General features: G+C 29.7%; 51 protein-coding genes and 1 rRNA gene (1 of these 52 running past the window's edge). 8 read left to right on the top strand and 44 right to left on the bottom strand.

What is annotated here, in order from left to right; translation table 11 throughout:
* From ABCM86_RS01520 to ABCM86_RS01545, 6 genes are all read right to left on the bottom strand, one after another.
* A 16S ribosomal RNA gene (locus ABCM86_RS01520) occupies positions 1-982 on the bottom strand; the annotation flags it as partial.
* A 613-nt stretch (positions 983-1,595) separates the two neighbouring features.
* Positions 1,596-2,651: a spermidine/putrescine ABC transporter substrate-binding protein gene (locus ABCM86_RS01525; protein ID WP_195931672.1), complete on the bottom strand. Its 1,056-nt coding sequence runs from the start codon at positions 2,649-2,651 to the stop codon at positions 1,596-1,598.
* Between the two features lie 69 nt (positions 2,652-2,720).
* A complete protein-coding gene (locus tag ABCM86_RS01530) occupies positions 2,721-3,503 on the bottom strand; it encodes an ABC transporter permease (protein ID WP_195931674.1) in 783 nt (260 codons plus the stop codon).
* On the bottom strand, positions 3,497-4,342 hold the full coding sequence (locus tag ABCM86_RS01535; protein WP_295764009.1) for an ABC transporter permease: 846 nt from the start codon (positions 4,340-4,342) through the stop codon (positions 3,497-3,499). Before ABCM86_RS01535 ends, ABCM86_RS01530 begins: the two co-directional genes overlap by 7 nt.
* Positions 4,343-4,394: 52 nt before the next feature.
* Positions 4,395-5,471 carry a spermidine/putrescine ABC transporter ATP-binding protein gene (gene potA / locus ABCM86_RS01540; RefSeq protein WP_295764042.1) on the bottom strand — a complete coding sequence of 359 codons (1,077 nt, stop codon included), beginning with the start codon at positions 5,469-5,471 and terminating at the stop codon, positions 4,395-4,397.
* A gap of 155 nt (positions 5,472-5,626) precedes the next feature.
* Complete coding sequence (locus tag ABCM86_RS01545) at positions 5,627-6,166, bottom strand: XRE family transcriptional regulator (RefSeq protein WP_007286148.1); 540 nt, start codon at positions 6,164-6,166, stop codon at positions 5,627-5,629.
* 674 nt (positions 6,167-6,840) lie between these two features.
* Between ABCM86_RS01545 and ABCM86_RS01550 the strand changes: the two genes are divergently transcribed.
* Positions 6,841-7,461: a flavodoxin family protein gene (locus ABCM86_RS01550; protein ID WP_195930031.1), complete on the top strand. Its 621-nt coding sequence runs from the start codon at positions 6,841-6,843 to the stop codon at positions 7,459-7,461.
* A 783-nt stretch (positions 7,462-8,244) separates the two neighbouring features.
* Here the strand turns inward: ABCM86_RS01550 and ABCM86_RS01555 are convergent.
* Together ABCM86_RS01555 and ABCM86_RS01560 are read right to left on the bottom strand one after the other, a co-directional pair.
* Positions 8,245-9,546: a hypothetical protein gene (locus ABCM86_RS01555; protein WP_343003327.1), complete on the bottom strand. Its 1,302-nt coding sequence runs from the start codon at positions 9,544-9,546 to the stop codon at positions 8,245-8,247.
* Positions 9,547-10,029: 483 nt separating this feature from the next.
* On the bottom strand, positions 10,030-11,364 hold the full coding sequence (locus ABCM86_RS01560; RefSeq protein ID WP_337814821.1) for an SH3 domain-containing protein: 1,335 nt from the start codon (positions 11,362-11,364) through the stop codon (positions 10,030-10,032).
* Positions 11,365-11,741: 377 nt separating this feature from the next.
* Here ABCM86_RS01560 and ABCM86_RS01565 point away from each other — a divergent pair, with 377 nt between their 5' ends.
* On the top strand, positions 11,742-12,584 hold the full coding sequence (locus tag ABCM86_RS01565) for a S1-like domain-containing RNA-binding protein (protein WP_295675882.1): 843 nt from the start codon (positions 11,742-11,744) through the stop codon (positions 12,582-12,584).
* Positions 12,585-13,273: 689 nt separating this feature from the next.
* On the opposite strand, the gene ABCM86_RS01570 is transcribed toward ABCM86_RS01565, so the two are convergent.
* Both ABCM86_RS01570 and ABCM86_RS01575 read right to left on the bottom strand, forming a co-directional pair.
* A complete protein-coding gene (locus ABCM86_RS01570) occupies positions 13,274-14,392 on the bottom strand; it encodes an aldo/keto reductase (RefSeq protein WP_295778174.1) in 1,119 nt (372 codons plus the stop codon).
* Positions 14,393-14,408: 16 nt separating this feature from the next.
* Positions 14,409-15,395, bottom strand: coding sequence for an aldo/keto reductase (locus ABCM86_RS01575; protein WP_343003328.1), 987 nt, complete (start codon positions 15,393-15,395; stop codon positions 14,409-14,411).
* Positions 15,396-15,950: 555 nt separating this feature from the next.
* Between ABCM86_RS01575 and ABCM86_RS01580 the strand changes: the two genes are divergently transcribed.
* Both ABCM86_RS01580 and ABCM86_RS01585 read left to right on the top strand, forming a co-directional pair.
* Positions 15,951-16,343 (top strand): GntR family transcriptional regulator, encoded by a 393-nt coding sequence (locus tag ABCM86_RS01580; protein ID WP_295675872.1) that lies wholly within the window; start codon positions 15,951-15,953, stop codon positions 16,341-16,343.
* 97 nt (positions 16,344-16,440) lie between these two features.
* Positions 16,441-17,883, top strand: coding sequence for a hypothetical protein (locus tag ABCM86_RS01585; RefSeq protein ID WP_343003329.1), 1,443 nt, complete (start codon positions 16,441-16,443; stop codon positions 17,881-17,883).
* A 92-nt stretch (positions 17,884-17,975) separates the two neighbouring features.
* On the opposite strand, the gene ABCM86_RS01590 is transcribed toward ABCM86_RS01585, so the two are convergent.
* From ABCM86_RS01590 to ABCM86_RS01700, 23 genes are all read right to left on the bottom strand, one after another.
* Positions 17,976-18,257 (bottom strand): DUF1292 domain-containing protein, encoded by a 282-nt coding sequence (locus ABCM86_RS01590; protein ID WP_195930038.1) that lies wholly within the window; start codon positions 18,255-18,257, stop codon positions 17,976-17,978.
* 110 nt (positions 18,258-18,367) lie between these two features.
* Positions 18,368-19,549: a malic enzyme-like NAD(P)-binding protein gene (locus tag ABCM86_RS01595; protein WP_343003330.1), complete on the bottom strand. Its 1,182-nt coding sequence runs from the start codon at positions 19,547-19,549 to the stop codon at positions 18,368-18,370.
* A gap of 20 nt (positions 19,550-19,569) precedes the next feature.
* Positions 19,570-20,133: a Fe-S-containing hydro-lyase gene (locus tag ABCM86_RS01600; RefSeq protein ID WP_195930040.1), complete on the bottom strand. Its 564-nt coding sequence runs from the start codon at positions 20,131-20,133 to the stop codon at positions 19,570-19,572.
* Positions 20,134-20,172: 39 nt separating this feature from the next.
* Positions 20,173-21,012 carry a fumarate hydratase gene (locus ABCM86_RS01605; protein ID WP_195930041.1) on the bottom strand — a complete coding sequence of 280 codons (840 nt, stop codon included), beginning with the start codon at positions 21,010-21,012 and terminating at the stop codon, positions 20,173-20,175.
* A gap of 157 nt (positions 21,013-21,169) precedes the next feature.
* The gene (locus ABCM86_RS01610; RefSeq protein WP_195930042.1) at positions 21,170-22,006 is read right to left on the bottom strand and encodes a DegV family protein; all 837 of its coding nucleotides are present in this window, start codon (positions 22,004-22,006) and stop codon (positions 21,170-21,172) included.
* A gap of 248 nt (positions 22,007-22,254) precedes the next feature.
* A complete protein-coding gene (ybaK, locus tag ABCM86_RS01615) occupies positions 22,255-22,734 on the bottom strand; it encodes a Cys-tRNA(Pro) deacylase (protein WP_195930043.1) in 480 nt (159 codons plus the stop codon).
* A 24-nt stretch (positions 22,735-22,758) separates the two neighbouring features.
* A complete protein-coding gene (locus tag ABCM86_RS01620; protein WP_195930044.1) occupies positions 22,759-22,968 on the bottom strand; it encodes a hypothetical protein in 210 nt (69 codons plus the stop codon).
* Between the two features lie 576 nt (positions 22,969-23,544).
* Positions 23,545-24,138 carry a hypothetical protein gene (locus ABCM86_RS01625; RefSeq protein ID WP_343003331.1) on the bottom strand — a complete coding sequence of 198 codons (594 nt, stop codon included), beginning with the start codon at positions 24,136-24,138 and terminating at the stop codon, positions 23,545-23,547.
* A 104-nt stretch (positions 24,139-24,242) separates the two neighbouring features.
* On the bottom strand, positions 24,243-24,815 hold the full coding sequence (locus ABCM86_RS01630; protein ID WP_295734774.1) for a hypothetical protein: 573 nt from the start codon (positions 24,813-24,815) through the stop codon (positions 24,243-24,245).
* 99 nt (positions 24,816-24,914) lie between these two features.
* Complete coding sequence (locus tag ABCM86_RS01635; RefSeq protein WP_343003332.1) at positions 24,915-27,116, bottom strand: hypothetical protein; 2,202 nt, start codon at positions 27,114-27,116, stop codon at positions 24,915-24,917.
* Positions 27,117-27,304: 188 nt separating this feature from the next.
* Positions 27,305-28,423, bottom strand: a complete 1,119-nt coding sequence (locus tag ABCM86_RS01640; RefSeq protein WP_195930048.1) for a DUF4179 domain-containing protein — start codon at positions 28,421-28,423, stop codon at positions 27,305-27,307.
* Positions 28,424-28,972 (bottom strand): sigma-70 family RNA polymerase sigma factor, encoded by a 549-nt coding sequence (locus ABCM86_RS01645; protein ID WP_195930049.1) that lies wholly within the window; start codon positions 28,970-28,972, stop codon positions 28,424-28,426.
* Positions 28,973-29,283: 311 nt separating this feature from the next.
* On the bottom strand, positions 29,284-29,844 hold the full coding sequence (locus tag ABCM86_RS01650) for an Rpn family recombination-promoting nuclease/putative transposase (protein ID WP_343003333.1): 561 nt from the start codon (positions 29,842-29,844) through the stop codon (positions 29,284-29,286).
* A 150-nt stretch (positions 29,845-29,994) separates the two neighbouring features.
* The gene (locus tag ABCM86_RS01655) at positions 29,995-32,019 is read right to left on the bottom strand and encodes a YgiQ family radical SAM protein (RefSeq protein WP_295777155.1); all 2,025 of its coding nucleotides are present in this window, start codon (positions 32,017-32,019) and stop codon (positions 29,995-29,997) included.
* Positions 32,020-32,399: 380 nt separating this feature from the next.
* Positions 32,400-32,957, bottom strand: a complete 558-nt coding sequence (locus ABCM86_RS01660; protein ID WP_295777153.1) for a nitroreductase — start codon at positions 32,955-32,957, stop codon at positions 32,400-32,402.
* Between the two features lie 66 nt (positions 32,958-33,023).
* On the bottom strand, positions 33,024-33,458 hold the full coding sequence (locus ABCM86_RS01665) for a MarR family transcriptional regulator (protein WP_295675853.1): 435 nt from the start codon (positions 33,456-33,458) through the stop codon (positions 33,024-33,026).
* Positions 33,459-33,745: 287 nt separating this feature from the next.
* On the bottom strand, positions 33,746-35,125 hold the full coding sequence (locus ABCM86_RS01670) for an MATE family efflux transporter (RefSeq protein WP_295675851.1): 1,380 nt from the start codon (positions 35,123-35,125) through the stop codon (positions 33,746-33,748).
* 16 nt (positions 35,126-35,141) lie between these two features.
* Positions 35,142-35,573 (bottom strand): MarR family transcriptional regulator, encoded by a 432-nt coding sequence (locus ABCM86_RS01675; protein ID WP_195931041.1) that lies wholly within the window; start codon positions 35,571-35,573, stop codon positions 35,142-35,144.
* A gap of 212 nt (positions 35,574-35,785) precedes the next feature.
* Positions 35,786-36,445: a DUF1638 domain-containing protein gene (locus ABCM86_RS01680; protein ID WP_295675849.1), complete on the bottom strand. Its 660-nt coding sequence runs from the start codon at positions 36,443-36,445 to the stop codon at positions 35,786-35,788.
* A 147-nt stretch (positions 36,446-36,592) separates the two neighbouring features.
* The gene (locus tag ABCM86_RS01685; protein ID WP_343003334.1) at positions 36,593-37,192 is read right to left on the bottom strand and encodes an N-acetyltransferase family protein; all 600 of its coding nucleotides are present in this window, start codon (positions 37,190-37,192) and stop codon (positions 36,593-36,595) included.
* A gap of 120 nt (positions 37,193-37,312) precedes the next feature.
* Positions 37,313-38,560: a DUF1015 family protein gene (locus ABCM86_RS01690; RefSeq protein ID WP_343003335.1), complete on the bottom strand. Its 1,248-nt coding sequence runs from the start codon at positions 38,558-38,560 to the stop codon at positions 37,313-37,315.
* A gap of 19 nt (positions 38,561-38,579) precedes the next feature.
* Positions 38,580-39,515, bottom strand: coding sequence for a D-2-hydroxyacid dehydrogenase (locus tag ABCM86_RS01695; protein WP_343003336.1), 936 nt, complete (start codon positions 39,513-39,515; stop codon positions 38,580-38,582).
* 68 nt (positions 39,516-39,583) lie between these two features.
* Complete coding sequence (locus ABCM86_RS01700) at positions 39,584-40,675, bottom strand: alanine--glyoxylate aminotransferase family protein (RefSeq protein ID WP_295763196.1); 1,092 nt, start codon at positions 40,673-40,675, stop codon at positions 39,584-39,586.
* A 604-nt stretch (positions 40,676-41,279) separates the two neighbouring features.
* Between ABCM86_RS01700 and ABCM86_RS01705 the strand changes: the two genes are divergently transcribed.
* The 3 genes from ABCM86_RS01705 (at position 41,280) to ABCM86_RS01715 (ending at position 42,845) form a co-directional block, all read left to right on the top strand.
* Entirely contained in the window at positions 41,280-41,792 is a 513-nt protein-coding gene (locus tag ABCM86_RS01705; RefSeq protein WP_343003337.1) for a PaaI family thioesterase, read from the top strand.
* 208 nt (positions 41,793-42,000) lie between these two features.
* On the top strand, positions 42,001-42,402 hold the full coding sequence (locus tag ABCM86_RS01710; protein WP_343003338.1) for a YbjN domain-containing protein: 402 nt from the start codon (positions 42,001-42,003) through the stop codon (positions 42,400-42,402).
* An 11-nt stretch (positions 42,403-42,413) separates the two neighbouring features.
* Positions 42,414-42,845, top strand: coding sequence for a YbjN domain-containing protein (locus ABCM86_RS01715; protein WP_195931752.1), 432 nt, complete (start codon positions 42,414-42,416; stop codon positions 42,843-42,845).
* A gap of 55 nt (positions 42,846-42,900) precedes the next feature.
* Here ABCM86_RS01715 and ftsH read toward each other — a convergent pair whose 3' ends face one another.
* The gene (gene ftsH / locus ABCM86_RS01720; RefSeq protein WP_343003339.1) at positions 42,901-44,907 is read right to left on the bottom strand and encodes an ATP-dependent zinc metalloprotease FtsH; all 2,007 of its coding nucleotides are present in this window, start codon (positions 44,905-44,907) and stop codon (positions 42,901-42,903) included.
* 302 nt (positions 44,908-45,209) lie between these two features.
* On the opposite strand from ftsH, the gene ABCM86_RS01725 reads away from it, so the two are divergent.
* Positions 45,210-46,070 (top strand): type II CAAX endopeptidase family protein, encoded by an 861-nt coding sequence (locus ABCM86_RS01725; RefSeq protein WP_295677657.1) that lies wholly within the window; start codon positions 45,210-45,212, stop codon positions 46,068-46,070.
* A gap of 45 nt (positions 46,071-46,115) precedes the next feature.
* On the opposite strand, the gene ABCM86_RS01730 is transcribed toward ABCM86_RS01725, so the two are convergent.
* The 10 genes from ABCM86_RS01730 to ABCM86_RS01775 form a co-directional block, all read right to left on the bottom strand.
* The gene (locus ABCM86_RS01730) at positions 46,116-47,708 is read right to left on the bottom strand and encodes a hypothetical protein (protein WP_343003340.1); all 1,593 of its coding nucleotides are present in this window, start codon (positions 47,706-47,708) and stop codon (positions 46,116-46,118) included.
* 47 nt (positions 47,709-47,755) lie between these two features.
* On the bottom strand, positions 47,756-49,015 hold the full coding sequence (locus ABCM86_RS01735) for a protein phosphatase 2C domain-containing protein (protein WP_343003341.1): 1,260 nt from the start codon (positions 49,013-49,015) through the stop codon (positions 47,756-47,758).
* Positions 49,016-49,100: 85 nt separating this feature from the next.
* On the bottom strand, positions 49,101-49,910 hold the full coding sequence (locus tag ABCM86_RS01740) for a helix-hairpin-helix domain-containing protein (protein WP_343003342.1): 810 nt from the start codon (positions 49,908-49,910) through the stop codon (positions 49,101-49,103).
* 113 nt (positions 49,911-50,023) lie between these two features.
* Positions 50,024-51,628: a hypothetical protein gene (locus ABCM86_RS01745; protein ID WP_337814361.1), complete on the bottom strand. Its 1,605-nt coding sequence runs from the start codon at positions 51,626-51,628 to the stop codon at positions 50,024-50,026.
* Between the two features lie 174 nt (positions 51,629-51,802).
* Positions 51,803-52,564, bottom strand: a complete 762-nt coding sequence (locus ABCM86_RS01750; protein ID WP_343003343.1) for a dipeptide/oligopeptide/nickel ABC transporter ATP-binding protein — start codon at positions 52,562-52,564, stop codon at positions 51,803-51,805.
* 1 nt (position 52,565) lies between these two features.
* Positions 52,566-53,381: an ABC transporter ATP-binding protein gene (locus tag ABCM86_RS01755; protein WP_343003344.1), complete on the bottom strand. Its 816-nt coding sequence runs from the start codon at positions 53,379-53,381 to the stop codon at positions 52,566-52,568.
* Positions 53,381-54,232 carry a nickel/cobalt ABC transporter permease gene (gene opp1C / locus ABCM86_RS01760; protein ID WP_343003345.1) on the bottom strand — a complete coding sequence of 284 codons (852 nt, stop codon included), beginning with the start codon at positions 54,230-54,232 and terminating at the stop codon, positions 53,381-53,383. Before opp1C ends, ABCM86_RS01755 begins: the two co-directional genes overlap by 1 nt.
* A 4-nt stretch (positions 54,233-54,236) precedes the next feature.
* Positions 54,237-55,163: a nickel/cobalt ABC transporter permease gene (gene opp1B, locus ABCM86_RS01765; RefSeq protein WP_343003346.1), complete on the bottom strand. Its 927-nt coding sequence runs from the start codon at positions 55,161-55,163 to the stop codon at positions 54,237-54,239.
* A 93-nt stretch (positions 55,164-55,256) separates the two neighbouring features.
* Positions 55,257-56,861 carry a nickel ABC transporter substrate-binding protein gene (gene nikA / locus ABCM86_RS01770; RefSeq protein ID WP_343003347.1) on the bottom strand — a complete coding sequence of 535 codons (1,605 nt, stop codon included), beginning with the start codon at positions 56,859-56,861 and terminating at the stop codon, positions 55,257-55,259.
* A gap of 269 nt (positions 56,862-57,130) precedes the next feature.
* Positions 57,131-57,671, bottom strand: partial view of an MATE family efflux transporter gene (locus ABCM86_RS01775; protein ID WP_343003348.1) — the end only. Its footprint extends 815 nt past the window's final position; only the last 541 of its 1,356 coding nucleotides appear in the window; its start codon lies beyond the right edge, outside the window; the stop codon is at positions 57,131-57,133.

The raw sequence follows: 57,671 nt of genomic DNA on the forward strand, positions 1-57,671 counted from the left end.
ATGCGATTAGGCATCGGTCAAAAGGATGTCAAGCTTAGGTAAGGTTCTTCGCGTTGCTTCGAATTAAACCACATGCTCCGCTACTTGTGCGGGTCCCCGTCAATTCCTTTGAGTTTCACTCTTGCGAGCGTACTCCCCAGGCGGAGTACTTAATGCGTTAGCTGCGCCACCGAAGGGGGTAACCTCCGACAGCTAGTACTCATCGTTTACGGCGTGGACTACCAGGGTATCTAATCCTGTTTGCTCCCCACGCTTTCGTGCCTCAGCGTCAGTTACAGTCCAGAGAGCCGCCTTCGCTACTGGTGTTCCTCCTAATATCTACGCATTTCACCGCTACACTAGGAATTCCACTCTCCTCTCCTGCACTCAAGTCCTCCAGTTTCAAGAGCTTACTACGGTTGAGCCGTAGCCTTTCACTCCTGACTTAAAAGACCGCCTACGCACCCTTTACGCCCAGTAAATCCGGATAACGCTAGCCCCCTACGTATTACCGCGGCTGCTGGCACGTAGTTAGCCGGGGCTTCCTCCTCAAGTACCGTCATTATCTTCCTTGAGGACAGAGCTTTACGACCCGAAGGCCTTCATCGCTCACGCGGCGTTGCTGCATCAGGCTTTCGCCCATTGTGCAATATTCCCCACTGCTGCCTCCCGTAGGAGTTTGGACCGTGTCTCAGTTCCAATGTGGCCGATCACCCTCTCAGGTCGGCTACTGATCGTCGCCTTGGTGAGCCATTACCTCACCAACTAGCTAATCAGACGCGGGTCCATCCTGTACCGCCGGAGCTTTGATAAGAAAAACATGCGAATTTCTTATGTTATCCCGTATTAGCATACCTTTCGGTATGTTATCCGTGTGTACAGGGCAGGTTACCCACGCGTTACTCACCCGTCCGCCGCTCTTCTCCGAAGAGAATCGCTCGACTTGCATGTGTTAGGCACGCCGCCAGCGTTCATCCTGAGCCAGGATCAAACTCTCAAATAAAAGTTGTTTACCTGCTCAGACTAATCATTATCTGAAATATCTGGCTTGGTTTGTTGTTGGTTTTAATTCGTGTGAATTAAAGTTTATAATTAACCTACTGTTTAATTTTCAAAGTTCATTTTTTAAAGTGTTGTAACTCACTTAAGATTTTTAATTTATCTTGCTCGTTTCAACTTCTTTAGTTTAACAAAGTTTGATTTTTTTGTCAACCTCTTTTTTTCTTTAAGTTTTTAGCTGTTCGCTCATCTCTTAAAGACAAGTATAACTATACCACTCGATTTATATACCGTCAATACTTTTTCTGTATTTTTTTAAATAATTTTTCAAATATTTTTTAATTCCAAACTTTATTTCATGTTAATCAAGATATATTTCTAATTTTATCGAACTTTAATCTTATATATATAATTTAAATTCGATATATTCATCTAAATATTTATACTCCGTTTTTAATTTTTTTTAAACTTTATATTTAATTTCATTAATACAAAACTATATCATATAACTTAACAACCTCTGCCCCTGCTCTAATTACATTATCAAAAAAAGGAGTGCCTAAAATAGACACATTTATCTATTTTAGGCACTCCTTTTTATTATCTTATTTTTATTTCTAATTTGTCTTAATTTCTGTCCAGGCATCGTCATATAATTTCATCACGTTTTCTGGAAGATTTAAGAACACTTCTGTTTTATTTAATACTTTTTCGCTTGGGTATGCGACTGGAGAATTTTTCGTTTCTTCGTCTAACATGTCGTATACTCCTTGGTTCGGCGTAGAGTACTCTATGTAGTCTACGTTTTGTTTTGCTACTTCTGGGTCTAGCATAAAGTTTATAAATGCTTCTGCATAGTCTTTGTTTTCGGCAGTTTTAGGTATGCACATTGCATCTACCCATTTGTTTGTTCCTTCTTCAGGTATTGCATATGCTAAGTCTGGGTTTTCGTCCATCATAACTAGTGCATCTCCTGAATAAACTATTCCTATATCAGCATCTCCAGCTACTATTCTATCTTTTCCGTCATCATTTACGTATGCTTGAACTACTGATAATTCTTTTATTAATTCATCTTTTGCTTTGTTTATTTCATCTGGGTTATGGGTATTCATAGAATATCCTAGTCTTTTTAAAGAAATCCCCATTGTGTCTCTTACTGAGTCTAGTAGTAGGATATTTCCTGTATATTTTTTGTTCCATAATATATCCCAGCTTTTTGTGTCTTCTTTGTCTACTACTTTAGTGTTGTAGATTATACCGAAAGTCCCCCATAAATAAGGTACGCTGTATTCATCATTTGGATCGTAGCTTGGATGTTTAAAGCTATCCATTATTTGTGAGTAATTTGGTATATTTTTGTAATCTATTTTTTGTAGCATGTTCTCTTCTATTAATTTATCTACCATATAATCTGATGGGAAGATTAAATCGTATTTTGAAGAACCACTTTTTAATTTTTGGTACATTGCTTCATTAGTGTCGTATGTTTCGTACACTATTTCTATTCCTGTTTGTTCAGTAAATTTAGCAAGTAAATCTTGATCTATATAATCCCCAACATTGTATATGTTTAGAACTTGACTAGATTTTTTAGAACTACCACAACCAGTCAACATACTAGCTGTCATAGCAAATGTGCATATTAATGCAATTATTTTCTTTAACTTCATCTAGAAATCCTCCCTGTTTCACATATTTAATCTCATGTTGATTTAATTTATCTTTATAATGTATTTATATTAATTTTCTACTGTCTTTTTATTTCCAACAATATTTGAAGTTATTAGTAATGCTAAAACTACTATGAACATTAATGTTGAAAGAGCATTTATTTCAGGAGTTAAACCTCTTCTTGTCATTGAGTAGATTTCTATTGATAAGTTTGTTACTCCGTTTCCTGTTGTAAAGAAACTTATTACGAAATCATCTATAGACATTGTAAATGCCATAAGTGCTCCAGATATTATACCTGGTTTAAGTTGTGGTAATATTATTTTTCTAAGCGCATATGATGGTGTCGCTCCTAAGTCAAGGGCCGCATCTTCTATATTTGCAGGTAGCTGTGCTAACTTTGGTAACACAGATAATATTACATATGGTATATCAAATACTAAGTGAGATAAAAGCATTGTCCCCATGCCAAAGTTTACGTTTAAAAATACGAATAATGTCATAAGTGATACCCCAGTTACTATATCTGGGTTTAAAACTGGCAGATAATTTATATTAAGTAATAAATCTTTTCTTTTTTTGTTTCTCATCTTATGTATTCCTATCGCCGCCATTGTTCCGACGATAGTTGATATTATTGTTGCAGTTATTGCTACAAGTAATGTGTAGTAAAGTGCGCTTATTAGCCTTTCATTTTCAAATAAGGTGTGGTACCAATCTAATGTAAATCCATTCCAGACAGACATGGATTTTGAATCATTAAACGAGAAAATCGCTAAAGTCACTATTGGTAAGTATAAAAATACAAATACCAAAAATAAATATATGTTTGAAAAAATCTTCTTTATAATAGTAATCCACCGCCTTCCTTGTCATTTCCATTGCTGTATTTATTCATTATAGCCATTGAGATAAGTATTATAATCATCATAAATATTGATATTGCTGATCCAAAATGCCAATCTCCAACTGACATAAATTCTTGTTCAATTAAGTTACCTATTAAGTAGAATTGTCCTCCACCTAAAAGTTTTGATATTACGAATGTCGAAACAGCAGGCATAAACACCATTGTTACTCCTGATACTACACCAGGTAAACTAAGTGGGAATATTACCTTTGTGAAAACTTGGAAACTATTTGCTCCAAGGTCTCTCGCTGCATTTATTAAATCGTGGTCCATTTTTGATAAAACCGTATGAATTGGAAGTATCATAAATGGTAGGAAGTTATAAACCATACCTAATAAAACTGCTGTATCTGTATATAGTATATTTACTGGGCTAAGACCAACAAGTTTAAGTAAAGTATTTATAAATCCATTTCTACCTAATATAGCCGACCAAGCGTAAGTTCTAAGAAGGAAGTTCATCCACATTGGTAATATACAAAGTAAAAGAAGTATTCCTCTTTTGCTTGGTTTCGCTTTTGAAATAATATAAGCTGTTGGATAACCAACTATTAAACATAAAACTGTAGATATAAGTGCTAAAACAAGTGATCTTCTGATAACTTTAAAATACATTGGATTGAAAAATTTTTCAAAATTCGCCGTTGTAAATACGTATCTTCCATCTACTTGCTGTGTAAAACTGAAGAAAACTATTAAAATTAAAGGTACTACTATAAAAAGTACACTCCAAATTGCATAAGGAGTCGCTAATCTTGATTCAGATTCTTTTCTTTTCATTATTATCACTCACCTTTTAAAAATATTTATCAAATTAGTAGATGATAAATTATTATTGGATTACCTTTCTCATGATATGTATATCTTCAGGGTATATATCCATTCCTAACATAGTACCTTCTTCAGCCATTTTTGTATTATGGATAAACCAAGTTCTTCCGTTTTCTTCTACAGCTATTTCATAGTGAACACCCTTAAACACAACAGATGTTACTAAACCTTTTAACATTCCTTCTTCAGGAGAAACCATCTTGATATCTTCTGGTCTAATTACAACTTCGATTTCTTCATTTTTCTCAAAACCGAAATCAACACATTCAAACTCTCTTCCACAGAACTGTACTCTGTAGTCATCAATCATAATTCCATCTACTATATTACTTTCACCGATAAATTTCGCAACAAATGCATTTTTCGGCTCATTATATATATCTTCAGGACTTCCCATTTGTTGAATTTTACCCTTATTCATAACAACAATCGTATCAGACATAGTAAGAGCTTCCTCTTGATCATGAGTTACAAATATAAAAGTAATTCCTAATTTTTGTTGTATTTTCTTAAGCTCTCTTTGCATTTCTTGTCTTAATTTTAAGTCAAGCGCACCTAAAGGCTCATCTAAAAGTAATATTTTTGGCTCATTAACTAATGCTCTTGCAATAGCGATTCTTTGCTGTTGCCCACCACTTAAAGAATCAATCGAACGTTTTTCAAATCCTTCAAGTGCAACAAGTTTAAGCATCTCTTTTACCTTAACATCAATAGTCGCCTTATCTATTTTCTTTATTTTTAATCCAAACGCGATATTTTCATAAACATTCATATGAGGGAATAACGCATACTTTTGGAAAACAGTATTTACTTGTCTTTCATAAGGTGGGGTATCATTTACATTTACACCTTCGAACATAACTGCACCTTCATCAGCATGTTCAAAACCAGCTATTATCTTTAATGTAGTAGTTTTTCCACATCCTGAAGGTCCTAATAAAGTTAAAAATTCATTTTTCTTTATATCAAGATTAAGATTATCCAATACTAAAAGATCATCGTATTGCTTTGTTATGTTTTTTAATTCAATAATATTTTCTGACTGAGCTACATTTGACTTAGTCTCATCTAGCTTCATTTCTGAATTTGTATTATTCATAGATACACCTCTCTTCTCTTTTTTTGCACAATACTCATCATGCTTATAATTACTAACTTTTATTTTCAACGTAAATCCACGTCTATCTTTAATTTTTATTAAATTTTAATACTCAATACTTCCACTATCATTTTTTAGAAAGATGGTGGCGTACTTACCCATATTACCTTCGCAGTTGTCTTACCTGGGTTTGATATGTAATGATTCATTCTTGGCTTAAAATAAAAACTCTCGCCCTTCTTCACTTTATTGACTCTATCGCCCAAATGAAGAAGAATATTCCCAGCCACAACATAACCAAACTCCTCACCTTCATGAGGCTTCTCTTCTTTATATTGCCCTCCTGGATATAAAGTTATTATAATCGGCTCCATCATATTCTTTTGCGAATTCGGAATCAACCATTTTAAATGGTATTTCAACTCCTCATCCTCAGTCTCAAACATATCTTCCTTCTTAAAAGTAATTCTCTCCGGATCAATTTCATTAAAGAACTCTCTTAAATTAGTTCCTAAAATTTCTAAAATATCAATCAAAGTCGCTATCGATGGTGATGTAAGGTTGTTTTCAAGCTGCGATATGAACCCTTTAGAAAGTTCGCACCTATTAGCAAGCTCTTCTTGGGTCAACTGTTTTTCCATACGCATACTCTTTATCTTACTCCCAATATCCATACCTAGGCCTCCCATTATTATAATTTTTATTTAAATAAATCTTATTAAAAGTAAACTTTTTTCTTATATTGTTAAACTCGTTTTGTATTTTTCTAAACTCAAAGTTTAAAATTACTAAACTCACCATTGATATTATATAGCAAACATAACCAAAATTCAATGTTTTTATCAAAAAACCTAAAATTTATATAAAACCGATTAATCGTTCAAATTTCAATGTTTATTGCCCATTTTCTTTCCAAATCAATTCATAATATTAATTTTATAATTTAGTATATGTAACTTTTTTTAATTAATAATCTTATTTTCTCACAAAATTAAAATTTAACCAAAACTCTAAAATACAAAAAATCAAAATTTTAAAAATCTAAATTCTTCCTAAAATACATTGTCTAATTTCATAAAAATTTATTATCTACTACCTCAAAACTCATCATCTTGATATCACAAACCTACTATATTATTCTGCCTAAATCTCTCACTTTTATAACGAATAACAAAACTTCCAACAACTTCACTTCCAATAACTGCTATAATATTACTTATAAAATCATATAACTTACTTAAACTAAAAATAATTATGTAGTTAAATCAAATACAATCATTGATTTAAACTAACTACAATAATTTATTTACATATCAAAATATAAAAAATACTATTAGGAGGGAATAATATGAAAGTATTATTAATAAACGGAAGTCCAAAAAAAGCAGGCTGCACATTCACAGCCTTAAACGAAGTCTCAAAATCACTAAATGAAGAAGGTATAGAAACAGAAATATTCCAAGTCGGTGCAAAACCAATCGCAGGATGTATAGGATGTGGCTCATGTCGAAAAAAAGGAAAATGCATATTTGACGACGTAGTAAACGAATGTATGCCAAAAGCCAAAGAAGCCGACGCCATAATCGTAGGTTCACCAGTACACTATGCATCAGCTTCAGGCGCAATAACATCATTTATGGATAGATTATTCTACTCATCAGGCGGAGCCTTACAATACAAACCAGGCGCAGCCATCGCAAGTGCAAGAAGAGCCGGAACAACAGCAACACTAGACCAACTTACAAAATACTTCACAATATCAAACATGCCAGTAATAAGCTCATCTTACTGGAACATGGTTCATGGCAACACTCCAGAAGAAGTATTACAAGATCTAGAAGGAATACAAATCATGAGAACCCTGGGCAAAAACATGGCATGGATTCTAAAATGCATAGAATCTAGCAAAAAAGCAGGCATTCCAATGCCACAAAAAGAAGAAAAAATATACACTAACTTCATAAGATAATACAAACATCTAGTAAATAAGTCATCAGTTTATTTTAATAATACTTTAATAAAGTGGCTTTAATTTACTAGACCTATTAACCTTATAACATAAAAAGTGTGGAAAATTACCAAAACTACTTTTCCACACTACATACTTATACCTATATTTATACTTTTCCAAATCATTTACCTCATACTCTCCCCCTTCAAACTATTCCGCCTTATATAATCCAATCTTATAAGTCATTACATTTAATTTTAAGCCATTACATCTATCTTTAAGCCATTATGTTTCTATTTAACAACTTTGTGATACAAACTAAATCTGTATAATTCTTATCATTAACTTTTATATTTAGTTACATTATTCTATTTTAATTACTCTGTAATATAATTGGAGATACATTATAATTAGTGATAATTAGCTATATAATTACTGTGTAATTAATATTCTGGTAATCCTTATAGCTCTTATTTAACAACTTTGTGATAAATCCTTATACTATTCATAAATAAGTCTACTATACATCTTAATAACATTTTAATAAGATTTTAATAACATCCTAATCATAAACTTGAATTTATTGAATCTATCAATTATATGGAATCTATTAATTATATTAATCACTATACTACTATTAATTTTTATTATTAGTAATTCTATTGACCATATCAATTTCTAATATATAAATTTATTTTTATAAATTAAATTTATTAATTATTACTTTTTATAAGTCAAAAAAACAACTTAATCACACTATCTCCTAATACACATTTCTACTTACTAATACATATTTCTACTTCAAATAACTTCAATGTATCTATCTTGTATTAGTCTTTTTGTCATATATAATTGTTTTGTCGTAATTTCTATAAACAATTTATTTAATATCTTTATATTATTGATTTCCTTCATAATGCTCAAAAATGAATACCATGCTAAGTAATTATTCAAATATTTAGTTGCTACTCCATTAAAATTTTCAAGCCATTTAGATAATTTTATATGATGCATAAAAACATGTTTTACTGAATATACTGGCTCTGACATTCTACTTTTACTCTTTTTAAACTTAACATTAAGTTTTCGAGCTACTTCTCTATATAATCTACTATTAAATGCACATAATGTCACATTTTCACCTAATCTCCCGTCGAAAAACGATATTACATCCTGGCATTTTATCTTCTTTTTTACTTTATTGTATTTATACTTTTGCATATTTTCCATTTTATATCTTACTTCATCCTCAATTTGAGGTATTCTACTTTTTTCAAGCTGATATATTTCGTTTTTTATATTATTTTTTCTAGTATCTTCTACTATATTATTTCCGTTTACATTATTTTTTCTATTATTTTCTAACTCAAAATATGGATTTTCTATTATTCTTGTAAGTATATGGCCTTTTTTGTCTATCGCTGTATTAATTTTTACTTGAATTGATTTTATACCCCTTTCAGGATGTTTTGCAGAGTTGCTTGTATTCCTAAATGTCCATCCTACACACCTCGACAAATCTCTATATTGAAAATTATAAAAATATCGATCTTCATCAATACTTTTTTTATAACTTTTCCCCTTAAAGGATTCATTTAAATTATAGTCATCCACAGCTACAAGTCCTTCAAATATCTGATTTCTAAATGCTAAATTTAATATATCTAGTATTCTATGACGCATAAAAAATGACGTCGGTATGCTTACATCAACCTTTTCAGCACAATATTTTATGCTGCCACCTTCCACCATAAGACGACAATATTTTAGCCATTTATCAAGACTTAATTTAGTATTAGAAAGTGGCGAAAAGCTTCTTTCATCAAACGTAATTCTACAATTTTTGCATATATATCTTTGACGATTATTAGTAATTCCATTTTTACTTAAATCTTTACTACTGCATTTTGGGCATTTTATATAATTTCTATTATTATTAATTTTTTTATGTTTAATCCCCTTATAATACTCATCTTCTACCTTACTTTGAATTATTTCAACCCATATTTCCATTTCATTCCGAGATAAATCTTTCATCAAAAAATCTAAATTCCAACCTTTTAACCTTTCTCTTTTTTCCTTTAAATGCTTATGCATTTTCATATTTAAACCTCCATATTTATTTATTTTTTACTATTTTATTAGTTTATTATTACTTATTGTAGTTTGTGGTAATTTATTTTTTTAGGTCATTTTAAGTTGTTTTTATTTGTTTTAAGTTCCCTTCACTTTGTTTTACTTGTTTACTGATTTTTACTTGTCATATGGTGTATGTATACTATAAATTACATTAATTTCTATAAACTAACTGTAATTATATCCACATAATATATCATTATTCATACTTTCACAAAGTTGTTAAATAGAATCATAATGCCCCGCAGTAGGTATAGGCACAACAAAAAAAGAGATTGGTACTTTATTTTGTATCAATCTCTTTTTTGCTACTATTTATTATATTAAAAATAATATATCTTCTATTTTTCTAGAATTTATTTTTATTATTTTTTCTTATAATCTATTAATCTATTTTATTTATGTATAGCTACTTTCGTAAGCTACATTTACATTATACTTATCTTATACTTATTGCACGTTTATAACTGCTGTTTGTATGTTGTTATAGAATTTAGTACTGTAGCTATCTAGTATGTGAAGTCCGTCTGTTTCGCAGTTTATTAAAAATCCGTTGGCATCTACAAATCCGCTTGTTGTGTCTATAAATTTGACGTTTGATTTTGTATTGCAGTATGCTTTTATACTTGCGTTAAACGGATTAATTCTATTTTTATTGTAATTTGCAACTTGTGTATTGTTATATCCTGCGTATCCTTTTCCGACTGGAAAGACTCTTTGGACATATATTGTTTTATCTGAATATTTTTTAGATAATTTGTCTATTAATGTTTTTGTATCGGTTAAGTTAGATTCTCTAGAAATTCCATTTATGCCTATTAGTAAAACAATTCCTTTGACGTTGTTTGAGTCTGGCATTTGTGAGAAATTATCTAACCAGTAAGAAGGGAATGCTCCTCCTTTTGCTCTTACGTATGAATCTTTTGCTTTTGATTGTATTGTGTTTTTGATTCTACTTGTGAAAGAGTCTCCTATAAATAAGAAATTATTTAAATTTGTAACTGTTTGAGTTCCACCTGTTTGTGTCCCTCCTAATATTATGTAGTTTTTTGAAACGAATGCATAATCATTTTTATACATGATTTTATACCATGATTCTGTTTCGTCTACTATTTTAACTGTTGTGTTTTTTTCTAATACACCTAAAATCGTCGATGATGTACTTGGCTGTTGTCTTACATTAAGACGATCGGCAGTAACTGTACCTGTATTTTTAATAGTAACTTGTGTATTGTTGTTTTCTGTACTTCCGTTTGACGAATTATTCCCATTACTAGAGTTATTACTTCCTGTGTTTCCTTGGTTTTCGCTTGGTGAGTTCGACAGATAACTTGCCGATACATAAGCATAATTTCCATTGTAAATTATTTTAGACCATCCTAGTGAAGTACTTATAATGTGTACTTTTGTACCATTAACTAGACTTCCTTTTCTGGCGTATTCTGTTCCTGGACCACTTCTTACATTTAAAGTGTTACATCCAATAACATATCCTTCTGTTTTTGCTTCGTTATATATGCTCGATACATATGCACCAGAAACGTAACCTGTTGTATTTTTGTAGTTAACTTTTAGCCAATTTCCTGTTTTGTCTACGATTTTTATATCGTTTCCTTGTAATACTTGACCAATAACAGAATATGTTGTGGCAGGTCCGCTTCTCACATTTAATGCAGTTGCTGTAACAATCCCCGATACAGTTGTATCAGCATAACTCAAATCCTTGAATCCAATTGTAGTCATTAAACCCAAAGATATTGCAAGAGAAATTATTTTCTCATTCATACCATTCCCCGCTTTCTTATTTAATTTTAGCCTCTCTACATTATATAACTTTTATTTAAATATAATTTAAAGTTACATTGTATTATTGAGTATTTATTTCAGCAATAAAATATTATACATCATTTTTCTTGTTTTTTCCTCAAAAATAAATATTTTTTCATTTTATTCCTAATTCTGCGATAAAATTCTACTTTTACATATAATATTCGTTATATTTTCTTCTTTTCCTTCTAATTTTTCTTAAATTCGCATAATTAATTAAACTTCAATTTAGTTATTAATTTAATACCATCAATAATTACTTTGATAAAAATATATAATCCATGTATAATAGGGATATAATAATAGGTAGTACTAGCGGAAAAGGAGATAAAACTTTGATTAAATTAGGTGAATACAATAAATTAATAGTAAAAAGAGAGACGAATTTCGGATATTTCGTCGGCGAAGAAGGATCAAATTCAAACGATGACGTTTTATTACATAACAGACTTCTTAATAAACAAAAAGTAGAAGTTGGTGATGAGATAGAAGTCTTCATTTATAGAGACTCAGAAGGTAGACTTTCTGCTACTTTAGAATATCCAAAAGCAAAATTAGGTGATATAGCTTACTTAAAAGTAGTTGCACACACTAAAATAGGTAGCTTTGTCGATGTTGGACTTCCTAAAGATATCTTAGTTCCTTTCAAACAACAAACTTTTGAAATGACTAAGGGTCAAAGATATTTATTCTACATATATCTTGATAAAACGGGAAGACTTGCGGCAACAACTGACATTTTCCCATATTTATCAACAGAATCTGATTACAAAATCGGCGATACAGTAGAAGGTATTGTTTATGGATTCCAAACTAACAACACTGCAATGTTATGTGTTGACAACAAATTCGATGCTATAATATTAAACAACGAATATTTCACAGAGTTAAATATCGGTGATAAACTAGAAAACTTAAGAGTTATAAAAATATATGAAGACGGAAAATTAGGCCTTTCTCCAAGAGGTGAAAGAGCTGCAGAATTAGATACTCTTGAAAAATCAATAATGAGTTACTTAGAAGGAAACGACGGTTTCATGAGATTTAACGATAAATCTTCTCCAGAAGAAATCAAAACAGTATTTAATTCAAGTAAGAAAAACTTCAAAAGAGCACTTGGTGTTCTAATGAAGAAAAACCTTATAACTCAAGACGAAAGCGGATGCCATAGAGTTTAGATTTTAGATGAATTATCTTGTATAAAGATAAATAACTGGTATAAATAGTTTAGATAAATACTTTAAATTAGTAGAACATAAAGCTTTAGATAAATAAACTAAAAAGGATGCACGAATAGATTAATACTATCTGAGCATCCTTTTTTAATATACAATTTGTAAAAAAATAAATCTTTATCTAAAAATTTACGATCTTAATTTTTAATCGCTTTAATTAATATCTTCAATTAATCATCTTAATTAATACTTTTAATAACCTTAACTAATACTTTAAATCTAAACACATTGCAAAGGCAATTCCAATCACTCCCATATTAAAATATATAGCGAAGATTATCGAAAATATAAATCTTCCCAAAACAGTCGATGCAATCGAAACAATCATTGTGTATTTTACATCGCCAGTCGCTCTAAGCCCATTGCTAAGAGGTCCCGAAAATGGAAATGCAACAGTATAACCAATGACTCCTTTTCATAATGAGCTTCATACTTCTTATTAAAAAGAAGTACCGTAATCACAACTGATGAAAACGCCCTCGCAATCAAAGAAGGATATGCAACCCCTGCAACTCATGCATGTAAAATAAATACCCCTATAAAATTCCCACCAACATCACCAACAGTTGCTCAAAGAATAGGGGCACAATTATATTTTTTAAATCTTTATTCGAAAACTATTCTTGCTACTGTTATAATAATTCTTTTGTTACTCGCTTTAACTGATCTATTATATGGATATGTTGTGGGCAAACAGCTTCACATTCTCCACATTGAAGGCATTCTGAGGCATTTTGCTTTCCATGTCCGCCAACTAGCCAACCTTCCTGATGTTGTGCTGCTGCCTTATTTCCATACAAAATAAGTTGATTCAATGCAGTAAATGAACCCGAAATTCCAATATTATTAGGACAGACCTTTGCACAATAATTACAAACTGTGCATGGTACAATGTCGATTTTACTTAATTCTTCTTGTGCTTTTTTGATAACTTTCATTTCATCTTCTGATAATCCGTCAAAATCCTTCATATATGACAGATTATCTTCCATTTGTTCGACATTGCTCATTCCTGATAAAACAGTAATTACCCCTTCTAAATTAGCTGCAAATTTTATTGCCCAAGATGCCACAGATGTATTTGGATTAGCTTGTTTGAATATGTCGACTACCGGCTGTGGTGGTGTGGCCAACATTCCGCCTTTAACAGGCTCCATAATTACAACTTCCTTGCCATATTTTCTCGCCACTTCATAACATGCTCTCGACTGAATGGCTGGATTTTCCCAGTCTGCATAGTTTATTTGTAACTGTACAAACTCCATCTCTGGGTGTGCTTTTAATATTTCTTCCAACTCTTCTGGTGTTGAATGGAATGAAAAACCAATATGTTTGATTAACCCTTCTTCTTTCTTTTCTTTTACAAAATTCCACATATCAAACTTATCGAAAAATTGTGTACGGCTTTCTCCCAAATTATGTAGAAGATAAAAGTCGAAATATCCCGCACCTGTTTGTTTTAAAGATGTTTCAAATTGTGAAATAGCCTCATCTCTTGTGTTGCAATTTATCCAAGCTGCGTTTTTTGTCGCTAATTGATATGATTCTCTTGGATATCTTTCAACCAACGCCTGTCTTATGGCATCTTCACTTCCTGCATATGCCCAAGCTGTGTCGAAATAAGTAAACCCATCATCCAAGAATTTATCGACCATTACTTTTGTTTGCTCTATATCTATTTTTTCATCCTTCATCGGCAAACGCATTAAACCAAATCCTAATTTTTTAATATTTTCCCCTAAATTATTCATATTGCCCCCTTAAAATCTATTTATTTTGTGCCATAACTCCAACTAACTCGTGTGGCATATATAATTCCTCTAAATATTTCATCTCTTCATCAGTTAATTCAAGCTCAACTGCCTTAACTGCTGTATCTATGTGATGTTTCTTTGTCGCGCCAACTGTTGGAGATGTCGTCTTTTTAATAAGCCATGCCAGAGAAACTTCACTCATTGAAACTCCTCTAATTTGAGCAATTTCTTCTACCCTGTGTATAATTTTCAAATCAGCATCAGCAGTTGCATCATATTTTCCTTTTGCAAAACTGTCCTCTCTCATACGTTTCGACTCTTCGCCAGGATGTTTCGACAATCTTCCTGATGCTAAAGAAGAATATGGAGTCAGCGCTATGTTTTCTTCCTTACACAAAGGCACCATTTCTCTCTCTTCTTCTCTAAAAATCAAGTTATAATGGCCTTGGATTGATATAAATTCCTCCCAACCATTTTGTCTCGCTATTGCATTTGCCTTAGCCAGCTGATATGCATAACAATTTGAAATTCCAATATATCTCGCCTTGCCCTGCTTAATAACATTATGTAGGCCTTCCATGATATCTTCTATAGGCGTATTATAGTCCCAAAAATGATATACATAAAGATCAACATAATCCATTTGTAGTCGTTTCAAACTAGCATCTAGACAATTTTCAACATGTTGCTGACCACTTATATTATTTTTAATTTCACTTTCTGTTCTAGGGACAAATTTTGTCGCAATAACAACATCTTCTCTATTTGCACATTCTTTTATAATTCGACCCAAATATTCTTCACTCGTACCACCCTGATATCCCATAGCAGTATCAAAAAAGTTAATTCCACTTTCCAAAGCATACTTTACAATTTCCTTTGACTCTTTATATGGTAAAGTCCATGAATGCATCCCCTTCTTAGCATCACCAAACCCCATACACCCTAAACATATTCTAGATACCTTTAAATCCGACTTTCCTAAAGTAGTATATTTCATAACTTCCCCCTTAATACCAATGTTTTTTTTAATTTACATTTTTCTATATTCCTGATGACTTTATATTGCTATTATTTTTTCCATTTTTTACACTATACTACTTTGAGTTCACTCCAAGTCAACATATTTTCGTAAAATTATTATATTTTTTCTCAATGCAATTCTATTTAACAACTTTGTGATAAAACACTTTATTGAATATACTACTGTTTATAATAACTATAATTTTCTTGTGTTAATAAACACTCTATCAGATTCTCTAGTTTTTTCATAAAATATATAAATTAATCATAGCGCTAAAACCTATATAAGTATTTTACTTAGTATAAAATGATTCCTAATTTATATTTATCACAAAGTTGTTAAATAGAAACCTATTGGTTCCAATAGTAATAGTAATAGTAATAGTAATAGTAATAGTAATAGTAATAGTAATAGTAATAGTAATAGTAATAGCAATTCTTTGGAATTTATTTCATTGCATTTTTGTATTGTTTGTATTACTATATATAATATAAAAGTTAATTATTTACATATATTATAAGGAGGTCTGTTATGATTTTAAAACTTGATTTTGAAAGTGAAATTCCAATTTACATCCAACTTAGAAATCAAATCGTGGTAGCAATAGCTCATGGTGAGTTGTCTCAGGGTGAGAAACTACCTACTATCAGAAATTTGGCTGAAGATCTTGGGATAAATAATATGACTGTAAACAAAGCATATGCAATGTTAAAGCAAGAGGGTTTTATTTCAATCGACAGAAGACATGGTGCAAAGGTAAACCCCATATTAACGCCTGATTTTGAATTTAAAGAAAAGCTTGAAGACGACTTATCTCTTGTTATTTCAGAGGCAGAAATCAGGGGAATGAAAAAAGATGAATTTATGAAAATATGTGAAAATATTTTTGATTCTATGAAGAAATTAAAGCCACAAAACGATTAATGTTTAGAATATAAATATGTAATTTAGTATTTAGAAGGTATACAGTAAGCTTATTTCTTATAATGTACTAAATAATTTATGAAAGGTGGTCACTCTTATGACTATATTTAAAATCATTATGATAGCGTGCATTTTGATTGTATTTATAACAATATTTATGAGTTTGCGCTCTGCAAATAAGCCAAAGAAAAATATGTTTATGGCTGTAACTTTACCATACGATGTTTTGGAAAGTGACTTCATAAAACAAATTCAAAAGGAGTATAAATCGCTATGTAACAAAGTTTACTTGCTTATGTTAGTCACTGCTATCCCGATTATATTTCCATTTTGGATTCTAAACAATATAACTGTTTATATATTTTATACAATGATATGGTCTTTAGGTTTTGCTTATTATGGCATAACACCATTCAAACTTATGAACAGAAAAGTAAAGGCTGAAAAAGCGAAAAATAACTGGTTTGTCGGCGAAAAAAAAGTCGTTTATTGTGATACTAAGACCACTTTACTAAAAAACTCTATGCCAATAAGCAATAAATACTTTTTAATCCCAATTTTAATAGGAATTATTCCTTTAATAATATCTATTAAAAACTTTTCATCAGAAAATATAGTTTTTTTAATAATAGCAATTTTAAATTTAGGGGTAATTGTTTTGCTATTTTACTTTGCAAAATTATTTAATAAGAATAAATTAAAAACTTATAGCACAGATTCTGAGATTAATTTTATTTTAAATAAACAAGAAAAACGCCTGTTTTCTATATATTTTTTGATTAATGCTATTGTTGAGTCCCTTACTTTTCTTATCTTTTATTCAATGTTTTTTGAATATATAGATTTAAAATTCTCAAACATAATGGTAATTTCAATACTTATATTATCAAGTGTCGTTGCCATAGGAATTATATATATTAAGAAAAAAATAAATGATTTAGATGAAGAGTTAAATGCTAAAAACAAGAATTCCGAAATAATAGTAGATGACGATGATTATTGGATTGATGGGATGTACTACTATAATCCAAATGATTCTAGCAAAATAGTGAGCAGTCGTTTTGGCTATAATATGACTTATAATCTTGCTACAAAACACGGCTATTTTATGGGTAAAAAACTTGATAAAATAGTACTAATTGCTACATTTATTCTTTTGGTGGTGTTGATGGTTCCTGCAGAAATTTCAACTATTTCTATGTCATTTAGCAAAAACCCACCTAATATAAGTATCTCCTCATTCCCATATTCTTATGAATTAGATTATAAAGATATCGAGAATGTAGAATTAACAGATGAACCAATATCATTTACACTTAGGACTAATGGTATGGCCACTGACACAAAATGTATAGGTAATTTTAAAAGTGATAAATACGGAAAATGTAGAGTTTATCTTTACTTTAAAAATAAAGATGATAATCCACCATATATAGTAGTAAAACTAAAAAATAGTAAGTTTGACTATTTGATTTATAATACTAAAGATAGCCAAAGTACAAAAGAAGTTTACACTACATTAAAAAATAAAATCAATTAGAATCACCGCATTCATAGCTCAATTAAAAAAAGACACATTTATATGTGTCTTTTTATGTATAATCTTAATTTTTAGTATGAACAAAATAAAATTTAATCATCATAATTATTTATAAATCGTTGGATTAAATCCTTACATTTTTGAGTAAGTTCCCTGCACTCATCCTCTTTTAAATGAACTAAGAGTTCGCCATGGTCACTATCTCTCAATTTAAATACTAAAATTTCATTTTCGTCTTCTTCGTCTATAGAAAATTCAGTATCAACTGGAGACAACATTATATAATGCTCTCCTTCTATTTCTATTGAAAATACTTTTTCGAAAGTAGTTTCAACACCGTTCTGATCCCATAAAACAATTGTGTTTTCATCCATAATTCTCTCCTCAATTCATCTATAAATTAATAGATATTATCGGCACTTCCTTAAATTTCTGTGCAAGATACATCTTTATAAATTGTATGAGTTATAAGAGAAAAATATGTCTATATTCTAGCTACACCTGTTTCTCTAGCTGCCTTAGCAACTGCTGCTGAAACTTCTTGTCCAACACGTGGATCAAATGCATCTGGTAGTACAAATTCTGTTGTTAATTCCTCGTCTTTTATTATTCCAGCGATTGCATATGCTGCTGCAACTTTCATCTCTTCGTTGATTTCACTTGCTCTAATATCTAATGCACCTCTGAATATTCCTGGGAAAGCAAGCACGTTATTTACTTGGTTAGGGAAATCTGAACGCCCTGTTCCAACTATAAATGCTCCACCTTCTTTTGCTTCGTCTGGGAATATTTCTGGAGTTGGGTTAGCCATAGCAAACACGATTGATTTTTCTGCCATAGTTGCTACCATTTCTTTAGTCATCATTTTTGGAGCAGAAACACCGATAAATACGTCTTTTCCTTTTACTACATCTGCTAATTTTCCTTCTTGGTCGTTTTTATTAGTCACTTCTAACATTTCTTTTTGAGCCCAGTTTAATCCTTCTGATTTTGAACATAATGCTCCATTTATATCACATAAAACTATATCTTTTACGTTTAAGTTTAATAACATTTTTGCAATAGCCATACCAGCAGAACCAGCACCATTGATTACTATTTCTAAGTCCTCGATTTTTTTGCCAGCAAGTTTAGCCGCGTTTATTATACCAGCAGAAACTATTATCGCAGTCCCATGTTGGTCATCATGGAATACTGGTATATCTAATTCTTCTTTTAATCTATTTTCAATTTCGATACATCTTGGTGAGTTTATATCTTCTAAGTTTATTCCCCCGAAAACAGGCGAAATTAATTTTACAGTTCTAACTATTTCGTCTATATCCATAGTATCTACACATATTGGGAATGCATCAACACCGGCAAATTCCTTAAATAATATTGCCTTTCCTTCCATAACTGGAATAGATGCAGACGCGCCTATATTCCCAAGACCTAAAACAGCAGTCCCGTCAGATACTACTGCAACCATATTTGACTTACAAGTATATTTATAAACATCGTCTTTGTTTTCTTTTATTTTTAAACATGGAGCAGCAACCCCTGGAGTATAAGCTGTAGATAAATCATCTTTTGTCCCAACTTTAACTTTACTTTGTATTCCTACTTTTCCTAATTTTTCTTCGTGCATTGTTAATGCTAATTCATTGAAATCTTTTTTTGTCATAACTTCCTCCGCATTTAATTTTATTCATTTGTAGCTTTTGTAGTTTTTGCGTATTCTTCTCTCTTATCGTAAATATTATTCCCTTCACAATCAATCGCTACAATAAGTTGTAAATCTTCTACTTCAAGTTTTCTAACTGCTTCTGCACCCAAATCATCATATGCGATTATCTCACATTTTTTAATTGAGTTAGATATATAAGCTCCTGCGCCGCCGATTGCAGCTAAATAAACAGCCTTATATTTTTTCATTCCTTCAATTACAGTGTCATTTCTTTTTCCCTTGCCTATCATTATTTTTAGGCCCTTTTCTAAAAGAGGAACTGTTAAATCGTCCATACGATAACTTGTTGTCGGACCTGCCGAACCTATCACTTCGCCAGGCTTGTTTGGAGTCGGCCCAACATAATAAATAGCCTGACCCTCTATATCAAAAGGAAGTTCTCCTCCTTCTTTAAGTGCGGCAACCATTCTCTTATGCGCTTGGTCTCTTCCTGTATATAAAACACCGCTCATCTTAACGACATCGCCACATTTTAATTTTTCTATATCCTCATTTGTACATGGAGTTTTTAATTCAACCATAATCCCCCTCCTAATACCTAATGCTAAATTTAGCACTTTTTACAATATCACGCTTTTATGTCTTGAAGCATGGCAATTTATATTCACAACAACTGGAAGACCTGCTATATGAGTTGGGAAAGTCTCTATATTTACAGCAAGTGCTGTTGTTCTTCCTCCCAATCCTTGAGGCCCTATCCCAAGGTTGTTTACCTCTTCTAACATTTCTTTTTCCAAATCTGCTATAAATGGATCTTTGTTGTGTTCGCCAATTTCCCTAGTTAAGGCTTTTTTTGCTATTTGGGCACACTTATCCACAGTACCTCCAATTCCTACACCAACAACTATCGGTGGACATGGGTTTGGTCCAGCTTCTGATACTACATCAACTATAAATTTTTTTATTCCATCTAGCCCATCTGATGGCTTTAACATTTTTAGTTGACTCATGTTTTCACTACCAAATCCCTTTGGCGCGTAAACGATTTCAATATTATCACCTTTAACCATATCATAATGGATTACTGCTGGTGTGTTGTCCTGAGTATTTACTCTATCTATCGGACTTACTACAGATTTTCTAAGGTATCCTTCAGTATATCCTAGACTTACGCCTTTGTTTATGGCATCTGTCAAAGTATCTCCTTCAACTTTAACATCTTGGCCAACCTTTACAAAAAACACAGCCATTCCTGTATCTTGGCAAATTGGAATCTCCCTTTTACATGCAATTTCTGCATTTTCAATTAATATATTTAATACATCTTTACCTAAGTCACTCTCTTCTTTTTGAAGATTTTCTCTAAATGAATCAACAACATCTCGACCTAAGAAAAGGTTTCCCTCTATGCACAAACGCTTTACTTCTTCAGTAATTTGAGCAGAATTAATAACCTTCAAGCGAACATACCTCCCCGTGAATTTTCTGATTATTCGTCTTCTATATAACACTTTATCATTATTTGGAATATAAAACAAGTTTTTTGAAATCTGAAATATATAAAAAGGGATATCTACAATTTCATTATTGTAATATCCCCCTATTATTTTTATTAATTTATTTTGATATATATGCCACTCCAAAAGCTCCAGGACCTATATGAGTTCCAATTGCTGCTCCTATTTCCCTTGTTGATTCTTCTGAAAATTGAAACTCAGGTTTACATGATTCTTTAAATGAATCTAAATTTTTTATTATTCTTGTATATGCAAAATCTGCTGCATAATTATAATCAGGCTGGTTTTCTTTCATATAATCTACCATAAATTTTATAGATTTTTTGTGACCTCTAGTCTTAGCGAGAACTTCTACACTTCCATCAACGACAGATATTACAGGAGTTATTCCAAGTACCCCTCCTACTATTGCTGAAGTTGCAGATAATCTTCCGCCTTTTTTAAGATACTTAAGAGTATCGACTACTGCAATTAATTTCACCCTTGGTATGAGATTTTCTATTTCTACTTTTATTTCGTCTACACTTTTTCCTTTGTCCCTCATTTTGACAGCTTCCCTCACAAGCACAGCTAAACCCATACTTGCATTTAATGAATCTATTATATGTATTTTTCCGTCTTCAATCATATCAGATGCTATAATTGATGATTGATATGTACCGCTTAATTTTGATGATATAAATATCCCGACAATTTCATCACCTTGTTTTATATATTTTTCAAATACTTCTACAAATCCACCTGGATTTGTTTGTGATGTTTTCGGCAATTCGTCACATTCTTCCAATCTTTTATAAAATTCGTCGTGGCTTATATCTACACCATCCATAAAAACATCATTTCCGAAAATCACATGCAATGGAACTACTTCCACTCCTAATTCTTTTGCTTCTTCTATAGTTATATCACTCGCACTATCTGTTATTATGCGTATCATGAATAAAACCTCCAGTCTCAAATATATTTTCTAATTTCCCTAATATTTTTATTTTGTTTATCTGTTCTGTTAAATAATTTTATACAAAAATTATTTAGATGTCAATACTATTTGATAATCAAAATATTTGCGTATTAAAATTATTTATTTTAATTATCTTACTAATCATATAGCTTACCTTACTAAATAATATATCTCATCAACAAAAAAAGAGGATATTTCACCGAAATATCCTCTAAACACAAGTTCTATTGTATTATGTCTGCATATTTAAAATTAGTTACCTTTTGTAAATCTTCAGGTTTTAATTCGATTTGGTATCCAATTTTTCCTGCACTAACTATTATAGTATCTAGCTCTTTTGCCGTTTCATTGACAAAAGTTCCATATAACTTTTTCATTCCAACAGGAGAACACCCACCTCTTATGTAGCCTGTTATCTTGTTGATATCTTTAACATGAATCATCTCTACACTTTTTTCGCCAGCTGCTTTAGCTGCTTTTTTTAGGTTTAGGTTTTGATCGACAGGTATTACAAAAACATAGTATTCTTTGCTGTGTCCTTGAGCTACCAAAGTTTTATAAACTTGTTTTGCATCTCTTCCTATAGCATGTGCGACTGTAATTCCATCTACATGTTCGCCATCTGTTGTATATGAATGTGTATCGTAATCTATTTTATTAGAATCTAATATTCTCATTGCATTTGTTTTTACCTTTTTTGCCATCTTGCCCTCCAAAAAAATTCTTATCTATTTAACTTCATCTGTTGTCGTTGTTTTTTTCTTAAAGCTTAGTTTAAAATAAGCAAAAGCTCCAACAGCAAATGATATGATTGTAAACATTACTTGATTTACATTTGTCCCAATTGATATAAAATAAAAAGCTACTGAGCAATAAATTATAGCCATAGTAACATACGCTATTACATCTGATAAACAATTAGTTTTTGATTTAAACATATTAAACACCTCCCAGTAATATGCCACGTTGGTGTGATTTAAAAACCACGATGTAATTATTTAAGTTAGAATATAAAAACTATATTTATTATATATAAATATACTTACTCCAACCTTAATAAATTATTAATATTTTCTTCCTTTAAGTTCATTATAGATAAAGGTTAATCATCTTGCAATTTATTTTGACTTCTTTTAAATGAAAATAATTCAAAATAAAAACAACCTAAAATCTAAACTACATTATTGATTTTAGCCAATGCGTCCTTAAATTAGTCACATTTACCATATTTTTTCTTGTTCCTAATATTATATCACTTAATCATTTGATTGTTACTTATAAATTATCTTTTGAAAGGCTGTATTTTAAATAGATATTGTTTTTTAATTTACATGAAATAATATTTTAAACGTATATACACTAAGATTTTTATTTATATACACTAAAAAGTAGGGGTATATTCCCCTACTTTTGATTCATATTAGATTAAAATTGTGAATATAGTTTTTTAATAAATTATTATCTTTTGACATATTTATTAATTTATTTATACCCATAAATTAATAATATAAAACTTATTCACCTTCATTTTGTGATATTTCATTTAAAATACTATATACATTGCTACTTTCCCCAATATTCCAATGATCTTTAAATACTCCGTGTTTTGCTTGAACCATCTCAGCTTGTATATCTGCACCTATGTATTTACCTTGATAATTGTTAGCATTTTCACTCCCTAGAACCTCAAAATATATTCCAGTTACAAAAGGAACTGTTGAATTTGTTGTATTACTTACACCGTTTGTATAATAGTAATATCCGTCTTCTCCATATATCCAATTTTCATCAAGTCCTTCTATTTTACACAATTCTTTTTTATCTTTATTTCCATTTGATGTAGAACTTACAAATCCATCAATTTTTACCCTTAATAAACTCGTTGCTGTCGATTTTATATTAAACTGTATTTCATCACATATTTTGTCACCTGGTAACAATGTATTTTCACTCGGAATATTTTTTATACTTATATCTCCATCAACTGTCATAGCTTGGTTTGATAAACTCTTATTACCTTTCCAGCTAAAAAACTTGTAACCAAATCCAATTGATACTGGTATTAAAATCGCCAACAATACAACTAATATTTTTCTCCTTTTTTTCAATAAAACTCCCCCTTATAAGTTTAAAATATTTTACACTATTTCTTGCTTACTGAAATATCTTTACACCATTTCATACTTTTAGATTAATTTTTATTTGTCAAAATTTAAAATGCCTTACTACTTGCCTCTACTCTCACCACAAGCTGAGCCTGTTTATGAATTAAACTCATTTTTTCTGATTTATTTATATTTAATTTTATTCCCGAAATAAGTTTATTCTCTAAAGTTCCTCCTTTCTTTATAGTCGTTTTATAGTAATAATATCCGTCATCTGACTTTTCCCAATAGTCTTCATCCAGAGTATTATTTTTACTATCATATTTTATTTCACAAAATGAATTGCTAAACTTATACGCCGTATTCGCCTTAGTATTGTCTAAAATAATCGGTACAACAGCTACCCTCACATATATCTCACAATCGCTGTTATTTTCTATATCAAAATCAATATCTATCTCATAATTTTTCACATCATTTTTTATAAGTTGATCTAAATTTTGTATATTTATTTTTTTCTCACCTTTAAAATCTCCTTGAATTGTAAAATCTATATTAGCTGTTTTTTGAGTGATATCTTTTGAGAATTTATTGAAAAACATAGCATATAGTTTCCCATAATTTGTAGATATGACTACTAAAATAGTTATCGTCACTATAGCTATAATTAGTTTTTTCATTTTATCACCTTTGTTTCTAAATAGTTTATTCAAAAGTAAAATTCACTTTTTTCTTAACTAGTCTATTTAAAACTTAAGTCTAATTTATCTTTAATTAATTTATTTAAAACTTAAATCTACCTCATCTTGCTTATTTTTATAAAAATAAGGATTACTTTTTTTCTTGATTTTTATATGTATATCATGGTCATAATCAGAGTTTGTATCTATTTGGACTGTATTTTGTTTTGAGCTAGAATATGTGTCTGTATCTATAACAATATAGTTTTGTGGTAGAATTAAGCTTATATTATAAGTTTTATCAATACTTAAATTTTCTACTTTATATGTTTGTCCAGGTTTTATGACTAAATTGGCAGACTCATTATCATTACTTACATTTACAATAAGACTTGGCTCCTCTTTATTATCTTTATAATCGCCACCTTCACTATAACCATCTTCTGTTATTTTATCTCCTATATTACTTGCCAAGGCATTATCTTCATCTTCTATCTCACAGGTAAAATTTAAAGTACCACACGAGCTGCTAGTTGGAACTCTAATGGCTGTTTGATTATTTTTAAATTCTATATGAGTAAAATCATCCTTAATATAATTCATTTTTAAATTTCCGCTACAGATTACTGCACTTCTGACGGCATCATTTTTAGTAATAGAGTAAGTTATTTTATCAGACATTATAGTAACTTTATCTCCACATTTAAGCTCTTTTAAAATATCTATGCTGTACTGGGTGGAAAAATCGTCGTTTATATAGCACCTTGTATTGTTTTTTATATTTAAATTATTATAAGTAATTGTGTTTTTATTTATCTTTAAAGGAGTACTTGTAATCTTCATATCTAAATCTAGATTATTTAATACAAATTTATCTGATGTATTTGTTATATCTATTCTGATATATACATCATCACCCCTTGTTGGTGCATAATCTTCATTAAAATAAAGTATTTCGTCATCTATATATTTATAAAATTGGATATTTATATCTAGTTTTGGCTTTTCAATAATATACAGATTTAACTTTGAAAAACCATATGAATTATTTAGAACACTTTCGCTTGAAATAAAATTTCCGACTAAGAAATCTATGCTATTTTCTCCTAGATTTAATTTATTGCTTATGTCTGTTTCCATAATCATATTAGCATTTAGCCCACTAGTGTTACTCATATTAAATACACCTGTTTCAAAATGATAAAAATCAGTATGCTTTGATAAATCACTTTTATGTATAGTTGGATTTTTACACTTTGATAATGTTGATGGTTTGTATTTTGTATTACTTCCATCTAAATTATAAATTCTGTCTGTATTTCGATTTTGATAATTCAGTGATGTCACAAGTCCATTTATAAAGACGCTGATTATATCGTTATAAGGTACGATAAGCTCAAATCCATATTCATTATCTGCTTCTACACCAAGTACTGCATATGCCTCATTATTACTTAGCAAATCATATTGCTCTGGAGATATATTTATCTTGGCGCTCAACATCCTCCACTCAACACTAGTCTGTTCATTTTTTTGATCTAAAGATGTGTATAAATCCCATGTCACAAATTTATCTTCTTGCCACTTAACTTCTTTGTCCGATTTTAAGTAGTCATACAAAGTCCACAAATCATATCTTATTATTCCTCCTTTTTGGGGAGTTACAATAGTTCTTAAAACTTTATTGCCTGTTACTTTAGTTTGTGTTTTATTATCTTCTACAATTACTTTCGGAATACTTTGGTTTGTTGTATTATCTTTTGCGTATTGTTGTTGTGTTGTACTTTTATCTTGTTGTGATATATCTTGTTCGATTTCTTCAAATTGATATTCTTGTTCTGATATATCTTGATTTTCTTCTTTTGATGCATTATTTGTATTAAAACTGTATTCTTCTTTTGACACATCATTTATATTTAAACTTGATTCTTCTTGAGATATATCATTATTTTCATTGTAAACTTCATCGTCTATATCACCTATACTGTTACTTTGATCTTCTATTTTTTCATTTCCTTCTGTATTACTTTCGCTATTAATTGTTACATAATTAATCCCTCTGAGTTTATTACTAGAATCATATAAGTCCTGTATATTTTCAACATCACTTTCATCAATATTTCTATTAAATTTATATAAAGTACTATGAGAATTTAACTTTTTCTCTCCACTTTCGATTTCATCTGGCTCTCTCGTTTTTGTCCAATTTTTAAGTTCAACCTCAGTCACCCCAACTGGCAAACTCCTACCTGCATCAATATCTTGCAGATTATCATACGTAATGTATACAATCACCGTCATAATACAGACAGCAATTATAAACTTTATTTTTCTCTTAATTCAAATCCCTCCCCTTTTTATTTTTGTACAAGCTTAATTCATTATATTTTTATCTATCTATGTTTATTCCATATTATTAATTTTTTATATTATAATTTAGATTTTCTTGAATACAAAAAAAGTTGCCACAATATCTTGTGACAACTTTTTTATTTCAAATTCACTATTATAGCTTTATGCTCGTATTTTTTATAAGTGTCCCCACTTTCAGTTAATTTAACTGGGATAATTTTTATATATTCTATCTTATCTATATTTATTTTATCTCCACTTTGATATAAATCTTTTTCTGATTCTAAATTTATATATTTGTTTATACCATTTTCATAACTAGAACTTCCACTAAGTCCTTCTAATATTAAATTTCCATCTTGATCGACAGCTTCTATAGTAATATTATTTAAAAAGTCTTGGCTTCCTGTGCTCTCAGCATCAACATAAAGTCTTGCATATAATGGTGATATTCTTAATTCTTTAAATTTCAATAAAGTAGTTTTATTTTTATCTTTTATTTCAATTTCCTCATCTATATTATAAACCTTTATTTTCTTTGCCATTTCTTTTGTATTTATAGTAAAATTAAACTCCCAATTTCCTGTTATTGATTTTCCAAAATTTTTATCCACATCCATTTTCATTGTTTCTATTTTACCAAACACAATTTTTACATTGTAGTCCTTATCTTTATCTAAATTCTCTAAAACTCTATTATCTTCATCATATGCATCTGCTGATACTACTTCAAGTCGTATTAAAAAGTCTATATTCCCCCTCTTTTCAATTTCATCTATGCTTTCGTCTTCACTAATTCCAAATTCTTGCATAGTTGAACTAGGCAAAAACTTCTTACCATCTAAGTAAACTTCTTTAATTTGAGGCATATAATTTGTTATATTATATCCTTTATCAAGTTTTGAAAAATCTAAATTCATGTTTAATATCAATTGACTATCTTCTAGCATTGCCTCTTTTAAAGTCATTGTAATATTTTTATCAAATGCACTTTTTCCGATATCAGCTTTATATTGTTCAAACTCATCATTATTCGCTCCAAAATAATTTTCTATCTTCTTCGTGATGCTATCAACAAGTGCCCATGTAGTGTCATTTATCAAAACTCCACAGCACAATACTAATGTTATAGATGCCACTACTACTTTCTGTACTTTTCTTTTTTTCTTAATTTTTTCTGCTTTTTTAATCCCATTTTTTATAAAACTATCAACTTCTTCTGGAACTTCTATATTATCAAATTTATCAAACTTCATTTAAATCCCCTCCTTTAAAATACTACTTAGACTTTCCTTCGCCCTTTTCAGATGACTTTTTACTGTATTTTCCGGTGTATTAAGAACATATGAAATATCTTCTATCTTCATATCATCAAAATATTTCAATATAATAACTGTTTTGTATTTTGGTTTTAACAAATCTATTGCGTCATATAAATCTAATTTCTCCTCTATAGATATAGATTTTTCACTATATATAATTGAATTTTCATCTTCCATATAAATTACCTTGCTTTCTTTTTTAATATAATTTAAAGCAGTATTGACTAATATTTTTGTTATCCATGGTTTAAATTTTTCTTCATCCTTTAACGTGTGTATATTCAACCACGCTTTAAATGAAGTTTCTTGCAAAATATCGAGTGCGACTTGCTTATCTTTTACATATGTGTAGGCCACTTTATATAAGTAAGATTTATATTGCAATAGTAATTTTTCAAATGAGGCACAATTAGTTTTTATAGATTTATTTTTTGAAGTGCTTCCTTTTCCCCTTATTTTTGAAATAAAATTTATACCCTCCATATTAACTTCCCTTTCTAAAATTTGTCTAATTCATTTCTCTTATATAATATAAGACAACTTATAACTAAAAAAAGTTGCATTTTTTTTAGTTATAAGTTCTATGTGTTATAAAAAATTCACTGCGTTCATATCGCCAACGACTTCGTCCGTTGCTTAAAATTCACTGCGTTCATGAGCGGGCGACTTCGTCCGTTGCTTAAAATTCGCTTCACTCATGGCGCCAACGAATCAAAGATTCCGTTGCCTTAGTTAAAATGTATAAATTCCTTAGAATTAAAGAAAGTAGAGATTTACACCTCTACTTTCTTTAATTAATCTATTAATTTTTCTATTTCTGATAAAGTAAGACCTGTCGACTTTGATATTGTTTCTTTGTCTAGCCCTATGTTTATTAGTGATTTAGCTATTTCTATTGCTTTGCTTTTTTCGCCTTCTTTAATACCTTCTTGTCTACCTTTTTTGATTCCTTTTCGCTCAGCTTCGTTTAATGCGCTTATCTTGTCTTTTAGAGTTTTTGCCCTCATTTCGTAAAGTTCTCTTTGGGTATCGTCATTACTCATTCTTATAAGTTGCTCTGAGTAAAGTTTAGACCAATAAAATAGACTTCTCTTTATCATGTTGTATTCATTTTTTAGCTGAATTTCTATGTTGATTATCTCATTGTTGCTAGTCGTCGCCTTCACGTCTAATCTAGAAAATTTATCTTCTATGTATCCTTTATTTAAATCTGTGTTTTTTATCTCAACTGCTGTTATTAAATCTTTCGGTTTTAAAGTTGCATTTAGGAAGGATATCAGGATATTTGGGTGCTTTTCGCTTCCAAATATGTTTTTAAATACGAAATCCATCTTTGGATCTAGTAATCCTCTCATATTCTCAACTCCTTTTCGTTTTATTTAGATTATACCATAATAAGTATATTTTTATAATCATATAGCTATTTTATATCTACCTAACAAAAAAGTAGGGCTCTACCCTACTTTTTTGTTAGTTTTATTTATATAAATCTTCTTTTAATTTTATTATCTCGGTCTTCTTTTTGAATTCTTTCCTGATGATTTTCCTTTTGATGAGTTTTTACCACTATTATTTCTCATATTAGAATTTTTACCACCAGAATTTCTAGAATCTTTTCCTCTTGATGAAGATTTTTTATTATTTGAATTTCTGTTGTCTTTATTATTTCTACCTTTGCTTGATTTAGAGTTTTTATCTCCACCTTTTGAATTTCCAAAATCTCTAAATTCTCCTCTTGGTTTTATAAGACATCTTGGACCAAATCCGATTAAGTCCTCTCTGCCCGCTTCGACTAATGCTTTATGAACTAAGTCGTAGTTACGAGGTTGACTGAATTGAAGTAATGCTCTTTGCATTGCTTTTTCTTCTCTTGATTTTGGAACATAAACAGGTTTCATAGTTCTTGGGTCAAGCCCTGTATAGAACATAGCAGTCGATAATGTACCCGGTGTTGGATAGAAATCTTGTACTTGTTCTGGTTGATAATGTATATCTCTTAAATACTCAGCTAACTCTATCGCACTGCTTAAAGTTGAGCCTGGATGAGATGACATTAAGTAAGGAATTAAGTATTGGTTCATTCCTAATTGTCTATTTATATCAAAGTATTTTTGTCTAAATTTCTCATATGTTTCACCAGCTGGTTTTTGCATATATTGAAGAACTTCTTCTGCAACGTGTTCTGGTGCAACTTTAAGTTGACCACTTACATGGTGTTTTATTAATTCTCTTAAGAATTTGTTGTCTTTATCCGCCATAACATAGTCATATCTAATACCAGAACGCACGAATACCTTCTTAACTCCCGGCACATTTCTAACTTTTCTAAGCAATTCGATATAATCAGTATGGTCTACCTCTAAGTTTTTACAAGGAGATGGGTCAAGACATTGTCTATTTTTACATGCACCTTTTGTTACTTGCTTTTTACAAGCAGGCCCTCTAAAGTTTGCAGTTGGACCACCAACGTCGTGGATATATCCTTTGAAATCTGGTAAATGTGTGATTTCTTTTGCTTCTTCTAAGATAGATTCGTGACTTCTACTTTGTACTGCTCTACCTTGGTGGAATGTTATCGCACAGAATGAACATGAACCGAAACATCCTCTGTTATTTACTATACTGAATTTAACCTCGTTTATTGCTGGAATTCCGCCCATACTTTCATAAATTGGGTGGTAAGTTTTTGCATATGGTAGTGCATAAACAGCATCTAATTCTTCTCTATTTAAAGGTTTTTCTGGTCTATTTTGAACTAAGTATTTCACTCCATGTTGTTGAACTAACATCTTTCCTCTGTATGGATCTTGTTCATCATATTGGATTTTGAAAGCTTCTGCATATTTCTTTTTATCAGTGCTCACTTCCTCCATTGATGGAAGTAAGACATAATCGCCATAAACTTCATCTAAACTATCTGCTAAATAGCAAGTTCCATCTATAAAACTTATATATTTCGGGTCAAATCCGTCATTTAATGCATTTGCAACATTTACAATAGGTTTTTCACCCATTCCATAAATTAATAAATCCGCTCCAGAATCGACTAATATTGAGTTTCTAACTCTATCACTCCAATAATCATAGTGAGCAAACCTTCTAAGACTCGCCTCAATACCACCGATTACAATTGGTATATTTTTATATGCTTCACGTATTTTATTACAATATACTATTGTCGCTCTGTCTGGTCTGTATCCCATTTTTCCGCCTGGTGAATAAAGGTCTTTGTCTCTCGCTCTCTTACTAACAGAGTAGTGATTTACCATAGAGTCCATATTCCCAGCATTAACTAAGAATCCAAGTCTTGGCTTTCCTAATCTCATAAAATCGTCTGTAGTTTTCCAATTTGGTTGTGCTATTATCCCAACCTTGTAACCTTCTTTTTCTAATACTCTAGAGATTATCGCAGTACCAAAACTGTGATGGTCTACATAAGCATCTGCAGTTACAACTATAAAGTCTAATTCGTCCCATCCGCGCTCTTCCATATCTGCCCTGCTTATGGGTAAAAATTTATTGTTCACTATCTCACCACTTTCTAAATTAAATATTAAAATTTATACTCATCTATTTTACATAACGTAAAAAAACTAATTTTTATATATCAAAATAAATCAATCTATATTATGATACCCTAAAGTTTCTTACTTATTTCTTTTGACTGACTTATAATTATATCATTTATATATAGTTTTATCCATAAATAATACAGTCCTATCATTGTATTATTTTCCACTTTTTTGACTTTCATACATGCTATACAAGTCAAAATACAAGCTAAAAAATACTCCTTCACAGCATCAAGTTTGCCATAAAGGAGTTTATATTTTCTCTACATCATTTTTTATTATTTTTATATCGTCTTTTAAATTATTTTATATAGCCTTTTAATTATTTATAAATTAAATTATCTAATATATTGTACTGTGTTTTCTTTTCTTGGTGCTGCCTTACCTTCCATATCTTTATATCCAAGTAATACAGAATATAATGGAGTGTATCCTTCTGGTAAGTTTAATTTTTCTCTAAGTTCTTGAGCTTGTGGTCCAACGAATGCTAAACTAACAAGTTCAACCCAACAAGAACCTATATTTAATGCTTCAGCAGCAAGTAACATATTTTGAGTAGCTGCTGAACAGTCTATTACTTTTGATCTTTCGTCGTCTTTTCCTGAAACTAAGATAACTGTTGGAGCATGATAGAAACAGTTGTATTTTTCGTTGCTACCCATTTTTCTTAACATTTCATTTTCTAAATTTTTAGCTACGTTTTTAGTTGCTACATTTAATTCATCTAATATTTCTTTATTTTGTATAACTGTGAAGTTCCAGCTTTGTTTATTTATAGCACTTGGTGCATATAAACCAGCTTCTATTATAGCTTGTAATTCTTCTTCTTTGATTTGTTCTGGTTTAAATTTTCTTATAGATCTTCTCTCTTTGATTACGTCTAATGTACTTCTCATTTTGCTCTCCTATAGTTTATTTAATATTGTCCGTACGCGAACGAATAGTTTATTAAAAAAAATGCCTTACAGCACTTTTTTCATATTTATCAAAGCCTTGCTCACACATTCTTTAAAGGCCTCTTTTTGATTTTCATCAAATCCATCCAACATTATAGCCAAAGCTTCGTATTTTATATCTTCTAGCTTAGATTTTACATTAATTCCATCGTCAGTTAAGTTGATATATAGATTTCTTTTGTCTTCATTAGAAATACTTTTGTTTACTAAGCCTAAATTTTCGTATTTATTTATAATGTCTGATAAAGAAGATTTTGATATCTTTCCTCTATCGACTATTTCACTAAATAACAAAGGACTTTTGTCCTCTGGAAGTATAAAAAATAGCAATGCGTGGTTTTGTAATATTGGAAGTCCTTCTTCTTTTATTCTCTTTGTAATAAATTTATTAGATATAGTTCCTAATTTGTTTATATAACTAAATATACAACCTAATTCCATATCTTAACCCCCATTCGTTCGACAACGAATAAATTTTAACACCTATATTTTTTTACGTCAAGACCTTATATATTCATAAATTGTCCCCCATTTATACAATTTAACCCATTTGTTATTTTGCTGTAAATAATAAAATTCGCTTCGCTCATGGCGCCAACGACTTCGTCCGTTGCTTAAAATTCGCTTCGTTCATGGCGCCAACGAATCAGAGATTCCGTTGCTTAAAATTTTAAAAAAGCCCGACAGATAATCTGCCAGGCTTTTTATATAAATAATCTAAATTTATTTTATAAATCTTTTATAACTTTATTGTATAAATATTTTAAGAATATAGCACTTACTGTAACTGCAGCTATCTCTGCTATTGGGAATGCTAACCATACTAAATCTACATTTCCTAATTTTGATAGTAAGAATGCAACTGGTAATAAGAACATTAATTGTCTTACGAATGAAACTAACATACTTAATATACCATTTCCTAATGCTTGGAATGTTGAAGATGCTATTATAGAGAACCCTGCAAATACAAAGCTGACACTTATTATTCTAAGTGCTGGTATACCTATAGATAACATTTGTTCAGATGCGTTAAACATCTTTAATAATGGCCCAGGTATTGCTTGTATTATAACAAGTCCTATTAACATTATACCTACAGCATAACAAATACTTAATTTAATAGTTTTTACTAATCTTTCTTTGTTTCTAGCTCCTAAGTTGAACGATACTATTGGAACCATACCGTTGTTTAGACCGAATATTGGCATGAATACGAAACTTTGTAATTTATAATAAGCTCCGAATACTGCAACTGCTGTTGATGAGAATGTCATAAGGATTAAGTTCATTCCATAACTCATAACAGAACCTATTGCTACCATTAATACTGAAGGAATACCTACATATAATATTCTTCCTAAATATTCTTTTTCTAGTCTGAATCCTTTTAAATGTAAATGTATTTCTTTATTTTTCTTAAGGTTAAGTATTACTGCAAATGTACCTGCAACTATTTGACCTATAACTGTTGCTATAGCAGCACCTGCTATACCTAATTTAGGCATACCGAATAAACCAAATATTAAAATTGGGTCTAATATAATATTTATTATTGCCCCAGTTAATTGTGTTGTCATTGATAAAAGTGTTTTACCAGTTGATTGTAATAATCTTTCAAATGCAACTTGAGTAAATATACCAAATGAACATATACATACTATTCTTAAGTAAGTTGTTCCTGACTCAACTATATCACTTATATTTGTTTGAGTTTGCATAAATTTTTGTACTGCAAATAACCCTATACATAAGAATATTAAATAATTTATAAATTCTAAGAAAATACCGTGAAGAGCTGATTTATTAACGCCTTCTTGGTTATGTTGTCCTAAGTTTTTTGAAACGAATGCATTCATCCCAACCCCTATACCTGTTGCTAAACCTATCATAAGGTTTTGTACTGGGAATGCCATTGATACTGCTGTTAACGCATTTTCGCTAAGTTGTGCAACGAAAACACTATCAACTATATTGTATAATGCTTGAACAAGCATTGATACTACCATAGGTAACGCCATAGATAATAATAATTTGTCTACTGGCATAGTACCCATTTTATTCTCTCTTTGAACTGGTTGCTCTTGTCTAACCGCTGTTTGTTCCATAATATTCCCTCCTATTTTATTCTTTTTTTGTACTGTCTGAAATTCTTTCAAGAATGTTGTATAAAAGTTTTATCTCTTCATCTGAAAAATCTTTTAATAATTCTTGTTTGTATTTCTTTAGATCAGCGTCTACTTCTTCATGCTTTTTCATACCTTCTTCTGTAAGAATTATTTTGTTAACTCTCTTATCAGTAGGAATACTTACTCTTTTTATGTACCCCTTCTTCTCTACACAACTAATCATAGTCGAAACAGAAGACCTTCTAATATCAAACATCTTTTCTAAATCTCTTTGGAATAAATCTCCCTCACTACTTTTATCATGTATACATTTTAGAAAAAATGCCTGTATTCCTGTTAAATCATGCTTTAGTGCGACTTGATCTATTTTTCTTTTTATTTGGTTATCTACTTTGTGTAAAACACCAATTACCTCAATTCTATCCACCAAGAAATCACACCTCTCTTTTGTTAGCCAACTAATGTTAGCACTCTAACAATTCTAATCTTTTTTATTATAAATGTCAATTATCTTTCCTAAATTTTAATTATATAATTTTTACATTTTATCTAGTTCTTTTACATATTTCTGCACAAAAAAATCACCTAAAACTACTTATTTTTCAATAAATATTTTTAGGTGATTTTCTATTTTATATCTTATAATTCCAATGTGAAGTCCTTTACTTCGTTATGTGGTTTGATAACGACAAATTTCTTTTCATCCCAAGGCCCAGTAAGTAACTTTTCTATATAATCAATCGGATATTCTAGTATTTTTAATTTTAGATTTAATGTCTCTGAGATTTCTCTACAAAGTGGCATTATTTCGCTTAAATCATAACATTTTGTATCGATTATCCCCAGTGTTTTATAGTGATTTAGCATCATATCAAATACCTCTTTGCCTGTTTCTTCTCCATATTTCTCAATAGTATATTGATACTCTACCCAAAGGTTTCTCTCACCTTCAATCCAACCCTTAGTCAAAAAGTACATACCATTTTTTCCACCATATTTTCGTCTTTCATCCACAGATCCAAGCATCAAACTTATGCAATCATCTACCTTTGGCATTATTAATTCAAGGTTGTTGCTTTTAATCCCCAATAGTGCATTTCCACATAATCCAAATGTCATAATAACCCTGTCAAAATCTTGTAACTTATCCAATTCTTCTTGGACTGTTTTATGTAATTTTTCAGGATAATTATGTAGCCCTGACTCTACCCAATATATAGGATAGTCGATATTATTATCCTTACATGCTTTTTCAATCTCATGTTTTAAAGTTTTACATGCTAATATTGCTATCTTCAAAATAACCCCCCCTAATAAAAATAACTTTAATTTACCCCAATTTCTATAATAAATTTATCTTAAATACATTATTTTAATATGTATTTTTCTACACTTAAAGTTGATTGAAAGTTGTCCATTTATGGATATAATCCATTAAATATCAACTTATTTACCAGTTAATATGTTTTTTATTAATTTTGAATCTACTTCATTTATCATTTTTACTGGCTCTGGCTTTTCATTTATATCACCAACTGCAATTCCCATCCAGTTTACTCCATACCAACTATCAAATTTATATCCTGTATTTTTGAATATACCTATAAATTCAAATCCTAATTTTTCATGGAATTTTAAACTTTTCTCATTAGCTGAAGTAATACAAGCGTATATATTTCTTACGTTTTGTAATTTTACAATCTCTATAAGTTTATTATATAGTAATTTTCCTACTCCTAAGCTTTTATAATTCATATCTAGGTATATTGATAACTCAACATCCCATTGATAAGCAGCCCTTTCACCATATCTATGTGCATATGCATATCCAACTATTTTATCTTTATATTCACAAACTATATATGGATATCCTTCTAAAGTTTCTTTTATTCTATTTTTAAACTCTTCAACAGAAGGCACCTCATATTCAAAAGTAATCGCTGTATCAGTAACATAAGGTCTATAAATACTTAATAATTCTTCTGCATCCGATACATCTGCCATTCTAAATGTTATATCTTTTAATATATCATCTCTATTTTTCATTGTATCTCTCCTCTAAAATCTTAATTGTCTAATAATTTTAATATATCATATTCTGAAATATAAAAAAGGATTTATCGCCAATTTAGCTTTAAATCCTTTTTTATATTAATTATATAATTCCTAATCTAATTCGTGTAAAAATAGTCCACATCTTACTTTTGGTTCAAACCAAGTTGATTTTGCAGGCATTATTTTATTTGCATCTGCAACTGCTATAAGCTCATCAAGTCCAGTTGGATACATTGCAAATGCTACTTCCATATCGCTATTTGCTCTTTTTTCGAGTTCATCAATACCTCTAATTCCTCCCACAAAATCTATTCTCTTATCTCTTCTAGGATCTTTTATTCCTAAAATTTCGTCTAAGATATTATCTTGTAAGATTGATATATCTAAAGATTTAACTTCATCATCTACCTTTGTATATTTATCTCCAAATTCAATTTTGTACCAATCTCCATCTAAAAACATACCTACATCGCCTTTTTTATTCGCTTTATATTGTTTTTTATCTGGTATTTTTTCGATATTAAATTTTTGTGCTATTTTATCTATAAATTCTTGTTTTGTATTTCCATTTAAGTCTTTTACTACTCTATTATAGTCTAAAACTTCTAAATTATCTTGGGGAGCTATCATAGCGATATAGTAATTAAACTCTTCATCACCTGTATAATTTTGATTTTGCTCTCTCTTTTCTTTGGCGATATTTACTGCAGCTGCAGCTCTATGGTGGCCATCAGCTATATATAAATAAGGTACTTTATCAAATTCATTAACTATATCTTTTAAATCATTTTCTCTATAAATTTTCCAAACTGTATGACGTACTTCGTCATCACTAATAAAATCGTATATTGGAATTTCATTTTTAATGTAGAAGTTTATGATTTCGTCTACTTTTTTTCTGTTTTTATAAGTAAGAAGAATTGTACCAGTATTTGCATTGCAGTATTTTATATGGTTTGTTCTGTCTAATTCTTTGTCAGGTTTTGTATACTCGTGAATTTTAATAATTCCATTGATGTAGTCATCAACAGACACACATGCAACAATTCCTGTTTGTGCTCTGCCATCCATAATCTCTCTATAGATATATATACATTCTTGCTTTTCTTTAATTAGTATGTTTTTTTCTCTAAATTTATTTAGATTTTCTCTAGCTTTAAGATAAACTTTTTCATCATGTTCATCAATTTCATCATCTAAGTCTATTTCAGCTCTATCTATATGGATAAAAGAATATTTATTTTTCTTTCCCATTTCTTTAGCTTCTTCTCTATTCATAACGTCATATGGTAATTCTGCCACCATATCAACATAATTATTTGCTGGTCTAATTGCCCTAAAAGGTTTTACTATTGCCATTTATCTTTCCCCCTGAAATCTATAATGCTATCTTTTCATCATCTTGAAAATATTCAACTAATAATTCTACTATTTCTTTGCTTATTCTATCTTGAGCTTCAACTGTTGATGCTCCTATATGAGGAGTTGGAGATACCATTGGGTGATTAACTAATTCTAGGTTTATATTTGGTTCATTTTCATAAACATCCATAGCTACAGCTTCTATTTTACCTTCGTCTAATGCATCTATTAAGTCGCGTTCACATACTAGAGCACCCCTAGCATTATTTATAAAGTATACGCCTTTTTTCATTAAATCGAATTCTTTTTTAGTTATTAAGTAACCTTTTTCTGGGTCATAAGGTATGTGTATTGTCAAGAAGTCTGCGTTTTTTAATACTTCTTCAAAGCTACAGAATTTGTATTTTTGACATCCTTCCATCTTTCCTAATATATCGTAGTATATTACTTTCATACCTAATGCTGTTGCTAATCTTGCAACTTCTTTACCTATTCTACCTAAACCTATTATTCCTAATGTTTTACCAAAGATTTCTGTTCCTATATATTGTTTTTTATTCCACTCACCGTCTCTCATAGTTACATTAGCTATATTTACAAATCTAGCTATTGTTATGATTTGACCAATTGTAAGTTCTGCTACTGATCTAGTGCTTGCACATGGTGTATTCATAACTTTTATTCCCTTTTGAGTTGCATATTTGACATCTATATTGTCAAGACCTACACCACTTCTGATTATTAATTTAAGTCTTGCGTTTCCTTCTAAGGCTTTATCTATTATTTCTTTAGTGATTTTATTTTTTGAACGAATAACTAAAGCATCAACATCTTGACACATTAATCCAAGTTCTTCACCATCATAATATTCATCTATTACATCAAATCCTAATTCCTTTAAGTTTTCTATTTGCTCTTTATTCATTCCATCAGCTACTAATATTCTACACATTTTCTATACCTCCAAAATCCTTTTCCACTTTATCATTAACACCCTGGTAAGTTATGGTTTCTTATTTTCTAAAAACTTACTACTTCGGGGCAAAATCCTAATATCTCATCAATATTTTTCAATAAATCTCTTATATCTTCTTGAGTATAATCTCCCATGTGTGAAATTCTAAATGTCTTGTCTTTTAGGTCACCGTATCCATTTGCAATTAAATATCCGCGTTTTTGTAATTCTTCATTTAATTTAGATACATCTATATTTTGGGTATTTTTTACTACTGTTAAAGTATTTGATAAATGATTTTTATCTGTAAATATTTCGAAGTGTTCCTCAGCCCAATTTCTAACGATTTTAGCCATGTCTTCATGTCTTTTAAATCTGTTTTCTAGGCCTTCTTTTAAGATTTTTTCTAATTGATAATTTAAAGCGAACATGTGTGAAAGGGATGGAGTTGAAGGGTATTGATAATTTTTCTTTTTGATATACTCATACATAGATAGTAAATCAAAATATACTCCTCGGTTTGGTACTTTTTCTGCTCTTTTTTTAGCTTTTTCAGAAAATGTGCAAAGTGACATACCAGGTGGTAAGCCAATTGCTTTTTGAACTGATGTTATGCAAATATCTATTCCAATTTCATCGACGGGGATTTTTATTCCTCCCGCTGAACTAACTGTATCTACACAGTAGACTATGTCGTCATAATTTTTTAGGATTTGACCAATATCTTCAATTGGATTTCTTATGCCTGTAGAAGTCTCATTATGAGTTACAGTTATTAAATCGTATTTGCCAGTTGCAAGTACCTTATCGACCATTTCTGGTTCTATTGCCTGCCCTAATTCAACTTTAAATAAATCTGTTGGAACACCATTAGCTATACCCATTTTGTGCCATCTATCTCCGAATGAACCACAGGAGAATACTGCTGCTCTTTTTGATGTGCAACATCGAATGGATCCTTCCATTAAGCCAGTTCCGGAGGATGTTGATAATAATATTTCATTATCAGTGTAAAATAATTTTTTAGCTTTTTCTGTTATACTTTTTTGAAGTTCTGATGCTTCTTTGCTTCTATGACTTATAACTGGTGTAGCCATTTGTTCTAATACATCTTCACTAACGTCTATAGGTCCTGGTATAAATAATTTTTTACTCATAATAAGCCTCCTTTCTTAAATAGTTTAATTTTTTATTATCAAAATAATAATTACTTTGTTTAATAATTATAGTATGATTATTTCCTTAATTTGTCAATATTTTTGAGTATTTGATACATATAAATTTTTTTATATTTTATATATATTTTTTGTATATATCATCAAAATATATATAATCACACAGATTTAATTAAACATTTATATTGATTTTTTTCTAATATTTTATAATTTGTAAATTATAATCCAATTTTTATTTTTATAAATATTATAGATAATCTTTTCGTAATGTTTATAATTATATCCATTTTATTTTAAAGTATTCTTATATATACATTTTTTATTAATTATTTTCTAGTTCTTTATATAAATCTTTTATGATACTCAATCCTTTTCTAAGCTCATCCTCATCTTTTGGAAAGCATATAGCAATTCTTATAGCGTACTTATTATATTAATTCACATCAAATTCAAACTTTTTAGCTACAGTTTTAACTATCTTAAAATAAAACTAGCTCACTAAATAGAGACTTCTATTAATAAATTTAACTGCATTAGGTTATAATTATAAGTATGGTTAATTTTGTAAAAAGAAAGGGAGATAAACATGAAATATAAAGTATTAAAAAAACAAAACAGCTCTAAAAGTTGTCTTGTTTGTGGTGTGAAAAATGATTTAGGTCTAAAGGCTCGTTTCTATCAATTAGAAAATGGTGAATTGGCATCTATTTTCAATTCTAAGGAATTTCACCAAAGCTATCCTGGAAGAGTTCATGGTGGAATATCTGCAGCAATTTTAGATGAAACTATCGGTCGTGCCATAAGCGTTAGTGACGAAACAGTTTGGGGTGTTACAGGAAGTTTAGAACTAAGATATAAAAAGCCAGTCCCAATCGACTGCGACATAATAACAGTTGCTAGAGTAACTAGAGATACAAGAAAATTATTTGAAGGTAAAGGCGAAATAATCCTTCCTAATGGGGAGATTGCAGTTACTGCAAAAGCAAAATACGTAAAAATGCCGATTGGTCAAATTGCTGATGAATGTGATATGGCTGAGGAATGGATTCCTATCCCAGATGATGAACCTGTAGAATATATCGAAATTCCAGGAAGATAAAAATCTTAACTTTTAATTTAATATATTATGCAAACTAACAACGTATCTTGAAATAGTATCATTTCGAGATGCGTTTTTTCATATTATATAAAGGAGGTTTCTAAAACAACGTAGAATTAAGTAACATATTAAAAACTCTATGTTGATAATATTTTTATATACAAAGGTGTGTGATATATTGGATTTTGAAAAAAGAAAATTTGAAGTTATGGATTCACTACGAGATGCCGACCTTCTAGAGTCTTTTGATATACTTGAAGATGATCACCAAGCACTACTTTTAAGAACTTATCAAAAAATTGACGAAACACAAGCTCACTGCATAATCTCTATTATCATGTCTAGTGATAGTGCCTACAGTTTAATCTACTACGTTTTCGCTAAACTCGCAGACTTTAGCAAACAATCTACTATAATAGAATTTCTAAATAAACTAAATAACGATAGCATTCTTATGAAATATTATATTGATGAACAAAATCATATAGTTGGGGCAATAAATTATATTGGAATTGATACAAATTTTAATAGTTCTGAATTTATAAATTTGATGGAGATAGGCTTTAGCGAAATTATTGATGCATATAATAAAATCAAAAATTTAATTTAGGGGGAATAAAAATGGACTTTGATACTAAAAAATTGAAAGTTATGGGTGCAATGAGGGATGCCGATATTTTAGAATCATTTGATATTTTACAAGATGATAATGATGCCCTATGTCTACAATCTGCACAACAAATTGATGATTCTGGTGCAGTCTGTGTAATATCTGTAATATTACTTCCAAACCGAGCCTACAGCCTAGTGTACTACTATATAGCAAAACTCAATAATCCCTCAAAAAAAAATCTTGTTTTAAATATTTTAAATAGTTTAAATGAAAGTAGTTTATTGGTGAGATATTACCTAGATGAAGACGATAAGATATATGGCTGTGTAAATTATATTGGTGTTGAAAGAACATTTAGCAGTACTGAGTTTATACATATATTAAAAGTTGGCTATCGAGATGTCTTAGAATCTTATAGCACAATTATAAATTCTATTTAGTATAATAATAAAAAACTGGATTATAAAAATCCAGTTTTTTATTTATTCATAAATCTTATTTATTATCTTTATCTAAATCTAATTTTTTATCTATTTTTACATCAATCTTCTTTTCAAGAGTTAACCCTTCGTCAACTGTTTGAAACTCACTTCCTTCAAGTACAACTTCATCTTGATCTGAAGTATTATCTGAGTCTGTGTTTTCTTCTATTTTATCAGAAGGCTTTTCTCCATTTAAGATTTCCATAAATTCCTCACCTGTTATTGTTTCTCTTTCAAGTAAGTATTTAGATATTTCGTGTAGTTTTTCTTCATTTTCTTTAAGTATATTCATAGCTTTTTTGTGAGCTGATTTTATTATACTTAAAACTTCTTGGTCTATTTTAGTTGAAGTTTCTGGTGAACAAGTAAGCGATGCGTCTCCTCCTAGATATTGATTTGTCACTGTTTCAAGTGCCATCATATCAAAGTCTTCACTCATACCATATCTTGTTACCATTGCTCTAGCCATTTTTGTTGCTTGTTCTATATCGTTTGATGCACCTGTTGTGAATGAGCCGAATATTAACTCTTCTGCTGCACGTCCTCCTGTAAAAGTAGCAATTTTATTAAATGCTTCTTGTTTTGTCATTAGGACTTTTTCACCTTCATCAACTTGCATTGTATATCCAAGTGCCCCAGAAGTACGAGGTATTATTGTTATCTTGTGTACTGGTGCAGATTCTGTTTGTTTTGCTGCAACAAGCGCATGTCCAACTTCATGGTAAGCAATTATTGATTTTTCTCTTTGAGATATAACTGCACCTTTTCTTTGGTAACCAGCTATTACAACTTCTACACTTTCTTCTAAGTCTTCTTGTAAAACTTGATGTCTACCCATCTTAACTGCTCTTAATGCACCTTCGTTTATTATGTTGGCAAGTTCAGCACCACTAGCTCCTGCTGTTGCTCTAGCAATTGCATTGTAGTCTATGTCTTTAGCCATATTAACACCATGTGCATGTACTTTAAGTATTGATTCACGACCAGCTAAGTCTGGAAGTTCTACAGGAATACGTCTATCAAAACGACCTGGTCTAAGTAATGCTTTATCTAGTGAATCTGGTCTATTTGTAGCCGCTAATATAACAACACCTTTTTTACCATCAAAACCATCCATCTCAGTAAGAAGTTGGTTAAGTGTTTGTTCTCTTTCGTCGTTTCCTCCTGGCATACCAGTATCACGTTTTTTACCTATTGTGTCTATCTCATCTATAAATACTATACATGGAGCTTTTTCGTTGGCTTGTTTGAATAAGTCCCTAACTTTCGCAGCACCCATACCGACAAACATTTCAACAAATTCAGATCCTGATATTGAGAAGAATGGAACTTTTGCCTCACCTGCTACTGCTTTCGCAAGTAATGTTTTACCTGTTCCTGGAGGGCCTACAAGTAGTGCTCCCTTAGGCATTACTGCCCCGATTTCTTCGTATTTTTTAGGATTGTGAAGGAAGTCTACTATTTCAGTAAGAGCTTCTTTTGCCTCATCTTGTCCTGCTACATCATCAAAAGTCTTTCCTGTTTGAGCTTCAACATATACTTTGGCATTACTCTTACCAAATTGCATTGCATTTGCTCCTCCACCAAGTCTCTTCGCCATAGATTTCATAAGCCAGTTTCCTATAAATAAGAAAATTGCAAGTGGCAATATCCAGCTCACTATAAAGTTTACTATCCATGAATTTTCGTCTGTGACTTGTTTTGTAAACTTAACGTTGTGGTCTTGTAAAGTTTTTACTAAATCTGGATTTTCAACATATCCTGTATAGTATGATTTTTTATTTTTCTTTTCATTTTCCCCACTCTTTTTTAAAGTGTATACTATTTGTGTATCACTCATCTCTACTTGGTCTACTTTATCTGATTCAACCTGAGTTAAAAATGTACTATAATCCACTTCTTCATATATTCGAGAATTTATGCTTGGTAAAAATAAGCTATTCAACATTACAACAAGCAATAATATTAAAAAGAAGTTAAAATAATTAAAATGTTTTGGTTTGTTTTTTTCTTCTTTCATATTAGCACCTTTCCTATGTATTAATTTATTTTACATAAATATTTGGTTCTCAAAATACCTATTAAAATTCATTATATATTATTATTGATAAAAAAACATTATATATTACATAAGATTTTTTATAATTTTCAATATATTTTTTAATTATTTAAGAAAAATATATAACAGGCGTGTTAATTGAATATGTACTTTTTTATATAATTTTTTATACTTTATAAATAAAATTTAATATAAATAAGTACTATTTATTCAAAACAATATTATACTTTTAATATATCAATTATTGATAGGGGGGATATATTTTGTTTATTAGAAAAGATGACTTTAATGAAGTTAAAATCATTCCTTCTATTTTAGTCTATTTACTGATGAACTTTGGAATAATTTTTGTAATAGAAATTATAGATGATAGCTTCTTAGATAAGAATACTAATGTTGTTCAATTGATTATAGATTGTCTATTTATTCTATATTTATTTTTTAAGTTTGGAGTAAATTTTCGTAAACTAAATAAACTAATACATGATTTTATTGAAAAAATAAACATAAAAGAAATCTTAAACGTTGTATTTACACAGATACTAATTTCTTTGGGTACTACTCTTTTGATACTAGCTATTGTATGTTTTATAGATTTAGATATGGCAAATTCACTAAATAGTTCTGGTGATGATATTTTCACAAATACTGTGTCAGTATTTATTTTGACTGTAATAACTGCACCAATACTTGAAGAATTGCTGTTTAGAGTAGTAATTTTTAAGAGATTATCAAGAATTTTTGATGTATATATCGGTATGATATTCTCATCAATATTATTTGGAATCTTGCATGTAGAATTAGCTGTTGTAGGTGCTATTATTTTTGGTATTGCAAACTGTATTTTATATTTAAAATATAGAAATATATTGATACCTATGACTGTGCATTTTCTAAATAATTTAATTGTAAGTATACCTTCTTTGTTTACAAGTTCAGATTCTATCACTGGAGCCGAAAACAGTCTACTTACACTTAGCGATGCTTCTTCATATTTAGTAGTCGGCATTATCACTCTTATAATCGGATTAATTTTATTTATAAGATTTATAATACAAAATCGTAAATATATCGAAAAAGATGCTTTTGATATGAAAACTTATAAATTTGATAGTCTTTTGTAATTATCTTAAATAAAATAAAACCGTAGTTTGTACTACGGTTTTATTTTATGGCTTTACTATACTCCATTTTGTCTTTGTAATACTTCTATTTTCTGGGTAAAAGTCAACTTCTACTCCATCCATAATTACAAGCACCTTACCAGAAGGTATAACATTTTTGCTACTTCCTTTAGATGCAATCCACTCATGGTTGGATATATTTTTTAGCCCTAATATACTCCTGTTTTTTACATTTTGTACTACTTTTCCGATTAATTGCGTTGGTTTTATATCTTCATATCCAACTATGCTGTTTATAATTTCAGTACCTGGAAGTAAATCCAATATTTCATATTCATTTGCTCCACTTGCATATGAATATGTTATTTGTAGTTGATGTTGTACTTTAGGCTTTTTGACAGGTGTCTGTGCCTTGTCTTTATCTATAATTATTATCTTTTTCTTTTCCTCAAATCCCTTATTTGAATCAGCTATTACAACTCTTTCTGTATGCTTAGAATCTTTTTCGTTTTCGTTTTTCTCTAATTTATTATTATTTTTATTTTCAATAGAGTTTTCACTAAATTCTAGTATTTGCTCATTATTATCATTTGGCAAGTCTATAATATCCTTAAACTTAATTAACTTTTGGATAAATGTAGTTTCATATATTCGTAACTCCGGATTATTTATTCCATCAACAAAACTTTGGATAAAGACTATTTTTATATCATCTGTATAAACTTCATTCCAATCTTTTATCAATTTTGAGTGTATACCACGCACAGGCATATTACTTTTATCTTTGTAGCTATAAACAAATATCGGCTCTTTATACGCATTTAATTCGTCATTTTTAGTATAATAAACCGTATCTATTACTTTACTTCCTTCAAATGGATTACTGTCAAATAAAATCTCAAATAATAAAAACGCTAAACTATGCCTGTCAGTATTTATATTGGCTCTACTTTTATTGTTTAATATTTCTGGAGCAGAAGTTTTTTCATAATTAATGTCATAATTATAAGCGTTTTGTTCAACTATCTTTTCTGTATTTTTTATCTTACACTCATTTTGAGGAGTTATAACAATATCATTTAATGTTATAGAATTAAAGCACTTTTCTTGTTTATGAATGTCTTCAAATAATTTGCATACTTGAATACAGAGATTTAATTTTTCACTAAGATTGCTAAATTTCGTGTTTTCATATATGTAAGTTTCTTGTTTTTCTTTATTGATATTATTAGTTTCATGTATATTATTAATTTGATTTTCTTTATCTATATTTTTTTCTTTTTTAACATCATTTAAGTTATTAAAATCAAGTTTTAGATCTATATCTGTGGTTTCTGATTTCTCAATAGATAATGTATTTATCTCTAAATCTATTCCCCATTGCCTTTGTTGTTGCAATTTTTCCATCTTTTTAGCTTTTTGCCCATTTATAATATCATCAATCGAAATCTTACTTTTCTTTTCTTCTTTTACTTCTTCTTTTTCGTTTATTTCTTCTTGATTATTTTTATTTATATATAAGTAATCATCATCCAAATCATCTACATAAATAATTTCTTCGTTTGTTATTTCATTATTTTCTAATCTATCAGTTTGTTTATCATTATCAAATTCATCTGTTCTTTTTTCACTATCCATCAGCTCCACCTCCTGCCCTTATTTTTCTTTTATATTTAAATCAATTTCTAAAGTTGAAGATATTTCTTTTCCTCTTCTTTTAATTTTATGTGTTCTTCTTCTCTTCGCTTATCCTCAATATTTTTATTCAGTTCTTCTTCTTTTTCTTTATCTATTGTTTTGTACTTTTCTAGTAATGAGTCTATTTCCATTTTTCTACTGTCTATATGTTCTTCTTGAGATGTTATCTTACTCAATTCTTCTTGTATCTTTTTTATTTGTTCTTCTAATAGATGTTTTTGCTCTTTTAAATCTATATTTAACTTTTCTAACTCTTGTTTTTCACTGGCTAACTTTTCTATATTTTCATTGTTTTCGTTTTTTTGACTCAAAATCTGCTCATTATTTAATTCAAATATTTTTATCTTTTCTTTTGAATAATTTATTTCGTTATCTATTTCTTGTATTTTTTTCATATTTTCAAGATTTTTTATAATTCCGTCATAATTATCACTATTAAAAATAATCGACATGGAGATATCGTCTTGACTTCCTTGTTTTGATTTTTCTTCAAACTGCTCTCCTAGTTTTTCTTCCATATTTATTTTATCATCAATTGTATTTAAAGAACCTAACTCAGTTGCTATCGAATAATTATAATCTAAAAAATCTTTCTTATCTATAAATGAGTTATAAAGACCTGATGTTGATATCATAATCGCAAAAGGCATTTCATCAGAAAAATATGTAGTAAAGTTATTATATGCTTCATCATCACTTAATGTTTTTTTATAATTTCTATTTTCTATATTATCTATAGGTGTATTCATCTTCCCATTTTTATCTATTACTACAAAACTTCCATCTCCAATTAAAAATCCAAAACTACATTCTTGACTCATAACACCTACAGCCAGCGTAGTATCATAAATAGAAGATATGTTTTCAATATCAAAATCATTATCTAAGTATTTATCTATTTCATTTTGTGTAATTGGGTTCATATCTACATCTTCATTTATTTTTATATGCCATTTTGATATTGTCATTTTTATGATTCTATTTATAAGATATTGTTTATCATAATTATAAGCTTCAACAAATCTATTATAGTCATTCATATATTCATAAATACTTTCCTTTGCTGCCTCTGCTGCAAATTGTGACCCTCTATCACTTCTAAAATGCTTTTGAGAGCTATGTCCATCTGCCACCGCCGTCATAACATAATCTTTTCTCTCTAAATCCAATTCTGTATAATCTTCACATTCTCTCCCCTGATTTATATGTATTTGACCTGTTGTCACAGCACTAATTCCATTTAACAAAATCTTCACCTCCTATATTTTCTATTATATACAAAAATAAGCCCAACTTTTTAATAAGTTGAGCCTATTTATATATTGCAATTTATTATTTTCTTAAATAGATATTTTGGTCTTTTACTGTAGCCATTTCTCTTATTTGATTAGAATATTGTGATTCAATATGTACCATGTCGATAAATTCTTGTACTGAATTGAACCCACCTAACATTTCTCTAAGTGAAATTGCTCTGTTTGCAGTTTGTTCATTTACTCCAGGAAGTTTTAATAAATCTTCCTTTGGGCAAAAGTTTATATTTATATTGTTGTCATCTACACTTTGATACTCTGTAGTTTTATTATAAGATATATAGTCACTACTATGGAAGTTATGATGATCTTGTTCAAAAGTTTCATCATAATTTTCATTTTCAAATAAACTATCACTTGGATTATTTGAAATTGTATCGTAGTCTCTATACTCCATATTTGAGTGGTATGTGCTATCTAAATGTGTATCATTTCCACTACCTTTTATATAATCTTTTCCTTTGTAATGTCTTCTCACATCTTCTCTGATTTTGTCTAAATCTTTATCTTCTATTCCATTGGTAAGAATATAATCTCTTCTTATTAAGTATTCTCTTCTCACTAAAAATGAGTGAATAACACCTACTAATAAACTCACCAACCATACTAAAACTGCAACAGTTGATGCAAAACTAATAGGATCTGATACAATGAAAAATATAGATAAAATACCTACTAATAAGTATAATACTCCTGCTACCTTCCATTTAGTTGTCCTAGCCTTTGTTCCTATATATATGAATGATGCAAAAGAAAATCCCATGCATGAAAGTACAATCCACCACGAATTAAGAATTTCCCAGATTAAACCTCGTCTTGTTACTGACATATTTTCACCCTCTTAAGTAATTATTCTTTTTAAAATATATAGAAATTTTATTCATTTTATAACACAATTATATCATTTATAAGAAAGTAATATTTTATTTATTATATTTATTTTTATATTTGTTTTTCTTCTCTTACTTGTTTATTCTCAACTTTATCTATAAGCCATTGACCATTTTCTTGTATAACGATAAATTCCATATATTCTTTTCTAGATTTAGTTATTTCGCCTTCTTTTATGTTACTTTGAACGATTATGCCTACTCTATACTTTCCGCCTTCATCTTTCATGTTATCTTTAGTATATCCGATAACTTCTGTAGTTTTGTTTGAGCTTTGAGCAAGTGTATTAACTAATTCATTATGTAATTCACCTTCTGGAGTTATAAAGTTTTGTAAATAAGATATATCTCCTTTATTTGATGCATTTGCATAATTAGCCCAGTACTCTTTTATAACTGTATCAACTTGACTATTTAAATTTAAATTTTCATTATTGTCGTCTTTTTGTATAATTATATTAATATTGTATATTTCATCTCTATTATATAATATTCTAAGAGTAGTAGAACCTTCTTCTTTAGCTGATATTTTGCATTTATTTTGGTATCCAGATATATTAGCTAAACTAGTGTCATCAATTGAGTAAGATAATAAATCATTATTTATATCTTTGCCTTTTAAAGTTACTGATATTTCAGCTTCGTTATTTAGTTTTAATATATATCCGCTGTTTTCTTTTTCCATATTAGTTACTTGGATTTTGTCTATAGCTATAGCATTATTTTCGTCGCTATCTCCATTAATATCACTAAAGCCTATATCTATACTTTCTATTTTTTCTCCACCGTAATATACATTTATCGTCGTATTTCCATTTGACATTCTTATCAATTCACATTTATTATATGCGATTTTTCTATAAGTACAAATAGATGGATCATCTAATGCGTAAGATACCTTTTTTTCGTCTATTTTACCAGATTTACTGCCTTCTAGTGTAACTGTTAATGTAACATCTTTTCCTTCATCAAATGTATATATATCATTTTGTAATTCGTATTTTTCACTAAATTCTATATTCGATACACTTACATCTCCTGGGTCTGATAATAATTTATATCCAAAATATCCTGCTACTAATAATATTGGTATTAATAAAATCCATAAAAATCTCAGCTTACTTTTCTTTTTACCTTGTGGATAATCATCCTCATCATAATATTCTTCGTCTTCATCATCATAAGCTAGTTCATCTTCTTGTATGTTATGAATTTCTTCACTACTTGCTATATCTTCAGCTAATATTGATTGTTTGCTTTGTATAGATTTATCTTGTGATATTTTTTCATTTCTTTTTACTTCATATTCACTTAAGTTATCTATTTCTATATCACTCCAACCTAAAGCATACGATATATTATCTAGAATATAGTCCTTTCTTAGACCAGTAATATAATATTTTTCAAATATTTCTGTTGCCTTTCCTAAAATTTCTTGTCTACTTTGGTCATCTGAGCTCTTTCCTTCAACAAAGACTTTCATAATTCCTGAATTAATCGAATCTATTATCCAATTTATCTCAATTTCAGATTGAGGAATTAAATCTGTTAAAATAGCTTCTACCTTTCCGGGATTTAAAAGTGTATTTTTTCCAAAGTTATCAACTATATATCTTAGTGCTAAACTTAAGTTTCTTGCTTTTATGGTTTTCGCCATATTTTTTATCAACTCTCTCTCTTTTATTTTCTAATTTATATTATTACACAAATAGATATTTTTTGCTATATTGACAAATTTTAAATTCTAACTATATAAAAATTTGTATAAAATAAAACTAGCCTGTATTGTTTTATACAAGCTAGTTTTATTTATCAAATTATAAAAATATAATTAACTTATTTTAAATGGTATTACAGAGTTTAGAAGCCTTTGAGCATATTCATTTTCTGCAAATGCTAATCTATCACTTGAAATCTTTTCTACTATATTTCCTTGATATAAAAATAAAACTTCATCACATAAATTGGCAACTGCTTGTAAGTCATGCGCAATAAATAAATATGTCATATCCAATTCTTTTTTCAAGTCTTTTAACAGATCTAAGACTTGGGCTTGTATAGATACATCTAATGCACTTATCGCCTCATCTAATACCAAAATTTTAGGTTTTGTAGCTATAGCTCTTGCTATGCATACACGTTGTAATTGGCCACCACTTAATTCATAAGGATATCTATGTATTAAATTTGCTGATAGTCCTACTTTTTCAAGTAATTCTACAACTACATTATCTAAATTTTCAGTTTGACGTAAGGCAACTAGTGGTTCTGCAATAACTTGTTTTATTGTAAATTTAGGATTTGCAGATGATGTATAATCCTGAAATACTACAGTCATTTTCCCTGGATTTTCTTTTATCCATGATTTAACATTTTTTCCTTCTATAGTAATAGAACCTTCATTTGGTTTTTCAAGACCTAAAATTAAACGACTTAGTGTACTTTTACCACTTCCACTCTCCCCAATTAATCCTATGCATTGGCCTTCTTCTATTTCAAAGTCTATTCCCTTTAATACATGTAATTTATCTTTTTTGAAAAATCCTCCACCTATTTTAGAATAGCTTTTATGAACTCCTTTGACTTCTATCATCTTACATTACCTCCTCTTTTTTCATAGATTGTATAAATGATTCTGTAAGATGAATACGAGTGTCTATTAAGTACTTAGTATATTCATTTTCTGGATTTCTAAATACTTTTTGTGCAGGTCCACTTTCAACACAAATTCCGTCTTTCATAACCAAAATATCTGTCGCTAAATGCTGAACAACACCTAAGTCATGTGATATAAAAATAAGCGATGTTTGAGTAAGTTCTCTAAGTCTTATAAATTCCTCTACGACTTCCTTTTGATTTATTGAATCCAATGCAGTCGTTGGTTCATCAGCAATTATTATATCTGGTTTCATTGCTAAAGCTATAGCAATCATACATCTTTGTAACATTCCGCCTGAAATTTGGTGAGGATATTTTAATATAACTTGTTCTGGTTCTCTAATTAACATTTTTTCTAAGGAACTTATAGCTAAATTTTTAGCTTCTTCTTTTGATAAACCTAAATTTTCTACAAATGTCTCTATCATTTGGTATCCAATTGTATAAAGTGGGTCAAATGAAGTCATAGCGTCTTGAGGTATCATACATATTCTTTTTCCTCTTATTTTTCTTAATGTATTACCTTTTAATCCAACTAACTCTTGTCCATCAAATAAAGCACTCCCTGTTATTTTAAGCCAAGGATTAGTAAGACCTAATATAGCTTTTACTGTCATGGATTTTCCGCTACCACTCTCTCCGACTATTCCAAGACAAGAATTCTTTTTTAATATAAAATTATTTTTCTCAACAACTACTTCTCCATTTTTTGAATCAGTTATAGTCAAATCTTTCACTTCTAACAAATTCATTATTCATTCACCACCTTTTTCTTATAACTTGAATGTTTTGGATTGAATGCATCTTGTAGACAATCTCCAAAGAAATTAAATACTGCTACAACTATTAATATAGCCACACCAGGTATCATCATTTGACTTGGATGTAACATAAGTACAGTTTTCGCCTCATTTAGCATCATTCCCCACTCAGCTGTAGGTGGTTGGACTCCAAGACCCAAAAATGACATAGCTGATATATTAAGTATGATTCCACCTATATCTAATGTAGCAAGAACTGCAATTTCACCTAATGTCGCTGGTAATATGTGTTTTGTTATAATATGCCAAGTACTACACCCTGCAACTTTTGAAAATCTTATATAGTTTTTGTCATTATATTGTATAACTATAGATCTTATCATTCGTGTATACCATGCCCATTTTGCTATAATTGTCGCTATAACAAGGTTTTTCATACCTATTCCCAAAACCCCTATTATAGAAAGAATCATCACTTCACTTGGAAAAGATAGCATTATGTCACAAATTCTCATTATAACTTCATCTACCCAACCTCTAAAGAATCCTGATATAATACCTAATACACTTCCGATAAATATAGTAATTGCCATTGTATATAATGATACAAATATAGTTGTTCTCGCTCCATACATCATTCTAGACAACATACATCTTCCTAATTGGTCTGTTCCTAGAGGATATGCAGCAGACATAGCTGCAAATTTATTTGTTACATCAATTTCTGCTGGGTCGTGTGGAGCTAAAACAGGAGCTCCTATAGCAACTATAACAACTGCTGCTATCACTACCATACAAAATACTGCTATTTTATCTGAAAATAATCGTTTTAATACTGACATCTCTTTACTCCTTTCTTATTCTAGGGTCAATAGCCACAGATAAAATATCTACTAATAAGTTACATATTACGAATAATACTGCCATTAAAAGTATATATGCTTGTATTACTGGAAAATCACGATTGAATATTGCATCTACACATACTCTACCAACTCCAGGCCATGCAAATATATTTTCTACTACTACTGTACCTGCTATAAGCTTTGGAATAGACATACCTAAAGCTGTTAAAGATGATTGTAAAGAGTTTTTAAATATATGTTTTATTATAGTTGTTTCTTTAAGTCCTCTTATCCTAGCATAATAAACATAGTTTTCATGTTTATTTTGGACCATGTTATTTCTTATAAGTCTTACATAAGTTGAAATGTAAGCAAGTGCCAAGGTTATAGCTGGAAGAACTATAGAGCTAGGTCTTTCCATACCACTAGTTGGGAATAAATTCAGTTTTACTGAAAAAATCCATATTAATAAAAGCCCTACCCAAAAACTTGGCATAGCTGTTCCAACAAAGACTAACGCTCTTGCTAATTTATCTCCAAATGACCCTTCATATACAGCACAAAGTATTCCTACTAATACACTAAAAACTATTGTAATTAATAATGCTACAAAAGCTAATTTTATAGTATTAGGAATAGCTTGTCCTATTAAAGTTGCAACTGGTTTATTATTAACGTAACTATTGCCAAAATCCCCTTGTAAACTATCAGTTAACCATGTTACATACCTTTCTATATAAGGTTTATTAGTTCCCAATTGTTCTTCCATAGCCCTTACTGCTTCTTCTGTTGGAACGATTTCATTTACACGAAGTGCAACCTCAGCAGGATTACTAGGACTTAGACTTATAAGAGCAAACGATAAAAATGAAATTCCTATTAAGATAGGTATTACTGTTGCTAATCTTTTTAATATGTAATCTCTCATATTATCCCTTTCCATAATATATCTAATTTTTCTAAGTAATAAATAGAAGGGATTATAAAAATCCCTTCTTCGTAGCATTTAATACTGTGTTTTTTAGTCTTGTTCAAAATACATTTTTTCAAATGGTATTTCATATTGTGATGGGTTAAATGTTACACCTTTTAAAGCTTTTGTATGAACTGCTTTTGTTCTTGAATAACTTATTGGTATATAAACTGCTTCATCATGTATATAAGTAAGTACTTCTTTATACATTTCTGTACGCTTTTCTTCACTTGGTTCTATCATTAAGTCAGTTATAGTTTGGTCAACCCATTCTTTCTTTTCCATACCTACTTGAGCTTGGTAGTCACCATGTGCTGGTATTCTCCAAGAAGATAAGTAAGATTGAGGGTCATATGGTGTACCCCAAGATAAAGAGTATTGTAAATCGAAGTCACCACTTTTTTGTCTATCTAAGAATGATTGTTTTTCTTCTCCAACTATATTAAGTTTTACACCTATTGCTTTTAAGTCAGATTGCATATACTCACTGATTGTTCCTTCTTGAGAGTTATCTGAATTGTAGTATATAGTTATCTCAAATTTTTTACCATCTTTATATCTATATCCGTCATCTCCCATTTTCCATCCAGCTTTATCTAATAATTCACCAGCTTTTTCTTTGTCATAAGAACGAACTTCTAAGTCTATATCACAGTAAGGAACTGTTTTTGCCATTAATGTATCAGCAACTTCTTCTGTACCATTTAATACACCGTCTACTATAGCTTGTTTATTTATAGCATATTGTAAAGCTTGTCTTACTTTTTTATCTCCAGTTATATCTTGGTGAGCATTTAATAATATAGCTCTTGATGCTACTGGATCACTCATATCTGTTACGTATTTTCCTTCAGATTCTAATTTTTTGTATGAATCCATATCGATTTGGTCACCATCAGCTCCATATAATAAGTCAACTTCACCTTTTTCAAGTGCCATTAATATTGTTTGAGCATCTGGCATAACTCTCCATTTAACTTCTTTTACTTTTGGTTTTTCTCCCCAATAATCTTCGTTAGTGTCAAATATTGCATATTCATTTTCTTTATGTTCAGATAATACATATGGACCTGTTCCTGCATATCCATTTACACCGTTTTTAGTTTCACCATCAATAAAACATTTAGGTGATATCATTCTGAAAGGACGAACTAAAGCTAGTTCTGTTAATGTTGGATAATATGCGTGTTTTAATACTAGTTTGAATGTATATTCATCTACAACAACATTTTCTTCAATTTCATTAACCATATCTAACCAAGAATGTCTTTCTATATTAGATACTATAGCATCCATGTTTAATTTTACTGCTTCTGCATTAAATTTTTCCCCATCAGTAAATTTAACGTCTTTTCTTAAGTAGAAAGTATATTCTTTTCCATCATCTGATATTTCCCAACTTTCAGCTAGACATGGCTCTATACCTTTTTCAGTTTCTTTTACTAAAGATTCAAATACCATGTTTTGTGCTGACATTTCTCCACCATAAAGATGTGGATTTATATCCCTAATATCTTTTGTACAAGCGTATACTATTTGATCTTTATTTTCAGTACCTTCCCCTGCACTACTACTGCTGCATCCTACTGCCGACATGCATATAAGTGCACTAAGCGACAGAGCTAAAACCTTTTTTAATTTTTTTAGTTTCATTTAAATTTTCCTCCCCTTTTTTACGCAAAAAAAAATTATGAAAATTTGCATAGCAAAGTATGCACAAACAAATATGCATCTTTGCATTGTAAAATTTTCATAATTTTATTCTCAGTTAAAGTATTTTATTTTAATATAATCTAATATAAATATGTGTACTGTAAAATTATAACAAACCACTTTAATAATTTCAAGTTTTTTCCATTTTATTTATCATTTTAAAAATATACTATCTTCGCAATGTAGGTTTTTATATTATTTTAATCCCTTTATACCATTTCAACTCTTTCAACAGTAGTCTTTTTTATCCAACTGCTTTTATAGTAGTAAATACTCATTGCTATATTAGTAAGTATCCATGTTAGTGGATAACTTGCATATACTATTCTTACATCTTTCACAATTCCCATCATAACAACAAGCCAACCTACTCTAAATCCGCACATACATACAAGACCTATTATCATAGGTACAAAAGTCTTTCCTGCGCCTCTAAGCACACCTGATAATATTTGGTTCATTGCATATATAAAGTAAAGTGGTACGATAAACATTATAAATTGTGAACCGTATTTTACTACTTCTTTTTCTTCTGTGAATATGTGTAATATAGGAGTTTTAAATAACATTATTATTCCACCAATTAATACTGTCATTCCTACACACATTTTCATGCTTAAAGATTTACCTTTTTTAACTCTATCAACATTTTTTGCCCCAATATTTTGTCCTATAAAGTTACTTGCAGCCATTGCTAATGCTTCAATTGGCATATAAATAAATCCTTCTACTTTGTAATATACTGTAAGT

Origin of the sequence: Clostridium sp. 2218st1_F5_2218SCRN_220325 (assembly GCF_039062665.1) — a bacterium.
In the GTDB taxonomy this organism is placed as follows: domain Bacteria; phylum Bacillota; class Clostridia; order Peptostreptococcales; family Peptostreptococcaceae; genus Intestinibacter.

Excerpts from the sequence above, each read along its gene's own strand:
- ABCM86_RS01525 (WP_195931672.1), bottom strand. The coding sequence starts at position 2,651 with ATGAAGTTAAAGAAAATAATTGCATTAATATGCACATTTGCTATGACA.
- ABCM86_RS01535 (WP_295764009.1), bottom strand. The coding sequence starts at position 4,342 with ATGAAAAGAAAAGAATCTGAATCAAGATTAGCGACTCCTTATGCAATT.
- potA (WP_295764042.1), bottom strand. The coding sequence starts at position 5,471 with ATGAAGCTAGATGAGACTAAGTCAAATGTAGCTCAGTCAGAAAATATT.
- ABCM86_RS01545 (WP_007286148.1), bottom strand. The coding sequence starts at position 6,166 with ATGGATATTGGGAGTAAGATAAAGAGTATGCGTATGGAAAAACAGTTG.
- ABCM86_RS01550 (WP_195930031.1), top strand. The coding sequence starts at position 6,841 with ATGAAAGTATTATTAATAAACGGAAGTCCAAAAAAAGCAGGCTGCACA.
- ABCM86_RS01555 (WP_343003327.1), bottom strand. The coding sequence starts at position 9,546 with ATGAAAATGCATAAGCATTTAAAGGAAAAAAGAGAAAGGTTAAAAGGT.
- ABCM86_RS01560 (WP_337814821.1), bottom strand. The coding sequence starts at position 11,364 with ATGAATGAGAAAATAATTTCTCTTGCAATATCTTTGGGTTTAATGACT.
- ABCM86_RS01570 (WP_295778174.1), bottom strand. The coding sequence starts at position 14,392 with ATGAATAATTTAGGGGAAAATATTAAAAAATTAGGATTTGGTTTAATG.
- ABCM86_RS01575 (WP_343003328.1), bottom strand. The coding sequence starts at position 15,395 with ATGAAATATACTACTTTAGGAAAGTCGGATTTAAAGGTATCTAGAATA.
- ABCM86_RS01580 (WP_295675872.1), top strand. The coding sequence starts at position 15,951 with ATGATTTTAAAACTTGATTTTGAAAGTGAAATTCCAATTTACATCCAA.
- ABCM86_RS01585 (WP_343003329.1), top strand. The coding sequence starts at position 16,441 with ATGACTATATTTAAAATCATTATGATAGCGTGCATTTTGATTGTATTT.
- ABCM86_RS01590 (WP_195930038.1), bottom strand. The coding sequence starts at position 18,257 with ATGGATGAAAACACAATTGTTTTATGGGATCAGAACGGTGTTGAAACT.
- ABCM86_RS01595 (WP_343003330.1), bottom strand. The coding sequence starts at position 19,549 with ATGACAAAAAAAGATTTCAATGAATTAGCATTAACAATGCACGAAGAA.
- ABCM86_RS01600 (WP_195930040.1), bottom strand. The coding sequence starts at position 20,133 with ATGGTTGAATTAAAAACTCCATGTACAAATGAGGATATAGAAAAATTA.
- ABCM86_RS01610 (WP_195930042.1), bottom strand. The coding sequence starts at position 22,006 with ATGATACGCATAATAACAGATAGTGCGAGTGATATAACTATAGAAGAA.
- ybaK (WP_195930043.1), bottom strand. The coding sequence starts at position 22,734 with ATGGCAAAAAAGGTAAAAACAAATGCAATGAGAATATTAGATTCTAAT.
- ABCM86_RS01620 (WP_195930044.1), bottom strand. The coding sequence starts at position 22,968 with ATGTTTAAATCAAAAACTAATTGTTTATCAGATGTAATAGCGTATGTT.
- ABCM86_RS01630 (WP_295734774.1), bottom strand. The coding sequence starts at position 24,815 with ATGAAAAAACTAATTATAGCTATAGTGACGATAACTATTTTAGTAGTC.
- ABCM86_RS01635 (WP_343003332.1), bottom strand. The coding sequence starts at position 27,116 with ATGACGGTGATTGTATACATTACGTATGATAATCTGCAAGATATTGAT.
- ABCM86_RS01640 (WP_195930048.1), bottom strand. The coding sequence starts at position 28,423 with ATGAAGTTTGATAAATTTGATAATATAGAAGTTCCAGAAGAAGTTGAT.
- ABCM86_RS01645 (WP_195930049.1), bottom strand. The coding sequence starts at position 28,972 with ATGGAGGGTATAAATTTTATTTCAAAAATAAGGGGAAAAGGAAGCACT.
- ABCM86_RS01650 (WP_343003333.1), bottom strand. The coding sequence starts at position 29,844 with ATGAGAGGATTACTAGATCCAAAGATGGATTTCGTATTTAAAAACATA.
- ABCM86_RS01660 (WP_295777153.1), bottom strand. The coding sequence starts at position 32,957 with ATGAGAAGTACATTAGACGTAATCAAAGAGAGAAGATCTATAAGAAAA.
- ABCM86_RS01665 (WP_295675853.1), bottom strand. The coding sequence starts at position 33,458 with ATGGAATTAGGTTGTATATTTAGTTATATAAACAAATTAGGAACTATA.
- ABCM86_RS01670 (WP_295675851.1), bottom strand. The coding sequence starts at position 35,125 with ATGGAACAAACAGCGGTTAGACAAGAGCAACCAGTTCAAAGAGAGAAT.
- ABCM86_RS01685 (WP_343003334.1), bottom strand. The coding sequence starts at position 37,192 with ATGAAAAATAGAGATGATATATTAAAAGATATAACATTTAGAATGGCA.
- ABCM86_RS01690 (WP_343003335.1), bottom strand. The coding sequence starts at position 38,560 with ATGGCAATAGTAAAACCTTTTAGGGCAATTAGACCAGCAAATAATTAT.
- ABCM86_RS01695 (WP_343003336.1), bottom strand. The coding sequence starts at position 39,515 with ATGTGTAGAATATTAGTAGCTGATGGAATGAATAAAGAGCAAATAGAA.
- ABCM86_RS01700 (WP_295763196.1), bottom strand. The coding sequence starts at position 40,675 with ATGAGTAAAAAATTATTTATACCAGGACCTATAGACGTTAGTGAAGAT.
- ABCM86_RS01705 (WP_343003337.1), top strand. The coding sequence starts at position 41,280 with ATGAAATATAAAGTATTAAAAAAACAAAACAGCTCTAAAAGTTGTCTT.
- ABCM86_RS01710 (WP_343003338.1), top strand. The coding sequence starts at position 42,001 with ATGGATTCACTACGAGATGCCGACCTTCTAGAGTCTTTTGATATACTT.
- ABCM86_RS01715 (WP_195931752.1), top strand. The coding sequence starts at position 42,414 with ATGGACTTTGATACTAAAAAATTGAAAGTTATGGGTGCAATGAGGGAT.
- ftsH (WP_343003339.1), bottom strand. The coding sequence starts at position 44,907 with ATGAAAGAAGAAAAAAACAAACCAAAACATTTTAATTATTTTAACTTC.
- ABCM86_RS01730 (WP_343003340.1), bottom strand. The coding sequence starts at position 47,708 with ATGGATAGTGAAAAAAGAACAGATGAATTTGATAATGATAAACAAACT.
- ABCM86_RS01740 (WP_343003342.1), bottom strand. The coding sequence starts at position 49,910 with ATGTCAGTAACAAGACGAGGTTTAATCTGGGAAATTCTTAATTCGTGG.
- ABCM86_RS01745 (WP_337814361.1), bottom strand. The coding sequence starts at position 51,628 with ATGGCGAAAACCATAAAAGCAAGAAACTTAAGTTTAGCACTAAGATAT.
- ABCM86_RS01750 (WP_343003343.1), bottom strand. The coding sequence starts at position 52,564 with ATGATAGAAGTCAAAGGAGTTCATAAAAGCTATTCTAAAATAGGTGGA.
- ABCM86_RS01755 (WP_343003344.1), bottom strand. The coding sequence starts at position 53,381 with ATGAATTTGTTAGAAGTGAAAGATTTGACTATAACTGATTCAAAAAAT.
- opp1C (WP_343003345.1), bottom strand. The coding sequence starts at position 54,232 with ATGTCAGTATTAAAACGATTATTTTCAGATAAAATAGCAGTATTTTGT.
- opp1B (WP_343003346.1), bottom strand. The coding sequence starts at position 55,163 with ATGAGAGATTACATATTAAAAAGATTAGCAACAGTAATACCTATCTTA.
- nikA (WP_343003347.1), bottom strand. The coding sequence starts at position 56,861 with ATGAAACTAAAAAAATTAAAAAAGGTTTTAGCTCTGTCGCTTAGTGCA.